General features: G+C 74.0%; 46 protein-coding genes (2 of these 46 running past the window's edge). 25 read left to right on the top strand and 21 right to left on the bottom strand.

What is annotated here, in order from left to right:
* On the top strand, positions 1-1290 hold the 3' portion of the coding sequence (locus tag ND486_RS10905; RefSeq protein WP_251784254.1) for a PAS domain-containing sensor histidine kinase. 225 nt of this gene lie to the left of the window's left edge; the window shows 1290 of its 1515 coding nt (coding positions 226-1515); its start codon lies beyond the left edge, outside the window; its stop codon occupies positions 1288-1290.
* A gap of 360 nt (positions 1291-1650) precedes the next feature.
* Here the strand turns inward: ND486_RS10905 and ND486_RS10900 are convergent, their stop codons facing one another.
* Both ND486_RS10900 and ND486_RS10895 read right to left on the bottom strand, forming a co-directional pair.
* Positions 1651-1902 (bottom strand): WhiB family transcriptional regulator, encoded by a 252-nt coding sequence (locus ND486_RS10900; RefSeq protein WP_043277332.1) that lies wholly within the window; start codon positions 1900-1902, stop codon positions 1651-1653.
* Between the two features lie 477 nt (positions 1903-2379).
* The gene (locus ND486_RS10895) at positions 2380-3330 is read right to left on the bottom strand and encodes a diacylglycerol kinase family protein (protein WP_062397493.1); all 951 of its coding nucleotides are present in this window, start codon (positions 3328-3330) and stop codon (positions 2380-2382) included.
* A gap of 83 nt (positions 3331-3413) precedes the next feature.
* Between ND486_RS10895 and ND486_RS10890 the strand changes: the two genes are divergently transcribed.
* Positions 3414-3842, top strand: coding sequence for a hypothetical protein (locus ND486_RS10890; RefSeq protein ID WP_100878641.1), 429 nt, complete (start codon positions 3414-3416; stop codon positions 3840-3842).
* Here the strand turns inward: ND486_RS10890 and ND486_RS10885 are convergent.
* Together ND486_RS10885 and ND486_RS10880 are read right to left on the bottom strand one after the other, a co-directional pair.
* Positions 3839-4297: a GNAT family N-acetyltransferase gene (locus ND486_RS10885; RefSeq protein WP_251784436.1), complete on the bottom strand. Its 459-nt coding sequence runs from the start codon at positions 4295-4297 to the stop codon at positions 3839-3841. The genes ND486_RS10890 and ND486_RS10885 overlap by 4 nt on opposite strands.
* Before the next feature lie 35 nt (positions 4298-4332).
* Positions 4333-4953: a histidine phosphatase family protein gene (locus ND486_RS10880; RefSeq protein WP_251784252.1), complete on the bottom strand. Its 621-nt coding sequence runs from the start codon at positions 4951-4953 to the stop codon at positions 4333-4335.
* Positions 4954-5078: 125 nt separating this feature from the next.
* On the opposite strand from ND486_RS10880, the gene ND486_RS10875 reads away from it, so the two are divergent.
* From ND486_RS10875 to ND486_RS10865, 3 genes are all read left to right on the top strand, one after another.
* A complete protein-coding gene (locus ND486_RS10875; protein WP_251784250.1) occupies positions 5079-6125 on the top strand; it encodes a serine protease in 1047 nt (348 codons plus the stop codon).
* Between the two features lie 282 nt (positions 6126-6407).
* A complete protein-coding gene (locus tag ND486_RS10870) occupies positions 6408-7589 on the top strand; it encodes an NADP-dependent malic enzyme (RefSeq protein ID WP_251784247.1) in 1182 nt (393 codons plus the stop codon).
* Between the two features lie 304 nt (positions 7590-7893).
* Positions 7894-10686, top strand: a complete 2793-nt coding sequence (locus ND486_RS10865; RefSeq protein ID WP_251784245.1) for an EAL domain-containing protein — start codon at positions 7894-7896, stop codon at positions 10684-10686.
* A 39-nt stretch (positions 10687-10725) separates the two neighbouring features.
* On the opposite strand, the gene ND486_RS10860 is transcribed toward ND486_RS10865, so the two are convergent.
* Positions 10726-11955: an acyl-CoA dehydrogenase family protein gene (locus ND486_RS10860; RefSeq protein ID WP_208824153.1), complete on the bottom strand. Its 1230-nt coding sequence runs from the start codon at positions 11953-11955 to the stop codon at positions 10726-10728.
* Positions 11956-12000: 45 nt separating this feature from the next.
* Positions 12001-12780 (bottom strand): LLM class F420-dependent oxidoreductase, encoded by a 780-nt coding sequence (locus ND486_RS10855; RefSeq protein WP_251784237.1) that lies wholly within the window; start codon positions 12778-12780, stop codon positions 12001-12003.
* A 154-nt stretch (positions 12781-12934) separates the two neighbouring features.
* Between ND486_RS10855 and ND486_RS10850 the strand changes: the two genes are divergently transcribed.
* The 5 genes from ND486_RS10850 to ND486_RS10830 are packed head-to-tail and all read left to right on the top strand — an operon-like array spanning position 12935 to position 17169.
* Entirely contained in the window at positions 12935-14023 is a 1089-nt protein-coding gene (locus ND486_RS10850; protein WP_251784235.1) for an ABC transporter ATP-binding protein, read from the top strand.
* 7 nt (positions 14024-14030) lie between these two features.
* The gene (locus ND486_RS10845) at positions 14031-14684 is read left to right on the top strand and encodes an ABC transporter permease (protein ID WP_251784232.1); all 654 of its coding nucleotides are present in this window, start codon (positions 14031-14033) and stop codon (positions 14682-14684) included.
* Positions 14681-15400 carry an ABC transporter permease gene (locus tag ND486_RS10840; RefSeq protein ID WP_251784230.1) on the top strand — a complete coding sequence of 240 codons (720 nt, stop codon included), beginning with the start codon at positions 14681-14683 and terminating at the stop codon, positions 15398-15400. The genes ND486_RS10845 and ND486_RS10840 overlap by 4 nt, the downstream gene beginning before the upstream one ends.
* 33 nt (positions 15401-15433) lie before the next feature.
* A complete protein-coding gene (locus tag ND486_RS10835; RefSeq protein ID WP_208824132.1) occupies positions 15434-16369 on the top strand; it encodes an ABC transporter substrate-binding protein in 936 nt (311 codons plus the stop codon).
* Entirely contained in the window at positions 16369-17169 is an 801-nt protein-coding gene (locus tag ND486_RS10830) for an MOSC domain-containing protein (RefSeq protein WP_251784228.1), read from the top strand. Before ND486_RS10835 ends, ND486_RS10830 begins: the two co-directional genes overlap by 1 nt.
* A gap of 92 nt (positions 17170-17261) precedes the next feature.
* On the opposite strand, the gene ND486_RS10825 is transcribed toward ND486_RS10830, so the two are convergent.
* Positions 17262-18668: an Nramp family divalent metal transporter gene (locus ND486_RS10825; protein WP_251784226.1), complete on the bottom strand. Its 1407-nt coding sequence runs from the start codon at positions 18666-18668 to the stop codon at positions 17262-17264.
* A 272-nt stretch (positions 18669-18940) separates the two neighbouring features.
* Here ND486_RS10825 and ND486_RS10820 point away from each other — a divergent pair, with 272 nt between their 5' ends.
* The 3 genes from ND486_RS10820 to ND486_RS10810 are packed head-to-tail and all read left to right on the top strand — an operon-like array spanning position 18941 to position 22372.
* Positions 18941-19201 carry a hypothetical protein gene (locus ND486_RS10820; RefSeq protein ID WP_020623160.1) on the top strand — a complete coding sequence of 87 codons (261 nt, stop codon included), beginning with the start codon at positions 18941-18943 and terminating at the stop codon, positions 19199-19201.
* 19 nt (positions 19202-19220) lie between these two features.
* Positions 19221-22013, top strand: coding sequence for an FtsK/SpoIIIE domain-containing protein (locus tag ND486_RS10815; protein WP_251784224.1), 2793 nt, complete (start codon positions 19221-19223; stop codon positions 22011-22013).
* Entirely contained in the window at positions 22010-22372 is a 363-nt protein-coding gene (locus ND486_RS10810) for a hypothetical protein (RefSeq protein WP_139283056.1), read from the top strand. The genes ND486_RS10815 and ND486_RS10810 overlap by 4 nt, the downstream gene beginning before the upstream one ends.
* Positions 22373-22561: 189 nt before the next feature.
* Here the strand turns inward: ND486_RS10810 and ND486_RS10805 are convergent, their stop codons facing one another.
* Positions 22562-23992, bottom strand: coding sequence for a CitMHS family transporter (locus ND486_RS10805; RefSeq protein ID WP_251784223.1), 1431 nt, complete (start codon positions 23990-23992; stop codon positions 22562-22564).
* A gap of 125 nt (positions 23993-24117) precedes the next feature.
* Positions 24118-24294 carry a DUF6104 family protein gene (locus ND486_RS10800; RefSeq protein WP_020623156.1) on the bottom strand — a complete coding sequence of 59 codons (177 nt, stop codon included), beginning with the start codon at positions 24292-24294 and terminating at the stop codon, positions 24118-24120.
* Positions 24295-24381: 87 nt separating this feature from the next.
* Between ND486_RS10800 and ND486_RS10795 the strand changes: the two genes are divergently transcribed.
* Both ND486_RS10795 and ND486_RS10790 read left to right on the top strand, forming a co-directional pair.
* Positions 24382-25596 carry a DUF418 domain-containing protein gene (locus ND486_RS10795; RefSeq protein ID WP_251784221.1) on the top strand — a complete coding sequence of 405 codons (1215 nt, stop codon included), beginning with the start codon at positions 24382-24384 and terminating at the stop codon, positions 25594-25596.
* Between the two features lie 56 nt (positions 25597-25652).
* Positions 25653-26105 (top strand): hypothetical protein, encoded by a 453-nt coding sequence (locus ND486_RS10790; RefSeq protein WP_251784219.1) that lies wholly within the window; start codon positions 25653-25655, stop codon positions 26103-26105.
* Positions 26106-26167: 62 nt separating this feature from the next.
* On the opposite strand, the gene ND486_RS10785 is transcribed toward ND486_RS10790, so the two are convergent.
* From ND486_RS10785 to ND486_RS10770, 4 genes are all read right to left on the bottom strand, one after another.
* On the bottom strand, positions 26168-30085 hold the full coding sequence (locus ND486_RS10785) for a multifunctional oxoglutarate decarboxylase/oxoglutarate dehydrogenase thiamine pyrophosphate-binding subunit/dihydrolipoyllysine-residue succinyltransferase subunit (RefSeq protein WP_251784217.1): 3918 nt from the start codon (positions 30083-30085) through the stop codon (positions 26168-26170).
* Between the two features lie 144 nt (positions 30086-30229).
* Entirely contained in the window at positions 30230-31009 is a 780-nt protein-coding gene (locus ND486_RS10780; protein WP_251784215.1) for a hypothetical protein, read from the bottom strand.
* 186 nt (positions 31010-31195) lie between these two features.
* The gene (locus tag ND486_RS10775; RefSeq protein ID WP_251784213.1) at positions 31196-32842 is read right to left on the bottom strand and encodes an NAD(P)/FAD-dependent oxidoreductase; all 1647 of its coding nucleotides are present in this window, start codon (positions 32840-32842) and stop codon (positions 31196-31198) included.
* A gap of 44 nt (positions 32843-32886) precedes the next feature.
* Positions 32887-33915, bottom strand: a complete 1029-nt coding sequence (locus ND486_RS10770) for an LLM class F420-dependent oxidoreductase (RefSeq protein ID WP_251784211.1) — start codon at positions 33913-33915, stop codon at positions 32887-32889.
* Between the two features lie 121 nt (positions 33916-34036).
* Here ND486_RS10770 and ND486_RS10765 point away from each other — a divergent pair, with 121 nt between their 5' ends.
* Positions 34037-35005, top strand: coding sequence for an acyl-CoA desaturase (locus tag ND486_RS10765; RefSeq protein WP_073578549.1), 969 nt, complete (start codon positions 34037-34039; stop codon positions 35003-35005).
* A gap of 68 nt (positions 35006-35073) precedes the next feature.
* Here ND486_RS10765 and ND486_RS10760 read toward each other — a convergent pair whose 3' ends face one another.
* The gene (locus ND486_RS10760) at positions 35074-35754 is read right to left on the bottom strand and encodes a LysR substrate-binding domain-containing protein (protein ID WP_374107464.1); all 681 of its coding nucleotides are present in this window, start codon (positions 35752-35754) and stop codon (positions 35074-35076) included.
* 30 nt (positions 35755-35784) lie between these two features.
* Between ND486_RS10760 and ND486_RS10755 the strand changes: the two genes are divergently transcribed.
* Together ND486_RS10755 and ND486_RS10750 are read left to right on the top strand one after the other, a co-directional pair.
* Positions 35785-36162, top strand: a complete 378-nt coding sequence (locus ND486_RS10755; RefSeq protein WP_062397456.1) for a DUF5997 family protein — start codon at positions 35785-35787, stop codon at positions 36160-36162.
* 43 nt (positions 36163-36205) lie between these two features.
* Positions 36206-36913, top strand: coding sequence for an alpha/beta hydrolase (locus ND486_RS10750; RefSeq protein WP_251784208.1), 708 nt, complete (start codon positions 36206-36208; stop codon positions 36911-36913).
* A 271-nt stretch (positions 36914-37184) separates the two neighbouring features.
* On the opposite strand, the gene katG is transcribed toward ND486_RS10750, so the two are convergent.
* From katG to ND486_RS10735, 3 genes are all read right to left on the bottom strand, one after another.
* Positions 37185-39398 carry a catalase/peroxidase HPI gene (gene katG / locus ND486_RS10745; RefSeq protein WP_251784435.1) on the bottom strand — a complete coding sequence of 738 codons (2214 nt, stop codon included), beginning with the start codon at positions 39396-39398 and terminating at the stop codon, positions 37185-37187.
* A gap of 25 nt (positions 39399-39423) precedes the next feature.
* Complete coding sequence (locus ND486_RS10740) at positions 39424-39843, bottom strand: Fur family transcriptional regulator (protein WP_073578604.1); 420 nt, start codon at positions 39841-39843, stop codon at positions 39424-39426.
* A 98-nt stretch (positions 39844-39941) separates the two neighbouring features.
* Entirely contained in the window at positions 39942-41501 is a 1560-nt protein-coding gene (locus tag ND486_RS10735; RefSeq protein ID WP_251784206.1) for a long-chain-fatty-acid--CoA ligase, read from the bottom strand.
* A gap of 281 nt (positions 41502-41782) precedes the next feature.
* Between ND486_RS10735 and ND486_RS10730 the strand changes: the two genes are divergently transcribed.
* The 4 genes from ND486_RS10730 (at position 41783) to ND486_RS10715 (ending at position 48464) form a co-directional block, all read left to right on the top strand.
* Positions 41783-42382 (top strand): TetR/AcrR family transcriptional regulator, encoded by a 600-nt coding sequence (locus ND486_RS10730; protein WP_251784204.1) that lies wholly within the window; start codon positions 41783-41785, stop codon positions 42380-42382.
* 142 nt (positions 42383-42524) lie between these two features.
* Complete coding sequence (locus tag ND486_RS10725; protein ID WP_251784202.1) at positions 42525-43466, top strand: ATP-binding cassette domain-containing protein; 942 nt, start codon at positions 42525-42527, stop codon at positions 43464-43466.
* A complete protein-coding gene (locus ND486_RS10720) occupies positions 43466-44326 on the top strand; it encodes a hypothetical protein (RefSeq protein ID WP_251784200.1) in 861 nt (286 codons plus the stop codon). The genes ND486_RS10725 and ND486_RS10720 overlap by 1 nt, the downstream gene beginning before the upstream one ends.
* Before the next feature lie 373 nt (positions 44327-44699).
* Positions 44700-48464, top strand: a complete 3765-nt coding sequence (locus ND486_RS10715; protein WP_251784434.1) for an ABC transporter ATP-binding protein — start codon at positions 44700-44702, stop codon at positions 48462-48464.
* Positions 48465-48478: 14 nt separating this feature from the next.
* Here the strand turns inward: ND486_RS10715 and ND486_RS10710 are convergent, their stop codons facing one another.
* Positions 48479-49984, bottom strand: a complete 1506-nt coding sequence (locus tag ND486_RS10710; protein ID WP_251784197.1) for a GAF domain-containing protein — start codon at positions 49982-49984, stop codon at positions 48479-48481.
* A gap of 269 nt (positions 49985-50253) precedes the next feature.
* Here ND486_RS10710 and ND486_RS10705 point away from each other — a divergent pair, with 269 nt between their 5' ends.
* Positions 50254-50991 (top strand): response regulator transcription factor, encoded by a 738-nt coding sequence (locus tag ND486_RS10705; RefSeq protein WP_062397435.1) that lies wholly within the window; start codon positions 50254-50256, stop codon positions 50989-50991.
* Positions 50992-51255: 264 nt separating this feature from the next.
* Positions 51256-53382 (top strand): PhoX family phosphatase, encoded by a 2127-nt coding sequence (locus ND486_RS10700; protein WP_251784195.1) that lies wholly within the window; start codon positions 51256-51258, stop codon positions 53380-53382.
* A gap of 46 nt (positions 53383-53428) precedes the next feature.
* Here ND486_RS10700 and ND486_RS10695 read toward each other — a convergent pair whose 3' ends face one another.
* Complete coding sequence (locus ND486_RS10695) at positions 53429-54211, bottom strand: hypothetical protein (RefSeq protein WP_251784193.1); 783 nt, start codon at positions 54209-54211, stop codon at positions 53429-53431.
* A 279-nt stretch (positions 54212-54490) separates the two neighbouring features.
* Here ND486_RS10695 and ND486_RS10690 point away from each other — a divergent pair, with 279 nt between their 5' ends.
* Positions 54491-55834, top strand: coding sequence for an MFS transporter (locus tag ND486_RS10690; RefSeq protein ID WP_224401529.1), 1344 nt, complete (start codon positions 54491-54493; stop codon positions 55832-55834).
* 44 nt (positions 55835-55878) lie between these two features.
* Here the strand turns inward: ND486_RS10690 and ND486_RS10685 are convergent, their stop codons facing one another.
* Positions 55879-56163 carry a hypothetical protein gene (locus ND486_RS10685; RefSeq protein WP_208820499.1) on the bottom strand — a complete coding sequence of 95 codons (285 nt, stop codon included), beginning with the start codon at positions 56161-56163 and terminating at the stop codon, positions 55879-55881.
* A gap of 388 nt (positions 56164-56551) precedes the next feature.
* A protein-coding gene (locus tag ND486_RS10680; RefSeq protein WP_251784190.1) for an NAD(+) synthase crosses the window boundary here: on the bottom strand, positions 56552-57671 show its 3' portion. It continues 926 nt past the right edge of the window; only the last 1120 of its 2046 coding nucleotides appear in the window; its start codon lies beyond the right edge, outside the window; the stop codon is at positions 56552-56554.

Raw genomic sequence — 57671 nt, 5'->3', positions numbered from 1 at the left:
CCGACCGCCCACCCGGACGACGTCGTCGGCCGCCGGGCGGTGCCGGTGGAGGTCGGTCAGCTGCGCCGGGCGGTGCTGGAGGGCCGGATCTGCCGCGACGACGACCCGCGCTGGCACCTGGAGGTGCCGGTGCGCCGGGAGACCATCCCGGTGCGCTTCAAGGGCCGCACGGTGGCGGTGCTGTCCCGGGACACCAACCTGTCCACCCCGCGCGTCCCGAGCCCGCTGGAGATCGCCTACCTCGGCAGCGCCTCGGACCTGTGCCAGATGATCGTCGACGGGACGTTCCCGCCGCAGTCCGGCCCGCCCGGCTCGGCCGAGGGCAGCCCGCGCGCCGGGGACGGCCTGGTCCGCCTCGACGTGCACGGCAACGTGGCCTACGCCAGCCCGAACGCGTTGTCGGCGTACCACCGCATGGGCCACGCCAGCGACGTCGCCGGCGCCGACCTCGCGACCGTCACCAAGGCGCTCGTGCTGGACCCGTTCGACGCGAAGGACGTCGCCGGCCGGATCAACGAGGCCCTCGACGGCGCCCCGTCCACGCGGATGGAGGTCAAGGGCCGCCGGGCGACGATGCTCGTGCGCGCGCTGCCGCTGCGGCCCCGCGGCGACGCGGCGGGCGCGCTGGTGCTGGTCCGCGACGTGACCGACCTGCGTCGCCGGGACGCGGCGCTGATGAGCAAGGACGCCACCATCCGGGAGATCCACCACCGGGTGAAGAACAACCTGCAGACGGTCGCGGCGCTGCTGCGGATGCAGGCTCGGCGCAGCGAGAACCCGGAGGCTGGCCGGGCGCTGGAGGAGTCGGTCCGCCGGGTCACCTCGATCGCGCTGGTGCACGAGGCGCTGGCCTACTCCGTCGCCGAGGTCGTGGAGCTCGACGAGCTGCTGCCGAAGGTGCTGCCCGCCATCCGCGACGGCGCGACGACCGAGTCCCGTGCCCGGGTGCGCGTCGACTCCGGGTTCGGGGCGCTGCCCGCGGCGAAGGCCACCCCGCTGGTGCTGGTCCTGGCCGAGCTGACCCACAACGCGCTGGCGCACGCCTACGACCCCGGCACGGCGGGGGAGGTGGTCGTCAGCCCGGTGCGCTCGGCGAGCCGGCTGGAGGTGTCGGTGGCCGACGACGGCCACGGCATGCCGGTCGACTTCGACTTCGAGAGGTCCAAGGGGCTGGGTCTGCAGATCGTGCGGACCCTGCTGACCTCCGAGCTGGAGGCGACGATCGAGGTGCGGGCCCGGGAGGGCGGCGGCACGGTGGCGGTGGTCCGGGTACCGCTCGGCGGCTCCTGAACGCCGCGGTGGGAGGGGCGGCGGGGCAACGGGTCCGCCGCCCGCCGTCCCCGGGCGGTCGCTGCGGTGCGGCGGGTGACCGATCCCGGTCACTCCCGGTGACCCGGGGCGTGGACGGGGGCCCGGAGGGCACCGGATACGCTCGTCCCGTGACCGTTGATCCCGGTGCCGTGGTCGCGCCGGCACCGTGGTCGACCCTCACGCCGGGGTGGCAGATCACCCCGAACGCACCTCGGGCCCGTGGCCGGTGGCGTCCGGCTACGGGCCCGAGGTCGGGGAGCTACTTCTTCTGCTGTGCGGAGCCGCTGTCCGGGACAGCCGTTCCTGCCGCATTCCGGGCGAGTGCCCGGGCGGGGCTGCCTACGCGGTGCGAGCGCGCGGACGGGTGCTGCGCCGCTTCAGGGCGCGCCGCTCGTCCTCGCTCATGCCGCCCCAGACACCCGCGTCCTGGCCGGACTCGAGAGCCCACTGCAGGCACGACTCGGTGACCGGGCAGCGCCGGCACACGCTCTTGGCCTCCGCGATCTGCATCAGGGCAGGGCCGCTGGTGCCGACCGGGAAGAACAGCTCCGGGTCCTCGTCGCGGCAGATCGCGTCGTGACGCCAGTCCATGATCACTTTCTCCTCTGGTGCGCGATCGGGGTCGCGCCGATCGTCTGTGCGCTTGATGTTACGTACGTGTTTCGCAGCTTGTGAATACTTTCACGAGCCACCGCGGTCCTCAATGGGAAACTGCTCGCGGGATGCGTGAGCGCCCTCATAGGGAACACACGCAGACAGACCAGTGCCCGGGACTTCGAGCCGCCCTGGGCCGGTTCCACGATCCAGTGTCCCTGTCCCACCCGGAATCGGCCACCCGAGAACGATGTCGACCCGGACACCCTCTGAGTGAGGGGTCCGGCCCGGTGGGACGGAACCTCCACGAGCGGCGTTGCTCGTGGCCTCGCTTGCGTAGGGACCACCTTGGATCACGGGTTTGGCCTGGTGTAAGCCCCAACGGGACCGACGGTCCGCTCACATCGGTGAATGGCGCGGTTGCTCACTCCGGCGTGTGAGAGCGCCCGCACGATGCGCGACGAACCGTCCGTCTCACACGACGACGCGTAACGCTCCGGGCACGCTGAGGAATTCCACATCGGTGCGCATTCCGAGGTGGTCGCCGTCGAGCTGGAGAGCGAGAGGCTGTTCCGAGGTGATCCGCACCCGGCCGACGGCGTCGTGCCGGACGATGTGCCGCCCGTGCGGGTCGCCGTCGGCGGCCAGGATCTGGCGCAGGGTCGAGGCGATCGTCCGCGGGCTCAGCCCGGTGAGCGCGAACAGCCCCAGCCCACTGCCGAACGACGAGCGGGGGTTGGTCCGCACCGCGCGGCCGGACAGGAAGGTCCACGGGTCGGTGTTGGAGACGAACGCCAGCCGCACCCCGGTCAGCGGCGCCGCGTCGGGGAGCTCCACCGTCATCGACGGCGGACGGCGCAGCTGCGCGAGGTACTGGGCGATCGCGGTCAGCGCGTAGCGGCCGGGGCTGGCCTCGTGTCCCTGCGCGCGGGCGCGCTCGACCGCGGCCACCACCTCGGCGTCCCAGCCCATGCCGGCGTTGAAGGTGAACCAGCGGTCGTCGGCCCAGCCCAGGCCGACCAGCCGTCGCCGCCGGTGGGCCAGCGCGGTGAGCACGTGCCCGGTCGCCTCGACCGGGTCGCGCGGCATGTCCAGGGCGCGGGCGAACACGTTCGCCGAGCCGCCGGGGACCACCGCGAGCATCGCGGTGGCGTCCGGGTCCGGCCGCGGGGCACCGCTGCCCGAGCCGGTCTGCGCGGCCAGCAGCCCGTTGACGACCTCGTTGACCGTCCCGTCGCCCCCGAGCGCGACGACGAGCTCGACGCCGTCCGCCACGGCCGCCGCGGTCGCCTCTGCCGCGTGGCCCCGGTAGCGGGTCTGCAGGACGTCGAGCTTCAGCTCGCTGGCCAGGGCCTTGGTCAGCACGTCCCGGCCGGCGGCGGTGGTGGACGTGGCCTGAGGGTTGACCACGAGCAGCGCGCGCACGGGGCGACTGTATCGACCGCGCACCGGCCGGTCCGTCGGCCGCCCGGCGGTGGCCGCCGCGGCGGGCGGCCTATCCTCGGTGGGTGGCCGATGACCGCGACGACCGCCCCGTGACGCGGGAGCGACCGCCGGAGAACGTGCGGGTGGCGGGGGTGCTCGTCGCGGCCGAGGGGCTCGTCGGCGCCGTCCTCGCGGTCGTGCTGGGCGTACGCGCCCTGGAGGCCGGTGGCGCCCGCCTCTACTACGGGCTCGCCGAGGCCGGGATCTTCGTGCTCCTGGCGGCCGCCGTGGCCGGTGTCGGCTACGGGCTGGTCCGCGGGGTGCACGGCTGCCGCACCCCGGCGATCGTCGTGCAGCTGCTGCTGTTCCCGGCCATCTACTACGCGCTGGGCCCCAGCCGTCAGCTGGTGTGGGGCATCGTCTGCGGACTGTTCGTGCTGTTCACGTTCCTGATGCTGATCAGCGAGCAGTCCCGGCGCTGGTCGATGGGCGACGAGTACCCCGAGGACTAGCGGGCCGCCGCCCCGCCGGTCCGCCCGGCCAGCGCGACGAGCGGGTCGCCGGTGAGCCGGTAGGTGGTCCACCCCTCGTTCGGCACCGCGCCGACGGAGCGGTAGAAGCCGATGGCCGGGGTGTTCCAGTCCAGCACGTTCCACTCCAGGCGCTTCCAGCCGCGCCGGGCCACCTCGGCGGCCAGCTCGGCGAGCAGGGCCGCGCCGTGCCCGCCGCCGCGGGCGCCGGGGGTGACGTAGAGGTCCTCCAGGTGGATCCCGGCGACGCCCTCCCAGGTGGAGAAGGTCCGGAACCAGATGGCCGTGCCGACGACCGCGCCGTCGTCGCCGGTGGCCACGAAGGCCCCGGCCGAGGGGTCCGGGCCGAACAGCGCGGCGTGCAGCTGGTCCTCGGTCAGCCCGCACTCGTGCGCGGCCTTCTCGTAGTCGGCCAGCTCGTGCACGAGCCGGACCATGACCGGCACGTCGTCGGGGGTGGCCGTACGGACGCTCACTGGTCCTCCGCGGGGGTGGGGCGCTGGTTGACGTGGTCGAGGCGGGGGACCCCGCGCTCGAACCCCAGCACGCTGACCCCTGCCGGGTCCATGCGGAAGTGCACACCGCCACTCGCGGGCAGCCCGATCCAGCGCGCCGTCAGTACCCGGGAGAAGTGGCCGTGTCCCACGAGCACGACGTCGCCGCCGCCGAGCAGGGCGCGCGCGTCGGTGAGCACGGCGTCGGCGCGCGCGGCGACGTCGCCGGGGGTCTCGCCGCCGGGCCACGGCCCGTCCCAGATCGTCCAGCCCGGCAGGGACTCGCGGATCTGCGGCGTGGTCCAGCCCTCGTTGTCGCCGTAGTCCCATTCGACGAGCCGGTCGTCGACCGCGTCCACGTGCAGCCCGGCCAGCTCGGCGGTGTCCCTCGCGCGCGTGCGCGGGGAACAAAGCACCCGGGCGGGCGGGGCGTCGTGGCGGACCAGGGCCAGTGCGTCGCGCACCCGGCGGGCGGCGGCCCGGCCCTCGTCGGTCAGCGGGACGTCGGTACGGCCGGTGTGCTTCCCGGTGCGCGACCACTCGGTCTCGCCGTGGCGCAGCAGGAGGATCCGTCCGTCCGGATCGGCGTCGGTGCTCACGGGCGGCGACGCTAGTCGCGGACGCTGCGGGACGCTCGCGGTGATCACGTCACCCGGTCGGGTCGGATCCGGACCCGACCGGGCAGTCCGCCGGGCGCGCCGTACCCGCAGGGTGGCCGGATCGGATGGGATCCGTGGCGGACCACGAGCCGAGGAGCGTCATGTCGTCGCAGTTCTCCCGCCGCCCCGCGCGGCGGCGCATCGCCGGGATCGCCGCCGCGGCCGGCCTGGCGGTCACCGCCGCGCTCACCGCGCCCGCCGCCGCGGGCGTCGCGACGGCCGCCCCGTCCGCCCCGGCGGTGCAGGCCGGGGCGATCGGACCGGGCGTGCAGATCGCCACCCCGGTCACCGGCGGCGCCGAGCTGTGCACGGCCAACTTCCTCTACACCCCGGCCGCCGGGCAGGACGGGCACCGCGACGAGCCCGGCGGCCGCGGTGCCGAGCACCAGGCCGCCCCGGCCGGGGTGCTCTACCTGGGCGCGGCCGCGCACTGCATGGCGGGCGAGGACGCGATGTCCTCGGTCGACGGCTGCCGTGAGCCGGTCATGCCGGAGGGCATCGAGGTCGGCATCCGCGGCCGCGACGGGAAGAACTACACCGGACGGGTCGCCTACAACTCCTGGGCGGTCATGCAGGACCGCGGCGAGACCGACCCGCAGCTGTGCCTCTACAACGACCTCTCGCTGATCCGGCTGAGCCCGGCGGCCGTCGCCGTCGCCGACCCGACGGTCCCCGGCTTCGGCGGCCCGACCGGGCTCGACACGGACGGCACCGAGCAGGGGGAGAAGGTCTACAGCTTCCAGCCCAACCAGCTCGTGGCGACGCCGTACAAGCAGGGCCTGAGCCTCGGGCAGCCGGAGGGGCCGCGCACGCACGTCGTCTCCACCACGCCGCCGGGGGTACCGGGCGACTCGGGCTCGGGCTACCTCGACGCGCGCGGCCGGGCGTTCGGGCTGCTGTCGAGCCTGATGCTGCCGACCAACACCAACGGGGTCACCGACATCGCCCGGGCACTGGCCTACGCCCAGCGCTACGGCGAGGTCGGCGCCCTGGAGGTCGTCCCCGGCCGGGTCCCGTTCACACCCGGTGTGCTGCCGCTGACCGAGCTGCCCAGCGGCCCGTCGCTGCCCGCGCTCCCGCTGCCCGACCTCACCCCGGCGCCGCTGCGCTGACCCGCTGACACGGCTCCCGGGACGGGCGTGCGGTGATCCGTACGCCCGTTGGTGTGCGGGTGGCCACTCCGGACGCGCCGGGTGACCGGTTCCCGGCGTCCACCCGGTTAGACTCCTCGCCAGATCCGACAGCTCGTCCCGGCTCGGCGCCCCTATCCCGGCGCTGCGCGCGGGATGGCCGTCCGGCACCGCGAGCAGGTCGACGTCAACCCGCGACGCCCGGTGCAACGGCAGGCGCGTCCGTGCGCCGCTCTCGTACCGCACCACCCGTGGAGTCTTCCCATGACGCTCGCCCAGGACCCGACCACCCGTTCCGCCCCCGACCGGCACGAGGTGTTCGGCGCGCACGAGGGCGGCAAGCTCGCGACCGGCCTGACCGCGCCGCTGGCCGACGAGCGCGACCTGTCGATCGCCTACACCCCCGGTGTCGCCGACGTCTGCCGCGCCATCGCCGACGACGCCTCGCTCGCCGCCCGCTACACCTGGGCGCACCGGCTGGTCGCCGTCGTCAGCGACGGCACCGCGGTGCTCGGCCTCGGCGACATCGGGCCGCGCGCGTCGCTGCCGGTGATGGAGGGCAAGTCGGCGCTGTTCAAGTCCTTCGCCGGGCTCGACTCGATCCCGCTGGTGCTCGACACCACCGACGTCGACGAGATCGTGGAGACCCTGGTCCGGCTGCGCCCGACCTTCGGCGCGGTCAACCTCGAGGACGTCGCCGCGCCGCGCTGCTTCGAGCTGGAGCGCCGCCTGGTCGAGGCGCTCGACTGCCCGGTCATGCACGACGACCAGCACGGCACCGCCGTCGTGCTGCTCGCCGCCCTCGACGGCGCCTGCCGGGTGCAGGGCCGCTCGCTGTCGGACCTGCGCATCGTGATCTCCGGGGCCGGCGCGGCGGGCATCGCCTGCGCACGCATCCTGCTGACCGCGGGTGCCTCGGACGTCGTGCTGCTCGACTCGCGCGGGGTCGTCGACGCCGGCCGCGGCGGGGAGAAGGCCGCGCTGGCCGCCGTCACCAACCCGCGCGCGGTCACCGGCGGGATCGCCGAGGCCCTGGCCGGTGCGGACGTGTTCGTCGGGCTCTCCAGCGCCACGCTGCCCGAGGAGCTGCTGGCCACGATGGCCCCGGAGTGCATGGTCTTCGCGCTGTCCAACCCCGACCCCGAGGTGCACCCGGACGTCGCGGCCCGGCACGCCGCGATCGTCGCGACCGGCCGCAGCGACTTCCCGAACCAGATCAACAACGTGCTGGCCTTCCCGGGGATCTTCCGCGGCGCGCTGGACGCGCACGCCCGTCGCATCACCGACGACATGAAGGTCGCGGCGGCCCGCGCCATCGCCGACGTCGTCGCCGACGAGCTGTCCCCGCAGAAGATCGTGCCCGGCCCGTTCGACCCGCGGGTGGCACCGGCCGTCGCCGCGGCGGTGGCCCGCGCCGCGGGCGACGCCGGCGTGACCGCGGGCTGACGGACGGCCATAACCCCGGTTACGAAACGTGTGCGACCGGGGTCTGCGCCGAACGGCACGGCGCGCTGTGAGCGGTCGAACACACACGGTCGGATCGGTTGCCACCGCTCGCCGAGCACGTCACACCCTTCACCCTCCGGCGACTACCTGTCACCACCCGTGAGTGACGGGCAGAGCAACGGCGTTGGGCCGAACGGTCCCGTCACTCGCTGTATCGGGTGGCTCGATCGGTCTACCCGCCCGGATCGCCCGGCACGGTGGCTCGTTGTTCCCCACGGAGCTGCCGAACGGAACGGAGGCGGGCGTGTCGGAGCAGGAATCGCGGGCGGGACACCGTCCGGGTGCATCGGTCGGGGACCCGGCCGGTGGACGCGCGGAGCAGGCACCGGGTGCCCGCCGCGACAGGGACCGGGACCCCGGTCTCGCCGGTGACCTCGCCCGGGCCTTCGCCGGTCCCGGTGGCACCCCGGCGGGCCGCGCCCGGCCCGCTCCCGAGAACGAGCCGCTCCTCGGCCGGGCGGAGGCCCTGAACCTCGCCGCCGCGCCGGACGCCGAGGTCTCCGGCGCGGGCTTCGGGGAGCCGCCGTTCGGCAGCGCCCGCCGCCTCCCCGGTGCGCCGCGCCCGACCGGCCCGGCCCCGTCGGTCGCCGAGGCGGCCCCCGGCCCGGGGACCACCGGGTCCGGGGCCGCGGGTGCCGACGGTGCCGACCACTCCGCGGTGCAGCTCCCGCCCTCGCCCGCGATGGTCTGCGACGCCGGGGGCGTCGTCGTCCACACCAACGCCGCGCTCCGCCGCCTCGCCGGCTCCGCCGACCCGACCGGCATGCGGCTCCCGCAGCTGCTCGTCGGCCCGGACTCCGACGCCCGTCTGGTCCGTGCCGACCGCCGCCTGGCCCGGGTCAAGGTCGTCCGCTGGAACCAGCCGGGTGATCGCACCGTCGTGCTGCTCACCCCGTTCCCCGACGCCGCGCCCGCCCCGTCGGACGAGGCCCCCGCGCTCGACCTCGAGCGCGCCACCCGCTCCGGCACCTGGACCTTCGACCTGCAGGCCGGGACGCTGACCCGCAGCGAGGGGCTCGTCGAGCTCTACCGCGCGCTCGGCGTGCGCCCCGACGGCCCGGACGGCCCCATCGAGGGCGAGCAGGTCGAGCGGGTCTGCCGGATGCTGCGCCGCGGCCCGGACGCCGCACCGGAGCCCACCACCGCGCACAGCTCCGAGATCCGCCCCGAGGGCGGCGCGGTGCTGTCGTGCCGCACCCGGATCGACCGCACCCCCGGTGGTGCCCCGCTGCGCCTGATCGGGACCGTGCAGGACGTGTCCGACCGGCGCCGGGCCGAGTCCCGCGCGCAGCGCTCCGGGCAGCGGTTCGCCGACCTCGTCGCCACCATCACCACGGGCGTCGCGATGCTCGACGGCCGCGGCCGGATCGTCGACGCCAACCCGGCGCTCTGCCAGCTGCTCGACGCCGACCTGGAGACCCTGCGCGGCGTCCCGGCACGCAGCCTGTCCGCCGAGCCCCAGTCCGACGGCCGCGGCGGCCTGCCGGACTGGCTGCGCGACCCGTCGCATCCCGAGCCGACCTACCGGATCGAGTCGCTGCCGCTGCTGCGCGCCGACGGGACCCGGGTCGACTGCGAGGTCGTGGTCAACGCCGCGCCCTCCGACGACGGCCGCCCCTTCTGGCTGCTCGTCGTCACCGACGTGGGGGAGCGCCGCCGCGCCGCCGACGTGCTCCGCGAGGCCGACACCGTCGACCCGCTGACCCGGCTGCCCAACCGGGCCGGGCTGCTGGAGCTCGCCGACCGGCTGCTGGCCGGGCCGGACGCCGGCCGGGTCGCCGTGGTCTGCGGCGACGTCGACGACTTCGCCCGCGTCAACACCGGCCTCGGCCACGACGCCGGTGACACCCTGCTCGTCGAGCTGGCCGGGCGGCTGCAGCGCGAGCTGCCGTACCACTGCACGGCCGGGCGGCTGTCGGCCGACGAGTTCGCGGTGGTCTGCGCCGACGTCGACGAGGTCGGCGGACCGCAGGCGCTCGCCGCCGTCGTCGCCGGGCTGCTGCGCGGCGACGTCACCGTGGCCGGCAGCCCGATCACGCTGACCGCCTCGGTCGGCGTCGCCGGTCGGGACGCCGCCGTGGCCGGCCCGCAGGCCGACGCCCGCGGCCCCCGCGGCGACGATCTGCTGCGCTCGGCCGAGGTCGCGGTGCGCGAGGCCAAGCAGCGCGGACGCGGCACGGTCGCCGTCGCCGAGCGGGGCGCCGTCGTCCCGGCGCGCCGCCAGCTGGAGCTGGAGGCCGAGCTGCGCGCCGCGATCGAGGGCGACGCGCTGCGCCTGGAGTACCAGCCGGTCGTCGCACCGGACGGCACCGTGCTGTCCGCCGAGGCGCTGCTGCGCTGGTCGCACCCGGTGCACGGCGAGGTCTCGCCCGGCGAGTTCCTGCCGGTCGCCCAGCGCGGCGGCCTGCAGCGCGAACTGGACCTGTGGGTGCTGCGCACCGCGGCCACCGAGGCCGCGACCTGGCCCCGTGCCGGACAGGCCGTTGCCGTCGCGGTGAACCTGGCCGGGCTGCTGCCGGCCGACCCGTCGTTCCTGGCCGACGTCACGGCCATCGTCGAGGGCGCCGGGCTGCCGTGGAACCAGCTGGTGCTCGAGCTCGTCGAGACCAGCCTGGTCGCGCTGCCGCGCCCCGCGCTGGACGCGATGAGCGAGCTCGTGCACCGCGGCGTCCGCTTCGCCGTCGACGACTTCGGCACCGGCTACTCGTCGCTGGCCCGGCTCAAGGAGCTCCCGGCGCAGACGGTCAAGGTCGACCGCGCCTTCGTCACCGGCGTCGGCACCGACCCGGCCGACTTCGCGCTGGCCCGCGCCGTCGTCGAGGTCGCGCGCGCGATGGGCCGCAAGACCGTCGCCGAGGGCGTCGAGACCGCCGAGCAGTTCCACGTCCTGCGCGGCCTCGGGGTCGACGCGTTCCAGGGCTGGCTGTTCGCCCGCTCGCTGCGCCCCGACGACCTGCACCGGGTGCTGCGCGGCGGCGGCCTGCCCACCCCGGCGACGAGCGCGACCCCGGCCGACGGGACCCCGGGCGTCTGGTGAGCCGGTCGCGCCCGCCCGCCGCGGGCGCGACCGCCGTCGTCACCGCACGAACGCGCTCTGCCCCGTGATCGCCTTCCCGACGATCAGCGTGTTCATCTCCCGGGTGCCCTCGAAGGAGAACATCGCCTCGGCGTCGGCGAAGTACTTCGCGATCCGGTTCTCCAGCACCACCCCGTTGCCGCCCACGAGCTGACGCCCGAGCGCGACGGTCTCGCGCATCCGGGTCGCGCAGAACTCCTTCACCAGCGACGAGTGCGCGTCCGAGCCCCGGCCCTCGTCGAGCAGCTGGGCGTTGCGGACCGCCATCCCCAGCGAGGCGCTCACGTTGCCGAGCATCCGCACCAGCAGGTCCTGCATCAGCTGGAACCCGCCGATCGGGCGGCCGAACTGCTCCCGCTGGGCGGCGTAGGACAGCGCCAGCTCGTAGGCGGCCATCTGCACCCCGACCGCACCCCAGGCGGCGTTGGCCCGGGTGCGCTGCAGGACCAGGCCGGCGTCGCGGAAGGTGCCCGAGCCGCCGGAGAGCCGGTGCGACTCCGGCACCCGGACCCGGTCGAGCAGGATGTCGGCGTTCTGCACGATCCGCAGCGACTGCTTGCCCTCGATCTTCGTGATCGTCATGCCCTCCGACGGCGACGGCACGACGAACCCGCGGACCGCGCCGCCGGCGTCCGGGTCGGTGTCGCGGGCCCACACGATGATCAGGTCGGCGAAGGTGGCGTTGCCGATCCAGCGCTTCTCGCCGTCGAGGACCCACTCGTCGCCGTCGCGGGTGGCGGTGGTCTCCATGCCACCGGCCACGTCGGACCCGCCGTGCGGCTCGGTCAGCCCGAACGCACCGATCGAGTCCATCCGGGACATCGCGGGCAGCCAGCGCTCGCGCTGCTCGGGCGTGCCGCCGGCGTGGATCGAGCCCATCGCGAGACCCGTGTGGACGCCGTAGAAGCTGTTGACCGACGGGTCCACCCGGGAGATCTCGGCGTGCAGGAACCCCAGGAACAGCCGCGACGCCGGCGGGTCGGCGTAGCCGGCCCCCGCGAGGTCGAGGCCCGCGAAGCCCTTCACGAGCTGCATCGGGAACTCGGCGCGGTCCCAGGCGTCGAGCACGACGGGGGCGACCTCGGCACGCAGGAACTCCCGCACCCGGCGCAGGTCGGCGCGCTCGGCGTCGGTGAGCAGGTCGGCGTAGTGGAACCAGTCCGCGACGTGCGGGTGGTCCGGGTCGAGGTCCAGTTCGGGCTTCGGCAGGCGCGTGGGCTCCTTCGGCATGACCCCACTGTTCCGCCGCGGCGCACCGGCCGCACGGCAGGGCGCCTACCGCAGGGCGCGCAGCAGCGCCGCACCGGCCGCCGGGTCCCCGACCGGGCTGAGCACCACGTGGTCGGCGCCCGCGGCCCGGTGCTCGGCGACCCGGGCGGCGATGTCCTCGACGCCGCCGCGGGCGGAGACGGCGTCGAGCAGCCGGTCGGCGCGGGCGTCGACCTCGGCGTCGGTGAACCCCAGCCCGCGGACGGCGGCGCGGTAGCCCGGCACGCCGAGCAGGAACCCGGCCAGCTCGCGCAGGGCTGTCCGGTCGGTCCCGAGCACGGTCGGCAGCATCACCGCGAGCAGCCGGTCCGGGCCCAGCGCCGCCCGCGCCCGCGCGGTGTGCTCCGGGGTGACCAGCAGCGTCACCGCCCCGGCGCAGCGGGTGCGGGCGACGTCGAGCTTGCGCGGTCCGAGCGCGGCCAGCAGCCGCTCGGAGGAGGGCAGCCCGAGTGCGTCGAGCTCGTCGAGGTGGCGGTGCAGCGCCTCCAGCGCCCGCGGCTGCTGGGGCGCGCCCAGCCCGGTGAGGTAGCGCCCGGGACGACGGCGGGCCGCGTCGGCGTGCACTGCGGCGACCGCCGACGCCGGGTACCGCCCGGTCGGCACGATCCCCGGGACGACGACGGCGTCCCGGGTGCCGTCGAGCAGCGCGGTCAGCCGGTCGAGCCGGTCGATCGCGCCACCGGCGAGCCACAGGGTGCGGGCACCGGCGTCCTCCAGGGCCGCGGCGTCGGCGGGAGCGGGTCCGGTGGCGACGCCGAGCGGGCCCAGGGCAGTGGTCAGGGTCATGTGCGCAGCGTCGGTGCTGAACCGGACTGCAGGTCAAGCGCGACGGGGTGCCGGTGACCTGCGGTCGACCGCTCGCCCGTCGCGCACGACCGGGTTAGTGTGCTGCGACCAAGCGGGGAGCAGGGGTCCCGCGCGACGGCAGGGGGAACCGCCGATGATCGAGTTCCGGGGCGTCACGAAGCGCTTCCCGGACGGGACGGTCGCGGTCGACGAGCTCGACCTCGTCGCGGAGCAGGGGCGGATCACGGTCTTCGTGGGCCCGTCCGGCTGCGGCAAGACGACCTCCCTCCGCATGATCAACAGGATGATCGAGCCCACCGGCGGTGAGCTGCGCGTCGACGGGCGCGACGTGCTGTCCGCCGACCCGGCCGAGCTGCGCCGGGGCATCGGCTACGTCATCCAGCAGGCCGGGCTGTTCCCGCACCGCACGATCGTCGACAACATCGCGACCGTGCCGATGCTCGTCGGGAGCAGCAAGAAGGCCGCGCGGGACCGGGCGATGGAGCTGATGGAGATCGTCGGCCTCGACACCTCGATGGCCCGGCGCTACCCGGCGCAGCTGTCCGGCGGCCAGCAGCAGCGCGTCGGCGTGGCCCGCGCGCTCGCCGCCGACCCGCCCGTGCTGCTGATGGACGAGCCGTTCTCCGCGGTGGATCCGATCGTCCGGGAGAGCCTGCAGGAGGAGCTGCTGCGGCTGCAGTCCGAGCTCGGCAAGACCATCGTGTTCGTCACCCACGACATCGACGAGGCCATCAAGCTCGGCGACAAGGTCGCGGTGTTCCGGGTCGGCGGAAAGCTCGCCCAGTACGACGAGCCGGGCGTGCTGCTGTCCCGCCCGGTCGACGGTTTCGTCGACAACTTCGTCGGCCGCGACCGCGGCTACCGGGGCCTGGGCTTCCTGTCCTCGGACACCATCCCGATCGGGTCGCTGCCGGTGCTCTCGGTCGGCGACCCCCTCCCCGACGACGGCTGGTCGGTCGTCGTCGACGGCTCCGCCCGGCCGCTGGGCTGGGTCGAGGCCGGTGAGGGCCGGGTGACCGAGGAGGCCATCGTCCCGGGCGGGTCGCTCTACGCCGTCGGGTCGGGCTCGCTGCGCGGCGCGCTGGACGCGGCACTGTCCTCACCGTCCGGTCAGGGCGTCGCGGTCGACGCCGAGGGACGCGTCGCCGGGTCGGTGACCGCGGACTCGGTGCTGCAGGCGCTGCCGGCCGCCCGCGACTCCGCCGAGCACCACGCCGCCTGAGGCCGCCATGAACTGGTTCCTCGCCAACCTCGGCGACGTGCTCGACGCGCTCGGCGAACACGTCGTCTACGCCCTGGTCCCGGTGCTGCTCGGGCTGGTGTTCGCGATCCCGCTGGGCTGGGTCGCCAACCGCAACGCGACGCTGCGCACGATCATGACCAACGCCGCCGGGCTGCTCTACACGGTCCCGTCGCTGGCGCTGTTCGTGTTCATGCCGCCGCTGCTCGGCACCCAGATCCTCGATCCGGTCAATGTGATCGTCGCGCTGACGGTCTACACCGTCGCGTTGCTCGTGCGGACCGTGTCCGACGCGCTGTCCGCGGTGCCGGGCCACGTCGTCGACGCGGCGAACGCGATGGGCTACACCCCGGTCCGGCGCTTCGTCGGCGTCGAGCTGCCGCTCGCCGTGCCGGTGATCGTGGCCGGCCTGCGGGTCGCCGCGGTGTCCACGATCAGCCTGGTCACGGTGGGTGCTGTGATCGGCTTCGGCGGGCTCGGCCTGCTGTTCACCGAGGGCTTCAACCGCAGCAACGACGCCCAGATCGTCTCCGGCATCGTGCTGGTGCTGCTGCTCGCGCTCGTCGTCGACTCGGCCCTGCTGCTCGGCGGCAGGCTGCTCACCCCCTGGCAGCGGGCCCGTACCGGGAAGGCGGGGGCATGACCAACTTCGGCTGGCTGTTCGACGGCGCGAACTGGGAGGGATCGACCGGTGTCCTCGCCCGGCTCGCCGAGCACCTCGGCTACACCGCGCTGACCCTGCTGGTCGCGGTGGTGATCGCGGTGCCGCTGGGCGCCTGGATCGGGCACACCGGCCGCGGCGGCTTCCTCGTCGTCGGCCTGGCGAACGGGCTGCGCGCCCTGCCCACACTGGGCCTGCTGGTGCTGATCACGACGCTGGTCGGGCTGTCGCTGGTCGGCCCGATCATCACCCTCATCGTGCTGGCGGTGCCCGCGGTGCTCGCCGGCACCTACGCCGGCATCCGCAACGTCGACCCGGCCGTGGTCGACGCCGCCACCGGGATGGGCATGCGCGGGCCCGAGGTGCTGTGGAAGGTCGAGCTCCCCAACGCGCTGCCGCTGATCATCGGCGGGTTGCGCAGCGCGACCCTGCAGGTCATCGCGACCGCGACCATCGCCGCCTACGTCTCGCTCGGCGGGCTCGGCCGCTTCATCATCGACGGCCTCGGTCAGCGCAACTTCGGCATGATGATCGGTGGCTCGATCCTGGTCGCGCTGCTCGCGATCGTCGCCGACCTGCTCCTGGGCGGGTTGCAGAAGCTGATCGTCTCGCCCGGCCTGCAGGCCACCGGCCGGACCGCACCGCGCCGGCTGCGCGCGGTGCCCACCCGTCCCGAACCCGTCCGCGAAGCGGCCTGACCCACCCCGCACGTCCCCGAGAGGACACCCACCATGAGACGCACCCGTCTGCTGACCGCCGTCGCCGCGACGGTGACCGCCGCGTTCGCGCTGACCGCCTGCGGTGGGGGCTCCGACCCCCTCGCCGGGGGCGGCCAGTCCGGCTCGGGCGACCAGAACACCGTCGTCGTCGGCGCCGCGAACTTCACCGAGAGCCAGATCCTGTCCTCGGTGTTCGCCCAGGCGCTGCAGGCCAAGGGCGTCACGGTCGAGACCCGGCCGCCGATCGGGTCCCGCGAGGCCTACGTGCCGGCGCTCAAGGACGGCTCGATCGACCTGATCCCGGACTACAGCGGCACGTTGCTGCAGTACCTGGACAAGAACGCCGCGCAGACCGAGCCGGACGAGGTCTACACCGCGCTGCAGTCCACGCTGAACACCGCGGCCCCGACGCTGACCGTGCTGAACCGGGCCGAGGCCGAGGACAAGGACGCCGTCGTCGTCACGAGGGAGACCGCGCAGCGGCTGAACGCGACCTCGATCGCCGACATCGCGTCGCGCTGCGGTGAGCTCGTGTTCGGCGGCCCGCCGGAGTTCCAGACCCGTCCCGACGGCATCCCCGGCATCCAGAAGACCTACAACTGCTCGTTCAAGTCCTACCGCTCGCTCGACGCCGGCGGCCCGCTGACCGTCGCGGCGCTGAAGAACGGCGACGTGCAGGCCGCGGACCTGTTCACCACCGACGCGGCGATCCCGGAGAACGACTTCGTGGTCCTCACCGACCCGCAGAACAACTTCGCCGCGCAGAACGTCGTACCGCTGATCAACAAGGAGAAGGCGACCCCGCAGGTCACCGAGATCCTGAACGCGGTCTCGGCGAAGCTGACCACGCAGGAGCTGCTCGGCCTGAACGAGGCCGCCGCCGCGCCGGACAAGCCGTCGGTCGACACCGTGGCGAAGAACTGGCTGACCGCACAGGGCCTGCTCTGATGGCCGGCGAGGTCCTGTCCCTGCACCGCTACCCCGTGAAGTCGATGCTGGGGGAGGACCTCGCCGCCCTCGATCTCGACACGCACGGCGTCGTCGGCGACCGGGCGCTCGCCCTGACCGACCCGGACACCGGCCGGGTCGCGACGGCCAAGCAGCCCCGGCACTGGCGACGCCTGTTGACGTGCACCTCCGCGGGCGTCGGCGACGACGTGCGGGTCACGCTGCCCGACGGCCGCACCGTCGACGCCGGGCAGGCCGCCGGGCCGCTCGCCGAGCTGCTCGGCCGGCCCGTGGTCGTCGCTCGGCAACGGGCCGACGGCGCCGTCGTCGAGCGGCCGGACCCCGAGGACGTGCTGGCCCACGGCCTGGACGCGGACGTCGACGCGCCGACCCTGGAGATCGCCCAGGGCACTCCCGGTGGCCGGTTCGTCGACCACTCGCCGGTGCACCTGATCACCACCGCGACGCTGGACGCGCTCGGTGTCGAGGCGCTGCGCTACCGGCCCAACGTCGTCGTCGCGACGCCGCCGGGCACCGAGCCGTTCGTGGAGAACGGCTGGCTCGGGCGCCGGCTCACCCTGGGCGAGGTCGTCCTGGTCCCGACCCTGCCGACCCCGCGCTGCTCCGTGCCGACGCTGGAGCACGGCGACCTGCCCCGCGCCCCGCACGCCCTGCGCGGGCCGGCCGACCGCAACCGCGTCGAGGTCGACGGCTTCGGGGTGCTGCCCTGCGCGGGCCTGTACGCCCGCGTCGAGCGCACCGGCACCCTGCGCCTCGGCGACCCGCTCGACGTGACCTGACCCCGGGCGCACGAACGGGCCCCTCGTACGAACCTGTCGTACGAGGGGCCCGTTCGTGCGAGGAGGAAGGGAGCTGCGGGCGCCGCGGCGGGTCAGGTGAGGCGCGAGTACACGTCGGTGACCAGCAGGACCGCGAACAGCACCGACGAGATCCCCAGGACCGCGTTGGACAGCCAGCGCGAGCGCGCCTCGCGGGCCACCATCGAGGTGTTCAGCAGCAGGAGCAGCGTCACCGCCAGGAACGGCATGAAGAACGAGCCCAGCACCCCGTAGACCAGGGTCAGCGCGAACGGCCGCCCGATCAGCAGCAGCGCCATCGGTGGGAACGTCAGCCACAGCAGGTACCCGCGGAAGGGCAGCGAACGCTCCGCGCGTGCCGCCTCGTAGGCGCCCGGCCGCCCGGGCCCGTCGCCGCGCTCGTCCCCGGCAGCGGCCGTGTCCCCGACGGCCGTACTCCCGGCGCCCCCGGCGGCGGTGCGCTCCCCGGCGACGACGGCGTTCTCGACGTCCGGGCCGATCGCGGCCTTCGCGCCGTGCGGCAGGCGGATCGCCCGCACCCAGTCGGTGAACAGCAGCGACACGCCGTTCCACACGCCCAGCAGCGAGGTGAAGGTGACCGACAGGAAGCCGACCAGGAACAGGATCCGCACCGGCTCGCCGTAGAGGGCGCCGAGCCGGTCGGCGAGGGTGAGCAGCCCGCTGTCGGACTCGGTGAGGTTCTCCCCGAGCAGGATCGTGGACCCGACGACGAGCATCGAGACCACGAAGATGCCGGTCATGATGTAGCCGGTCGCGTTGTCCAGCCGCATCATCGACAGCCACTTCGGGCCCTTCCAGCCCTTCGCGAACAGCCAGTAGCCGTAGGCGGCCATGGTGATCGTCCCGCCGACGCCGCCGATCAGGCCGAGGACGTAGACCGTGGACCCCTCGGGCAGCCGGGGGACCAGGCCGCTCGCCAGCGCGGGCAGATCCGGGCCGACCAGGATCGCGACGAACACGACCGTCGCGAACTTGATCAGCACGAGCACCGTCATGAACTTCTCGAACGCGTGGTAGCGCTGCACCCACACCAGCGCCAGCCCGACGACGCCCGCGATCGCCGCCCATCCGCCGACCGGCAGCCCGCCGAACAGCGCGTTCAGCGGCAGGCCGACCGCCGACATCGCGGTGGCGCCGTAGACGAAGCCCCACACCACGATGTAGACGCCGAAGAAGCCCGTCGCCCAGTAGCCCAGCCGCCGCCAGCCGTCGAGCATGGTCGCGCCGGAACCGAGGTGCCAGCGACCGACGGCCTCGCCGAGCGCGAGCTTGACCAGGGTCCCGACGACGGCGGCCCACAGCAGCACCGTCCCGAACGACGCCCCCGCCACCATCGTCGCGACGAGGTCGCCCGCGCCGACGCCGGTCGCCGCGGCGAGCAGGCCCGGCCCGATCGAGCGGATCCTCCGCGCGCCGGTGGGGGGTTCGAGGAAGTCCGTCTGCGGACCGGGGGAGGCCATCGTCACAGTCTCCGATCACGGCGTCGTGGGAGGGATCGCGCGGGTTCGCCGAGCACGCTAGGCGAGCGGGGCGGTGCATTCCAGCGCGGAAGGGTCACGAACGGACGTATCGGACCCCCCGATCGCGGCGACGGGCTACGACGCACGGCGCACCCGCCGTTGCAGGCGGTGCACGCCCGGCGCACCATGAACGGGTACCGGGACCGGCCGATAGATTGGCCGCGGCGTCGGCCGGGTCACGGTCGCCGCACGCGCACGCACGGAGGGTGGGCATGGCGAACATCGACGAGATCCGGGCCGGGATCGGGCGGGCCAACCAGCAGGCCACCGAGAGCCTCGGCGCGCTGCGGCACGCCCGCCAGGCCATCGAGGAGGCCGGCGCCGCGTTCTCGCAGAACATCTACGGCACCGCCCAGAACGACGCCGACGACGCCCGCGCCCGCTTCGCCGCCGCGTCGGAGAAGATCGACGAGGTCGAGCAGGCCCTGCACATCGCCATGCAGTCCGCCGACGACGTCGCCTCGCGGCTCTGACCGCGCCCGCCCGCCCCTGATGGCACGTCGTCCGAACCGTCGCGAGCGGATCCGGTCCGCCTTCGACGGGTTCCACCGGGCGGCGTCGCGGGCCCTGGGTGCGGCGGAGGGCCGCCGCGACCGGGCTGCGGCCCGGCACGCCGAGGTCATGGCGGAGCTGTGGCTGCGCGAGACCGGGCACGACGCCGCGCGCCGCGACCCGGGGCTGGCCCGGGTGCTCGGCAACCCGCGGCTCGCGGGCGTCCTCGCCCGGGTCGCCGAGGACCGGGCGCATGTGTTCGACCGCTGGCAGGGCGACTCGCCGCAGACACTGTCGGAGATCGTCGCCGACGCCACCCCCGGCGCCGCCGGGGACGCCCCGGCGGACTGGAGGCCGGTCGCGGGCGCCGTCGAGCCGACCGGCCCGGTCCCGGAGATGTGGGTGCTGGGCACCGGCTCGGTGGAGGGCGGTGCCCCGTTCCGGGTCGCGGTCCCGCTGCTCGACGGCGCGCACCTGCAGGTGGTGTCGACGCCACGCTCCCGCGACCGGGCCGAGGCGATGGTCGAGCAGCTGGTCCTGCGCACCGTGCGGTACTTCCGGCCCGGCGCGGTGAACGTGCACGTCTGGGACGTCGGCCAGCTCGCAGGCGCCCTGCCGGGGCTGTACCCGCTGACCCGCACCGGGCTGCTGACCGTGCACGACCCGACCCGGCTGGGGCGGCTGCTGGACCAGCTCGCGGACCGGATCCGCCGGGTGCAGACCCGGGTGCTCGCCGACGGCGCCACCTCGCTGCGCGAGCTCGCCGACCGCACGGGGGAGCGGCCCGAGGCGTGGCTGGTGGCGGTGCTCGTCGGCAACGGCCGCGAGCTGCCCGAGGCCGAGCTGCGCCAGCTGCAGCGGGTGGCGCGCGGCGGTGTCGCGGCCGGGGTGCAGCTGGTGCTGCTCGACGTGCCGGCGGCCCTGCCGCGTCCGGTGGAGACCGTCGACTTCGGGGACCCGCCGGGCGTCGACCCGGCCGACGACCGGATGCCGGTCCCGGTGCGGACCTCGGTGACCGGGCCGCACGTGCTCGTCGAGCCGGACCCGCCGGTACCGGCCGACGACGTCACCGCGGTGTGCGAGGCGATCGCCGCCGGGCACGAGCAGTGGCGCGGACGGCTGGGCGCGTTCAAGGACATGCTGCCCCGGCGGCGCGGCGAGGGCCGCTCGCACGACGGGCTCAAGGTCGTCGTCGGGCACGAGGACGGCATCCCCGCCGAGCTGAGCCTCGACGACCACTCCCCGCACGCGCTCGTCGGTGGGCCCAGCGGGTCGGGCAAGACGAACCTGCTGCTGGCCTGGATCGCCGGTCTCGCCGCGCACTACGGCCCGGACGAGGTCGAGCTGTACCTGCTCGACTTCAAGGAGGGGGTGTCGTTCACCCCGTTCGCCCCGGACCCCGACGGCCACCGCGCCGATCGGCTCCCGCAGGCCCGGCTGATCGGCGTCAACATCAACACCGACCGGGAGTTCGGGCTGGCACTGCTGCGCCACCTGTCCGAGGTCATGCGCAGCCGCGCCGAGGCCGCCCGCCGGCACGGCGCGACCAAGCTGGCCGAGCTCCGGGTGGAACGTCCCGACCTGCGGCTGCCGCGGATCGTCGCGGTCATCGACGAGTTCCAGTTCCTGTTCACCGGTCGCGACGCCGTCAGCGCCGAGGCGACCGCGCTGCTGGAGGACGTCGCCCGGCGCGGCCGCTCGCAGGGCGTGCACCTGGTCCTGGCCAGCCAGGACGTCTCCGGCATCGACGCGCTGTGGGGCCGCTCGGCGATCTTCGAGCAGTTCGTGCTGCGGATCGCGCTGCCCCGCGCGCGGCGGATCCTCGCCCAGGACAACGAGGCCGCGCTGGCGCTCCCGCGCTGGCACGCGATCGTCAACCACGACTCGGGCGTCGCGCACGGCAACCATGTGGTCCGGCTGCCCGAGGCGGGCGGCCCGGTGGTCCGCGACGTCCAGGTCACCGCGTTCACCGACTTCCCCGACACCCCGGAGCCGGTCGTCTTCGACGGCGCCCGCGCCCCCTCCCACGACGCACTGGCCGCCCGGCTGCCCGCCGACGGCGTGCCGCGCGCGCTGGTCGGGCAGTTCGTCGACGTGCACGGCAGCCCCGCGGCCGCCGAGCTGTCCGACGGCCCCGGCCGCAACCTCGGGGTGATCGGGCCCGACGCCCGCGTCGCGGTCCCGCTGCTGTGCTCGGCCGTCCGCGCGGTGGCGGCGTCGCTGCCCGACCCGGCCGGCGCGCAGATCCTGCTCGTGCCGCTGGCCCCGGACGCGGCGGCGGCCGCGGGCGCGCTCGCCCCGGACCTGCCCGGCACGGTGGAGAAGGTGTCCGCCGACGGGTTCGCCGCCCGCGTAACCGAGCTGGCGGCGACGGTCCGCGCCCGGGCCGCGTCGGGCGGCGGTGGGGGACACGCGTCGCTGCTGGTCGTGGTGTTCGGCGCCGACGCGGCGGAGTCGATGCTGGACCGCACCGGCACCGAGGACCTGCGGGCGCTGCTGCGCCACGGGCCCGGGGTCGGGGTGCACGTGCTGGGCTGGTGGCAGGGCGCGCAGCGGCTGAAGACGCTGCTGGCCCCGCCGGGTGCGGCGATCGACGACCTGGGCGCCTGGGTGGCGACCGGCGTGCAGGGCACCGACCTGGTGCCGCTGCTGGGCGGACAGCCGCTGGACTGGACGCCGACGCCGGGGCGCGCGCTGTTCCTCGACCGCTCCCGGCACGGCCGCCCGCAGCTGGTCATCCTGACCGACGCGGGCGGGGGCGGCCCGGACACCGCCGCCGGAGGTGGGGTGTGAGTGCCGTGGAGCGCTACCGCGCGGTGGTGGCGGAGCTGGCCGGCGCCGTCGTCGACCTGCGGGAACGTGACGCCCGGCGGGCCGAGGAGCTGCGCCGCGAGCTGCGCGGCACCGAGCGGGAGCTGCGCGACGCCGCGGACCGGCTCACCCTGGCCCGCGGCATGTTCGAGCTGCGCTGGGAGGCGGCGTTGCAGCTGATGTGGTCGGCCGAGGAGCCGGGGCGGCCCCGGCCGCGGCCCGACCTGCGGGCCGACCCCGACGAGCACGCCGCGCTGGAGGAGGCCGCCGACGAGGCCCTGCGCGAGCTGCGCTCCTCGGGCGACCGGCGGCTGTTCCGCCTGCGCCGCGACGACGACTGACCCCGCCCCGCACGCCGCACCGGCCCGGCCGCCGGCCGGATACGCCGAGATGCAGCCCGGGGCCGCCCCGCGGGTGGCGGGCAGTCCCGAGCTGCATCTCGACGGTCGTGCCGGGGGTCCGGGGCCGGTGGTCGCCGTCCGCCCCTCCCCGGCGTACCGCGTGGGCGGCACCGGATGGTGGGCGGGCGGTCAGCCCAGCGGGACGACGCCCAGCAGCAGCGCGACCCCGAGCATCACCAGCGAGCAGAGCGCGGCCCGCCAGATCACCCTGCGGTGGTGGTCGGCCAGGTTGACCTTCGCGAGCGAGACCAGCAGCAGCAGCGCCGGGACCAGCGGGCTGGTCATGTGCACCGGCTGGCCGATGATCGAGGCGCGGGCCATCTCCACCGGGGCGATGCCGTAGTGGCCTGCGGCCTCGGTGAGGATCGGCAGGATGCCGAAGTAGAACGCGTCGTTGGTGAGGAAGAATGTCAGCGGCATGCTCAGCACACCGGTGATCACCGCGAACCAGGAGCCGACCGACGGCGGTACGGCCGAGACGATCCCGTTCGCCATCGCCGTCACCATGCCGGTGCCCGACAGGACCCCGACCAGGACCGCGGCGGCGAACACCATGGACACGACGCCGACGATCGAGGTGGCGTGCGAGGTCACCGCCCGGAGCTGGTCCTCGGGCTTCGGGAAGTTCACGACCAGGGCGATCGCGGCGGCCGCGACGAACACCAGCGACAGCGGCAGGACGTCCATGCCCAGCAGCACCAGCAGCGCGACGGTGAGCCCGAGGTTGAACCAGATCAGCTTCGGCCGCAACGTCGGACGGTTCGGGTCCAGCGTGCCCTCCAGCGCGCCCCCGGCGTCGGCTCCGTCGGCGGGGCCTCCGCCCGAACCGGTGGCCGGGCCGTCGGTGGCGGTGCCCCCGCCGACCAGGGCGGGCTCGCGCACCGCCACCATCTCGTCGGCGACGACCGACAGCGTGCGGCCCGAGGCCAGCAGCCGCTTGCGCTCGGAACGGCCCAGCTGCCAGGCCAGCAGCAGCACGGTGGCGATGCCGGCCACCATGCCCGGGACCATCGGGTTGAACAGCTCCGAGGGCGACACGTTCAGCACCGTCGCGGCGCGGATCGTGGGGCCGCCCCAGGGCAGGATGTTGAGCACGCCGTTCGCGAGGTTGGCGACGACGGTCAGCACCACCGGGCTCAGCCCGAGCCGCAGGTAGATCGGCAGCAGCGCGGACACCGTGATGATGAAGGTGGTCGAGCCGTCGCCGTCGAGGGAGACGACACCGGCGAGCACCGCGGTCAGCACGACCAGGCGCACCGGGTCGTTGTCCACCGTGCGCAGCACGAAGCGGATGAGCGGGTCGAACAGCCCGACGTCGATCATCGTGCCGAAGAAGATGATCGCGAAGAACAGCAGCACGGCCGTCGGCGCGAAGTCCTTGAACGCCGACGAGATCGAGTCGACGACGCCGTCCTCACCCGGTTCGGACAGGCCGGTGCCGGTCGCCACGAGGGCGAAGGTCAGGGGGACGAGTACCAGCGCCAGCGTCGGCGCGAGCCGCTTCGCCAGGATCAGGTACATGAAGACCGCGATCATCGCGGACCCGAGAACGATGAGCATCGGTGCTCCTCCTCGACGGATGTGTCGAGGAGCAACGCTAGGTCCGGGGCCCGGCTCCGGTCCCGCTTGCGGACACAGCCCACGTAGTGGTCGCTGCGTGCCCTGTGGTCGTTGTGGTCACGGGGCTACTCGTCGTCGGCGTCGTCGCGCGCGAGGAAGCTCGACAGCCGCTCGACGGCGGTCTCGAACTGCGGGTTCGCGTCGACGAAGGCGCGGAGCCGGTCGGCCAGCCACTCGACGCTGACCTGCTCGTCGCCGCGCCGGTCGACGAGCTCCTCGATGCCGCGGTCGGTGAAGTACATGCCGGCGAGGATACGGCGGCCGCCGCTTGACCCGGACGCGACGGCATCGTTTCCGATGGGTCTCCCACCGCCCCGTGAGGAGATCCCATGTCCACCGCGCCGCCCGCCGCGACCGTCGCCCCGACCCCGGTGAGCGACCGCGCGCTCGCCCCCGACCTGGCCCGGGGCGCGATGCTGCTGCTGATCGCACTGGCCCACGCGCCCTGGTTCGCCTACACCTCCGAGCTGGGGGCCACGCTGCTCCACGCCGCGGACGGCGGGCCCGCCGACCGGATCGCCCAGGTCGTGACCATCACCGCCGTCGACGGCCGTGCCTGGACGCTGTTCGGGTTCCTGTTCGCCTACGGCATCGGGCAGCTCTACGCCCGCCGGATCGCCGGCGGCGGCACCGACGCGCAGGCGCGGCGGCTGCTGCGCACCCGGCACTGGTGGCTGCTCGCCCTCGGCCTGCTGCACGCGGCCCTGCTGTGGCAGGGCGACATCCTCGGCACCTACGGCGTCCTGGGCCTGGTGCTGGTGCCGCTGTTCCTGCACCGCAGCGACCGCACCCTGCGGATCGGGGCCGGGGTCCTGGTCGGTCTCGCCGTGGCCGTCCCCGCGGTGACGGGCGTGCTGGCGCAGTTCACGGGTGGCGCGACGCCGACGTCCGCCGCGCAGCAGCTCGCCCTCGCCACCCCGGACTGGTTCGCGACGCTGCCGCTGCGGCTCGCGCTGTGGGTGTCGGCGATCCCCGGGGCGTTCGTGACACTGGTGATGCCCGCCGCGGTGCTGCTCGGGCTGCTCGCCGCGCGGCACCGCGTGCTGGAGGAACCGGGCGCGCACCTGCCCCTGCTGCGCCGTACGGCCGTCGCCGGCATCGCCGTCGGCTGGTCGGCCGGGCTGGCCCAGGCCCTCGTGCACGTCGGCGTCGTCGCGCTGCCGGACCCGGGTGCGTTCGTCGGCCTGCACATCGCCACCGGGATCTTCGCCGCGCTCGGCTACGCGGCGGTGTTCGGCCTCGTCGCGCACCGGCTGGGAACCCGTCCGACGGCGCCGCTGCCGGTCCGGGCCCTGGTCGCGCTCGGCCGTCGCTCGCTGAGCGGCTACCTGGCGCAGTCGCTGCTGTTCGTGCCGCTGCTCACCGCGTGGGGCCTCGGGCTGGGGGCGCACCTGTCGGGCTGGTCGGCGTCGCTGGTCGCGGTCGGGGTGTGGCTGCTGACCGTCGTCGTCGCGTACCGGCTCGACCGGGCCGGCGTGCGGGGGCCCGCCGAGACGCTGCTGCGCCGCCTGACCTACGGGCCGTCGCCGCGGAGCGCTCGGTAGCGTCGACGGACCGCCGCGCCCGCGGCCCCGCCGTCCCCCCCGGATCCGGAGTTCTCATGGCACTCACCCCTTCCGTGGCCCGCACCCTGCACGACGTCGGCCTGGCCGCCTGGTTCGGCGGCTCGCTGATGGGCGTCACCGGCCTCAACGGCGCACTGGACGCGGTCGGTGACCCGGCCGAGCGCGAACGGCTCGCCGGCGCGGGCTGGGGCGGGTGGGGCCGGATCGGCACCGCCGCGACGGCGGCGCACCTGCTGGGCGGGGCGGGCCTGCTGGCGCGCGACGCGGTCCGCCGGCGCGAGCCGGGCGTCGCGGCCGCGGCGGCGACCCGGACCGCACTGACCGGTGCCGCGCTCGCCGCGAGCGCCTGGGCCGGGGCGCTGGGCCGCCGTGCCGCGACGCCGGAGGGCCCGGATGCCGCGCTGCGCCGCCGGATCCGGGTGGCGGAGTGGGCCGTGCCGGTCGTGACCGGCGCCGCGGTCGTCGCCGGGGCGCTGCGCCGCTCCTGACCCGTGGGACACGGACGGCCCGGCCGGGGAGATCCCCGACCGGGCCGTCGTCGTGCGTGGTGTTACCGGGCGAACGCCTTGTCGATCAGCTCGGCCTGCTCGACCTCGTGCACCTTCGACGAGCCGGCGGCCGGGGCCGCCATCCGGCGCCGGGACACCCGGGTGAAGCTGCCCTGCAGCTGGGGCAGCTTCTGCGGCAGCTCCAGGCCGTAGTACGGCCACGAGCCCTGGTTGGCCGGCTCCTCCTGGACCCAGCGGACGTCACCGGCGGCCTCGGGGTAGCGCTCGAGGACGGCGGCGATCTCCTCGGCCGGCATCGGGTAGAGCCGCTCGACGCGGACCAGCGCGGCCTCGTCCACCGTGGTGTCGCCGTTCTTGCGGCGCTTGTCGCGGGCCGCGGCCAGCTCCCAGTAGATCTTGCCGGAGCAGAACAGCACCCGCTTCACACCGGAGACGGTGTCGCCCTTGCCGGCGTGCTCCGGGTCGTCGATGACCGGGCGGAACCGGCCCTCGGTGAAGTCGGACAGCGGGCTGACGACCTGCTTGGCACGCAGCATCCACTTCGGCGTGAACACCACCAGCGGCCGGCGCACCCCGTCGAGGGTGTGCTGGCGCAGCAGGTGGAAGTAGTTCGCCGGGTCCGACGGCAGCGCGACGGTCATCGAGCCCTCGGCGCACAGCTGCAGGAAGCGCTCGATGCGCCCGGAGCTGTGGTCGGGGCCCTGGCCCTCCAGGCCGTGCGGCAGCAGCAGCGCGACGTCGGAGAGCTGGCCCCACTTGGCCTCACCGGACGAGATGAACTCGTCGATGATCGACTGGGCGCCGTTGACGAAGTCGCCGAACTGGCCCTCCCACATGACGAGCGCGTCGGAGTTGGCGACCGAGTAGCCGTACTCGAAGCCGACCGCGGCGAACTCCGAGAGCGCCGAGTCGTAGGGCAGGAACCGGCCCTGCCCCTCGGCCAGGTTGCGCAGCGGGAAGTACTCCGCACCGGTGTGCCGGTCGATCAGGACCGAGTGCCGCTGCACGAAGGTGCCGCGACGCGAGTCCTGACCGGACAGCCGGACCAGCCGGCCGTCCATCGCCAGCGAGCCGATGGCGAGCAGCTCGGCGAAGGCCCAGTCGACGTCGCCCTCGCGGGACATCTTCTCGCGCTTGCGCAGCACGGGCTCGACCCGCTTGTGCACGGCGAACCCCTCGGGGAGGTTGACGTGCACGTCGCCGATCCGGTGGACGACCTCGAGCGGGACCGAGGTGTCGAGGTCGGACGGGACGAGCTGCTCGGACTCGATCGACGGCGAGATCACCGGCGGGGTCTTCTCGAGCTCGCGCACCTCGTTGAAGACGTGCTCGAGCTGGTTGGAGAAGTCCTTGAGCGCCTGCTCGGCCTCCTCCATGGTGATGTCACCACGGCCGATCAGCGACTCGGTGTAGATCTTCCGGACGCTGCGCTTGGCGTCGATGATGTCGTACATCGACGGCTGGGTCATCGAGGGGTCGTCGCCCTCGTTGTGGCCCCGGCGCCGGTAGCAGATCATGTCGATCACGACGTCGTTGTTCCAGCGCTGGCGGTACTCCACGGCCAGCTTGGCGACCCAGACGCAGGCCTCCGGGTCGTCGCCGTTCACGTGGAAGACCGGCGCGCCGATCATCTTCGCGACGTCGGTGCAGTACTGCGAGGAGCGCGAGTGCTCCGGCGCGGTGGTGAACCCGACCTGGTTGTTGACGACGACGTGCACGGTGCCGCCGGTGCGGTACCCGCGCAGCAGCGCGAGGTTCAGCGTCTCGGCGACGACACCCTGGCCGGCGAACGCCGCGTCGCCGTGCATGAGCACCGGCAGCACGGTGAAGCCGCCGTCGCCCTTGTCGAGCAGGTCCTGCTTGGCGCGGACGATGCCCTCCAGCACCGGGTCCACGGCCTCCAGGTGCGACGGGTTCGCGGTCAGCGAGACCGCGGTCTCGCCGTCGCCGAACATGCGGAAGTACTTGCCCTCGGCACCGAGGTGGTACTTCACGTCGCCGGAGCCGTGTGCCTGGCCCGGGTCGAGGTTGCCCTCGAACTCGCGGAAGATCTGGCTGATCGGCTTGCCGACGATGTTGGCCAGCACGTTGAGCCGGCCACGGTGCGGCATGCCGATGACGACCTCGTCGAGCTCGCGCTCGGCGGCCTTGTCCAGCACGGCGTCGAGCAGCGGGATGACGGTCTCGCCGCCCTCCAGCGAGAACCGCTTCTGCCCGACGTACTTGGTCTGCAGGAAGGTCTCGAAGGCCTCGGCCGCGTTCAGCCGGGACAGGATGTACTTCTGCTCCGAGGAGTCCGGCTTGACGTGCGCGACCTCGATGCGCTCCTCGAGCCACTTGCGCTGCTCGGGGTCGGCGATGTGCATGTACTCCGTGCCGATGGTGCGGCAGTAGGAGTTGCGCAGCAGGCCGAGCACGTCGCGCAGCTTCATGTGGCTCTGCCCGCCGAACCCGCCGACCGCGAAGTCGCGGTCGAGGTCCCACAGGGTCAGGCCGTGGCTGAGGACGTCGAGGTCGGGGTGCCGGCGCTGTCGGTAGTTCAGCGGGTCCGTGTCGGCCATCAGATGGCCACGGGTCCGGTAGGACTCGATCAGCTCCAGCACGCGGGCGGTCTTGTCGACCTCGCCCTCGGGGAAGTCCTGCACCCAGCGGACCGGCTCGTACGGCACCCGCAGCGAGGCGAAGATGTCGTCGTAGAAGCCGTCCTCGCCGAGGAGCAGCTGGTGGATCCGGCGCAGGAAGTCGCCCGACTCGGCGCCCTGGATGATCCGGTGGTCGTAGGTCGAGGTCAGCGTGATGATCTTGGAGATGCCGAGCTCGACGAGGCGCTCCTCGGAGGCGCCCTGGAACGCGGCCGGGTACTCCATCGCGCCGACGCCGACGATCGCGCCCTGGCCCACGGTGAGCCGCGGCACCGAGTGGTTGGTGCCGAGCGTGCCCGGGTTGGTGAGGCTGATCGTGGTGCCGGAGAAGTCCTCGGCGGTCAGCTTGCCCTCGCGGGCCTTGCGGACCATGCCCTCGTAGGACTGCCAGAACTGCGCGAACGACAGGTTCTCGCAGCCCTTGATCGACACGACGATCAGCGTGCGGCTGCCGTCCTTGCCCGCCATGTCCATGGCCAGGCCGAGGTTCACGTGCTCCGGCGTCGCGACCGAGGCCTTGCCGTCGGTCTCGACGAAGTGCCGGTTCAGGTTCGGGAAGTCTGCCAGGGCCCGGACCAGCGCGTAGCCGATCAGGTGGGTGAACGACAGCTTCCCGCCGCGGGTCCGCTTGAGGTGGTTGTTGATGACGATGCGGTTGTCGGCCAGCAGCTTGGCCGGGACCGCACGGACGCTGGTCGCGGTCGGCAGCGTGAGCGACGACGTCATGTTCTTGGCGATGGCGTTCGCGGCACCGCGCAGCGGGGTGGTGGTCGCGCCACCCCCGTCCTGCGCCGGCTTCGCGGCCTTGGAACCGCTGCCCGCGGCGGGCTTGGCCGATGTCCCGTTCGACGACGCCGGGGCCGGTGCGCTCGCGGTGCGCAGGCGCTCCTCGGCGGGCGGCGGCTCGGCCTTCGGGGTGACCGGCGGCGGGACGTCGCGGGAGGTGGCGGTGCCCCTGCCGCCGGCCTTCCCGCCGTTCGTCACGGCCTTCTGGGCCGGGGCGTCGCCGGAGCCGGCCGCGCCGGTCTCCGTGCCGCTCCCGCTGCCCTGGTCGTCCTCGGTGGCCGCGCCTCGGGTGACCCCACCCGAGGACGCCGCCGGGGCGGACCCGTTGCCGGAGGAGGTGTCGGCCGGCTCCTCGGTCCCGACGGACGACGAGGAGGCCTTCTCACCGTCCTTGCCGTAGTCGGCGAAGAACTCGTGCCAGGCCGGGTCCACGGCCGACGGGTCCTCCTGGAAGCGCTGGTACATCTCCTCGACGAGCCACTCGTTCGGACCGAAGTCGCTCGCCTGATGGGAGGTACTGCTCGATGACACTCTGCGTCAACCGCCTTGATAGCTGCTCGATTTGTCGCGACCGGCTACCAGGTTAGTCCCCTCGGCGCGAGACCGGGCAGTGTGCCGGGTCCCACTTCGTGATCGTTTCGTGATCGACCGCACGCGGACGGCGAGCGGCACGATTCAGAAGCCGGGCGGGGACCCGAGGACGCCGACCACCGCGGTCTGCGTCGCCGACTCGGCGACGACCGTCCCGACCGGCGGGCCGACGCGGGCCGGGCGGCGGACGGTGTCGCGCTCGCCGGCGTACTGCCCGTCGACGGGGGAGATCAGCAGCTCGGTGCGGACCGGTCCGTCGTCGTGGACGAGGGTGGGGTGCCGCTCGCCGTCGAGGTTGTCGGTTTCGCCGAGGGAGACGGCCGGCATCCGGCGCAGCGCGGCGTAGAGCACCGCGCGCAGCTCGGCGGGGACCCGGCAGGTCCGCAGCGCGTCGACCGCGCTGGGAAACGGGCCGGTGTAGCCGCGGCCCGGCGGGCTGTCGGCGATCAGCCGGTCCAGCATCGCGGCCGGGTCGCGGGGCAGGCCCGCGAGGAACGCCTCGGTGGGGTTGGCCCACGAGCCGACCTTCGCGGCGGGCCGATGGCCGTGGAGCGCGGCGTAGAAGTCGCCGTGCGGGGCGCGGAAGCGGCCGGTGGGCCACTGGTCGGCGATGTCGAAGCCGTCCTCGATCGCGGCGGCGCCGTCGCCGGACAGCCAGTGCACGCGGCCGGTCAGCTCGCGGTCGAGCAGCCAGTCCTGGGCCGGGTCGAGCGGGGTCCACTGCTGGAGCAGGTGCTCGCTGTAGTGGACGCAGAGCTCGTCGCGGGCGAAGCAGGTCCCCATCCACCAGGCGTGCGTCGCCGTGTGCCGGTACTGACCGGGGGAGATCGGCTCGTCGGAGGTCCGGATGGCGAGCTCCAGCAAGTCGGGCTCCTCGTCATGTCGCGAGTCCTGTCGCGGGTGCCCCGGCAGGGGTTGCCCGGGGCGCCGTGAACCGTGGATGACGTCACACATTCTCTACGCCCTGCCTACGAGCCGTGACGCGACCCCCCGGTACTGGGCCGAACGGCGCAATGCCGCAGGTCCCCTCGTCGGGGGGTGGCGTGGTGCTCACGCGGCCGCGCCGCGGCCGGACAGCCGGAACCCGCGGTAGTCGTCGGCGGCGACGTCGGCGCAGGTCGCGGCGTAGCGGGCGAACCCGCCGGCGTAGGGCATGAACACGCTCGGCTTGCCCGGCACGTTCGCGCCCAGGTACCAGGACGACGCGGCCCGCGGCAGCAGCGTCGCGTCGGCGGCGGCCCGGTTGTGCTCGCCCCAGTCGCGCTCGGCGACCGGGTCGGCCTCGATCCGGTCCCGGCCGGTCGCGCGCAGGTGTGCCAGGCAGCCGGCGATCCAGTCGACGTGCTGCTCGATCGAGGTCGGCATGTTCGTGAGCACCGACGGGCTGAACGGCCCGGTGACGGTGAACAGGTTCGGGAAGCCGGACACGGCCAGCCCCAGGTAGGTCCGGGGGCCCGCGCGCCAGGCGTCGCTCAGCGCGGTGCCGTCCGGGCCGACCGGGTCCAGCCGCAGCAGTGGACCGGTCAGCGCGTCGAAGCCGGTGGCGAACACCAGGTCGTCCACCTCGTGCAGCGCGCCCGAACGCAGCCGCAGGCCACCCGGCTCGACGGCCTCGACCGGGTCGGCCCGGACGTCGACGAGCGTCACGTCGTCGCGGTTGTAGGTCTCGAAGTAGTGGGTGTCGATCGGCGGGCGCTTGGTGGCGAAGCCGTGGTCGTGCGGGAGCAGCGCCTCGGCGGTGGCCGGGTCCTCGACGACCTCCCGGATCCGGTCGCGGATGAACTCCGAGGCGGTGGCGTTGGCGGCCTCGTCGGCGAGCAGGTCCCGGTAGGCCGCGCGGAACCGCAGCCCGCCGCGCTCCCAGGCGGCCCGGTAGACGCGCTCGCGCTCGTCGTCGGGGTCGTCGAGGGCGGAGCGGTCGTCGATCGTGAACGGGTGCCCGTTGGTGGACCCGGCCTGGATCTCGCGGATGTGGTCGTAGTCGGCCTTGTAGGCGCGCGACTCGTCCTCGGTCAGGGGTGCGTTGCGGGCCGGGATGGAGTAGTTCGGGGTGCGCTGGAAGACGGTCAGGTGCGCGGCCTGCTCGGCCAGCACCGGGATCGCCTGGATCCCGGTCGAGCCGGTGCCGACGACGCCGACCCGCCGCCCGGCGACGTCGACGCCGCCGTGTGGCCAGCTGCCGGTGTGGAACCAGCGCCCGGCGAAGTCGTCCAGGCCCGGCAGGTCCGGCACGTTCGCCGCGGACAGGCAGCCGACCGCGGTGACGAGGAACCGGCAGCGCAGGTCGGGGCCGTCCTCGACGGACACGGTCCAGCCCCGGCCGTCGGCGTCGGCGCGGGCCCCGGTGACGGTGGTCGACAGCCGGATGTCACGGCGCAGGTCGAACCGGTCGGCGACGTGGTCGAGATAGGCCCTGATCTCCGGCTGGCGCGGGTAGCGCTCGGTCCAGGTCCACTCCTGCTCCAGCGCGGAGTCGAAGGAGTAGCAGTAGTAGTAGCTCTCCGAGTCGCACCGCGCGCCCGGGTAGCGGTTCCAGTACCAGGTCCCGCCGACGCCGTCGGCGCGTTCCAGCACGACGGCGGACATCCCGAGCCCGCGCAGACGGTGCAGCATGTAGAGCCCGGCGAACCCGGCTCCGACCACGACCGCGTCGAACTCCTCGAGGGCGACGTCCTGACCAACAGCGCTGTCGACCATGTCACCCAGATGAGCACGCCCGCGCGGGCCCGGCAAGCCAGGACCTAGGACATCCAGGTCTTGAGCTTCTCGAACGTGTGGTTCACGTCGTCGGTCATCGGGTTCACGTGCAGGTGGGTGATCCCGTTCTCCTGCAGCGCCGCGATCCGCTCGCGGACGTGGCCCTCGGAGCCGATCAGGGTGACCTTGTCGATGAAGTCGTCCGGGAGCGCGGCCATGGCCTCCTCCTTCTTCCCGTCCAGGTAGAGGTCCTGCACGGTCTTCGCCGCGTCGGCGTAGCCCTGCTTGGCGAACACGGTGTTGTAGAAGTTCTTGCCGCGCGCGCCCATGCCGCCGATGTAGAGCGCGTAGAGGCCGCGGGCGGCCTGGCGGGCCGGCTCGAAGAACTCCTCCTCGAGCGCGACGATCCCGCCGCCGGTGATCTGCAGGGGGCCCAGCTCGGGGGCGCGCTTGGCGTAGCCGGCCTCCAGGGCGGGCCCGAAGACCTCCTGGATCTTCTCCGGCAGCACGACGTGCGGCAGCCAGCCGTTCGCGAGCTCGGCGGTCAGCTGCAGGTTCTTCTCGCCCAGCGCGGCCACCCAGATCGGGATGTCGGCGCGCCGGGGGTGGTTGATGATCTTCAGCGGCTTGCCGAGGCCGGTGCCGCCGGGCAGCGGGATCGGGTAGAGCCCGTCGTTGGTGAGCTTCTCCTCCCGCTTCCAGACCTTGCGGCAGATCTCGATGATCTCCCGGGTGCGCCCGATCGGCTTGTCGTAGGCGACGCCGTGGAAGCCCTCGATGACCTGCGGGCCGGACGCGCCGAGGCCGAGGCTGAACCGGCCGTCGGACAGGGCGTCGAGGCCGGCCGCGGTCATCGCGGTCAGGGTCGGGGTGCGCGAGTAGATCGGCAGGATCGCCGAGCCGATCTCGAGCCGCTCGGTGCGTGCGGCGAGGTAGCCGAGCAGGGAGACGGCGTCGAAGGAGTAGGCCTCGGCGGCCCAGACGACGTCGAGGCCGGCGCGTTCCATGTCGGTGACGGCGTCCGCGTTGCGGATCGGGTCGTCGCCGTAGGGGAGGACGGTGGAGAGCTTCACTCCCCGTTCAGTACTCACAAGTTACTCGTCGGTCAAGTCCGGACCGGGGAGCGGAACCCGAATCGCAACAGGGGGGTTAGCCGCACTGTCCGGTGGGTGGTGCCGCCGGGACAGTGGAGCCATGACGCTCGAGGCCGCACCCCCCCGCAGCACGTCCGCGAAGCGGACGCCCGCGCCGATCGTCGACGGGCAGCGCCCGCCCGGCGCGATGTTCCTGGTCGGACTGTTCGTCGTCCTCCCGACGCTCGCGCTGTTCGCCGCCGTCCCGCTCGCGTGGGGCTGGGGCCTCGGATGGGTCGACGTCGCGCTGTTCGTGGTGTTCTACCTGGTCAGCGGCCTGGGCGTGACGGTCGGTTTCCACCGCTACTTCACCCACGGCTCGTTCAAGGCGAACCGGCCGCTGCGGATCGCGCTGGCGATCGCCGGCAGCATCTCGCTGCAGGGCAGCGTGCTCGACTGGGTCGGCGACCACCGCCGGCACCACGCGTTCTCCGACAAGGAGGGCGACCCGCACTCGCCGTGGCTCTACGGCACCGGCGCGAAGGCGCTGGTCAAGGGCTTCTGGCACTCGCACATGGGCTGGATCTTCAACCGCGACCTCACGAACATGAAGCGGTTCGCCCCGGACCTTCTCACCGACCGCGACATGATGCGCGTGGAGAAGGCGTTCCCGCTGATCGTCGTGTTCAGCCTGGCGGGCCCGGCGCTCGTCGGCGGTCTGGTCACCATGTCCTGGTGGGGCGCGTTCACCGCGTTCTTCTGGGCCGGCCTGGTCCGCGTCGCGGTGCTGCACCACGTCACCTGGTCGATCAACTCGATCTGCCACATCTGGGGCGAGCGCCCCTTCGCCTCCCGTGACAAGTCCGCCAACGTCTGGTGGCTGGCGGTCCTGTCCTTCGGCGAGTCCTGGCACAACCTGCACCACGCCGACCCGACCTGCGCCCGGCACGGTGTGAAGAAGGGCCAGATCGACATCTCGGCCGTCGTCATCCGGGGCTTCGAGAAGCTCGGCTGGGCGACCGCGGTCCGCTGGCCCACCACGCGCCGCCTCGAGAAGCTCTCGAAGAAGCCGGCCGCCACCGCGGCCTGACCCCTCCGCGTCATACGTCCGACGCCCCCGGTGCCTCGTGCACCGGGGGCGTCGTCGTGTCCGGGGTCCTAGCGGCGACGCCGGGCCGGTCGCCGCTTCCCCGCCGTCGACGGGGGGCGCGGTGCCGGCGCGGCCGGGGGCTCGCTGCGGCGGGTCCGGGCGCTGTGCGCCGAGCGGCCGCGCACGATCCCGATGAACTCCTCCATCAGGTCGCTGTTCTCCGCGTCCGGCCAGGTCAGCGCGACGCCGGAACCCGGGGCGTCGACCAGTGGCCGGTAGGTGAGGTCCCGGCGGTGGTGCAGCCGGGCCAGCGACTGCGGGACGACCAGCACCCCGACCCCCGCGGCGACGATCTCGACCGCCTCGGCCGTCGTCGGCGGGGCGTACTCCGCGGCCCGGCCGGGCGGCCCGTCGGGCCAGTCGAGCGTGTCGTCGCCGGTGCGCAGGACGATCTCGTCGGCCAGGTCGGCGACGGTCACCTCGTCGGCCGCGGTCACCACGTGCTCCTTCGGGACGACCACCACGGTGGTCTCGGTGTAGAGCGGGATCGCGTGCAGCCCGGTCCGGTCGATCGGCAGCCGGGCGACGGCGGCGTCCACCGTGCCCGCGCGGACCAGGTCCGCGGCCTCGGCGGCGGTCACCGTGTGCAGCTCCAGGGGGACCCCGGGGCGGCGCTCGGCCCACATCCGGGTCCACTTGCCGGGGGTGACGCCCGGGACGTAGCCGAGGTGGAAGGACGTGGCGGTCACCGGTCGAGGCTAGCCGCATAGCCTGGTGACATGACGCGCCAGAGGTCCGCACAGACGATGAAGCCCGCGACCGCGGCGAAGAAGCTCGGCGTGCTCCTCGACGCCACGCCGGCCGACTTCCGCGAGGGGGTCGTCTCGCGCGACGAGCTCGACGCCCTGCAGGCCGACCCGCCGGAGTGGCTGCGCGAGCTGCGCACCACCGGGCCGCACCCGCGCCCGGTCGTCGCGGACCGGCTCGGGGTGTCGATCTCGGGGCTGGCCCGCGCCGGGATCACCGAGCCGCTGACCACCGAGCAGATCGCCGCGATCAAGTCCGAGGAGCCCGAGTGGCTCGCGCGCGAGCGCGCCACCCGTGCCGAGAGCCAGCGCGAGGCCGCGCGGCTGAAGGCGCAGCAGCAGAAGAAGTAGGACGAGGACCGGAACCGTCCTCGTCCGCCGCCAGGCTCGCGGTATGACGAGCTACCTCCTGGTCCCCGGTTTCTGGATCGACGCGACGGCGTGGAGCGCGGTCGCGGACGACCTGCGCGCCCGCGGGCACGACGTGGCCGCGCTCGACCTCGGCCACGAGCCCGGTGCGACCGCGGAGACCCGCGTCGACGAGGTGCTCACCGCCCTCGGTGACGCGGGCGGTCCGGTCGTCCTGGTCGCCCACAGCGGCGCGGGCCCCGTCTGCGCCGCGGTGGCCGAGCGCGCCCGGGGCCGGCTCGCACACCTCGTGTTCGTCGACACCGGCCCGCTGCCCGACGGCGTCGCGCAGATCGACTTCACCCCGCCCGACGCGCAGGCCGCGACCCGGGCGGCCCTCGCCGGGCACGGCGCGCTGCCGATGCCGGCCCGTGCCGAGCTCGACGCCGCCGGCAGCAGCACCGCCGGCGTCCCGGACGCCGTGTTCGACGATGTCCGTGCCCGCTCGGTGGCCGAGCCGCCCGGGGTGGTGCTCACCGGCGCGCGTCGCGGGACGCCCGACCCCTCGCTGCCCAAGACCGTCGTGGCCTGCAGCTTCGCTCCCGACGACGTCCGGGAGCTGATCGACGCGGGCGCACCCGGGTTCGCGGAGATGGGCGGTCCGGAGTGGACGATCGTCGCGCTCCCGACGGGGCACTGGCCGATGCTGTCCGAGCCCTCGGGGCTCGCGGCAGTGCTCGACGGGCTGGGGTGACCGGCCGCCTCGGTGCGTGCCGCCGGCACTCTGCCAGGGTGCCGGGCCGCGGGTCGAACGCCGAGATGCAGCTCAGCGGGAGTTGTGGATCTCCCCAGCCCGCTGAGCTGCATCTCGGCGTCCGGAAAGCGTCGATAGGCGACTCAGGGTCGTGCGGGGGCGCACCGCAAGCCTTCAGCTGCGTCTCGACGGAGGTGTGCGGCGAGGGCCCGGACACGACGACGCCCGGACCGGTGACCCGGCCCGGGCGTCGTGATGCGCTACGCGACGATCAGACGTCGTAGCGGTCGGCCATCATGACCTTGTCCCACGCGGCGACGAAGTCACGGACGAACTTCTCCTTCGCGTCGTCGGAGGCGTAGACCTCGGCGACGGCGCGCAGCTCGGAGTTCGACCCGAAGACCAGGTCGGCACGGGTGCCGGTCCACTTCACGTTCCCGGAGGCGTCGACGGCCTCGAAGGAGTCGTCGTCACCGGCGACCGAACGCCACTGGACGTCGGAGCCCAGCAGGGTGGTGAAGAAGTCGTTGGTCAGCGTGCCGACCTTGTCGGTGAACACGCCGGCCGTCGACCCGCCGGTGTTGGCGCCCAGCACACGCAGGCCGCCGACCAGCACGGTCATCTCCGGGGCGGAGACGCCGAGCAGGTTCGCGCGGTCGACGAGCAGGAACTCGCCGGGCAGGGTGTGGCCCTTGCCGCGGTAGTTGCGGAAGCCGTCGGCGGTGGGCTCCAGGTAGGAGAACGACTCGACGTCGGTCTTCTCCTGGGTGGCGTCGGTGCGGCCCGGGACGAACGGGACGGTGATGTCGTGCCCGGCGTCCTTGGCGGCCTTCTCCACCGCGGCGGCACCGGCCAGCACGACCAGGTCCGCGAAGGAGATCTTCTTGCCGCCGGTGAGCGAGCCGTTGACGTCGGACTGGAGCGACTCCAGCGTCGAGACGACCTGGCGCAGCGTGTCGGGGTCGTTGACCTCCCACTGCAGCTGCGGCTCCAGGCGGATGCGGCCGCCGTTGGCGCCACCGCGCTTGTCGGACTGGCGGAACGACGAGGCCGCGGCCCAGGCGGTCTTGACCAGGTCGGTGACCGACAGGCCGGACTCCAGCACCTTCGCCTTGATCGACGCGACGTCGTCGGCGTCCACCAGCGGGTGGTCGACGGCCGGGACCGGGTCCTGCCACAGGAGCTCCTCCTGCGGCACCCAGGCGCCGATGTAGCGCTCCTTCGGGCCCATGTCGCGGTGGGTCAGCTTGTACCAGGCGCGACGGTAGGTGTCCTCGAACTCGGACGGGTTGTCCAGCCAGCGGCGGGTGATCTCGCCGTAGGACGGGTCGACGCGCATCGCGACGTCGGTGACCAGCATCGTCGGCTTGCGGTTCGGGTAGCCGGGCTCCGGGTCGGGGATGATCTCCGGCGCGTCCTTGGCGATGAACTGCTTGGCACCCGCCGGGGACTCGGTCAGCTCCCACTCGTAGGCGTAGAGGTGCTTGAGGTAGTCGTGGCTCCACCGGTTCGGGGTCCGGGTCCAGATGACCTCGAGCCCGGAGGTGATGGCGTCACGGCCCTTGCCGGACCGGAAGTTCTGCTTCCAGCCCAGGCCCTGCTCGGTGATGTCGGCGGCCTCCGGCTCGGGGCCGACGTTGCCGTTCTCGTCCGGGTTGGCGGCGCCGTGGGTCTTGCCGAGGGTGTGGCCGCCGACGATCAGCGCGGCGGTCTCCTCGTCGTTCATCGCCATCCGGCCGAAGGTCTCGCGGATGTCGCGGGCCGCGGCGATCGGGTCACCGCTGGCGTCGGGGCCCTCCGGGTTGACGTAGATCAGACCCATGTGCGACGCGCCGAGCGGCTTCTCCAGCTCGCGGTGGGCGAAGTCCTTGCTGCCGCCGTAGCGCGCCTCGTTGCCCAGCCAGACGTTCTCCGAGCCCCAGTAGACGTCCTCGTCGGGCTCCCACACGTCGGCGCGGCCGCCGGCGAAGCCGAACATCGGGAAGCCGGAGATCTCGTGGGCGCGGTTGCCCGCGAAGACCATCAGGTCGGCCCAGGAGACCTTGCGGCCCCACTTCTGCTTGACCGGCCACAGCAGCCGGCGGGCCTTGTCGAGGTTGCCGTTGTCGGGCCAGCTGTTCAGCGGGGCGAAGCGCTGCATGCCTGCGCCGGCGCCGCCGCGGCCGTCGTAGGTCCGGTAGGTGCCGGCCGAGTGCCAGGCCATCCGGATGAAGAACCCGGCGTAGCTGCCGTGGTCGGCGGGCCACCAGTCCTGCGAGGTGGTGATGACGGCGTCGACGTCGCGGGCGAGCTCGTCCAGGTCGACGGTCGCGAACTCCTTCGCGTAGTCGAAGCCCTCGTCCATCGGGTCCGCGGCGGGAGCGTGCTTGCGGAGGATCTTCAGGTTGAGCTGGTTCGGCCACCAGCTCTGGTTGCCGCCACCCTCGGTGGGGTGTGCGATGCGGCCGGCGGCGACGGGGCAACCGCCGTCCTGCTCGCGGTTCATCTCGCTCTCGACGGTGGGGTGCTCGTCAGACACGGGACATCCTCTCGGGATCAGTGGATGAGCAGTCGGGGCACCGGCCCCAGTAGACGACCTCGGCCTCGTCGATCACGAAGCCGTTGTCGTCGGAGGCGGTGAGACAGGGTGCGGAGCCGACGGCGCAGTCGACGTCGGCGATGGCGCCACAGGACCGGCACACCACGTGGTGGTGGTTGTCGCCGACCCGCGCCTCGTACCGCGCGACGGAACCGGTGGGCTGGATCCTGCGGACCAGCCCGGAGGAGTGCAGCGCACGCAGGACGTCGTAGACGGCCTGGTGCGACACCTCCCCGAGGTCCTCCCGCACGACACGGATGATCGACTCCGTGTCCGCGTGCTGGTGGGAGTGCACCGCCTGCAGCACGGCCAGGCGAGGACGCGTCACGCGCAGCGACGCCGCGCGCAGCATGCCCTCGTAGTCCGATGCGTTCGACACGGCGGCGAGACTGCCCGCTTTTCTTGAGTCGGTCAAGTTTCGGCGTGTCTCAGTATGAGACCGGCGCCACGTCAGACGGTGCTGCGCTCCCGGCCCGCCCAGAACGGTGCCCGGAGATCCTTCTTGAGGATCTTGCCGGTCGGGTTGCGGGGGAGCTCCGGCAGGACGTCGACGGTCTTCGGACACTTGAACGACGCCAGGTGGGCGCGCGCGTGAACGAGCAGCTCCTCGGTGTCGACGGTCGCCCCCGGCGCGGCCACCACGCAGGCCTTCGGGACCTCGCCCCACCGGTCGTCGGGCACTCCGATGACGGCGACGTCGCCGACGGTCGGGTGCTCGGCGAGCACCCGCTCGATCTCGGCCGGGTACACGTTCTCGCCGCCCGAGACGATCATGTCCTTGATCCGGTCGGTGACGTAGACGTAGCCGTCGGCGTCGATGTGGCCGCCGTCGCCGGACCGCAGCCATCCGTCCGGGGTGATCGCCGCCGCCGTCGCCTCCGGCTTGTCCCAGTAGCCGCTCATCAGCTGGTCGGTCCGCACCCAGATCTCCCCGGGCTCGTCCGTGCCGAGCCGCTCGCCCGTCGCCGGGTCGCGCACCTCGATCGTGCAGCCGGTGATCGGCCTGCCCGCCGACACCAGCCGGTGCTCGACGGCCGGGTCCCCGTGGTCCTCCGGGCCCAGCGAGCTGACCACGCCGCAGGCCTCGGTCATCCCGTAGACCTGGTGCAGCTTCGGGCCGAACAGCGCCAGCGACGCCCGCATCACCGGCAGCGGCATCGGCGAGGCGCCGTAGGAGATGGCCCGCAGCGACGTGTAGTCGCGGTCGGCCGCGCCCGGCACCTGGGTCATCGCGCCCATCAGCGCGGGCACCCAGAACGTGTGCGTGATGCCCTCCGCGGCGACCATGTCCAGCAGCGCCGCCGGGTCGGGCATCCGGGCCATCACGATCCGCGCGCCCTGGGCGAGCGCGAGGAAGGCGTAGCTGGTCCCGCCGACGTGGAACAGCGGCATCGCGACCTGCACGACGTCGGTCGGCGTCAGCTCGAAGTCCGCGGCGACGTGCGCGGCGTGCGCCAGCATCGCGCCGTGGGTGAGCATCGCGCCCTTCGGGAACCCGGTGGTGCCCGAGGTGTAGAGCTGTACGAAGCAGTCGCCGGGGCCGGCGTCGTAGGGGTCGGTGTCCGGCTCGTGTGCGGCGAGGAACGCCTCGTACTCGTCGGCGTCCCCGCCCACGTGGAGCACCCGCTCCACCGCGGTGAGCTTCTCCCGCAGCTGCCCGACCGCTCCGGCGAACTCCGGGCCGACCAGCAGCAGCCGCGCCCGGGCGTCGCCGATCACGTAGACGATCTCCGGCGGGGCGAGCCGGAAGTTCACGACCGCGTTCGCCGCCCCGATCCACGCGCACGCCAGCGACAGCTCCAGGCACGACGGGTGGTTGAGGTCCAGCACCGCGACCCGGTCGCCCGGGCCGATGCCCTCCGCGCGCAGGGCCGCCGCGAGCCTGCGCACCCGGACGTCGAGCTCGGACCAGGTGCGGCGGACGTCGCCGAAGCGCAGGGCCTCGTCGTCCGGGCGCCCGGTGGCGTGGGTGCGCAGCAGGGAGGACACGGTGCTGGTCGGGTCGATCACGGGGTGGCTCCTCGGGGCTCGTCGCTGAGCGTGTGACGCACGCCATTCAAGTCCGTTTCGTCGGTCTCGCGCCAGTGCCGACCGGATCGGTCCGATCCCGGGACCCCGGGTGCGCGCGGGAAGGCCGGGCGCAGGTCGAAGGGGCCGATGTCGTCGCGGTGGCGCACGACGAGGTCGCCACCGCGACGGAGGAGATCGCGGCCGGGGTGCGGTCGGCGACGTGGCCGGTCGACGACCAGTCGCCGGAACGCACGCGTTCCGTCGGTCGCTAGGGTGAGGGTGTGACCGTCCGACGAGCCACCACCGGCGGAGCGGTGCTACGCCCTCGTGTCACCGAGGCGATCGTGTCCGCGACCTTCGCCGAGCTGGCCGCGGGCGGGTACGCCCGCCTGTCGATGGAAGCCGTCGCACGGCGTGCGGGGGTGGGCAAGGCCGCGCTGTACCGCCGCTGGTCGTCGAAGCAGGAGATGCTGGCCGACCTGGTCCGTCAGGCCGTCGCCGACACGTTGCCCCCCGCTCCGTCGACCGGCGCGTTCCGCAGCGACCTGCGGGAGCTGCTCGGGGAGCTGCGTGACCAGGTGGCCGCCCCGGTGGTGGCGGACGTGGTCCCGACGCTGCTGGCCGAGCTCCGCCACACCCCGGCCCTCGCCGAGGTGATGCAGGCGGACGTGGCCGGCCCCCGGCGGGAGGTCGGCGTGGAGATGCTGCGGGCGGCGGTCGAGCGGGGGGACCTCCCGCCGTCGGTGGACGTCGATCTCGCGGTCGACCTCCTGATCGCTCCGCTGCTGTTCCGGGTGCTGGTCACCGGGGCGGCGTGCGACGACGCGTACCTGGACACCCTCGCCGCGGCGGTCGAGGCGGCGGTGCGCGCCACCGCGTAGCGGTCGTGGTCCCGGCCGCCGCCGTCCGGCCGGTCCCGCGCCGGGGCCGCCTCCCGGCGGGATCCCGGGCTGGGCGAGGATGGCCGGCAGGCGACGCCCCGGTGCGAACCGGGGCGCGACGCGAGAACGGCGGGAGGCCGGAGTGCAGGAGACCGCGTCCACGGACCCGGCGACGGCGGCCGGGAGCGGGCGGATCGTCGTCGAGGGTCTGGGCAAGAGGTTCGGCCCGGTCGAGGCCGTGCACGACCTGTCGTTCACCGTCGAGCCCGGCTCGGTGACCGGGTTCCTCGGACCCAACGGCTCGGGCAAGACGACGACGCTGCGGATGATCCTCGGCCTGGTCGTGCCCAGCACCGGGCGCGCGCTCGTCGACGACGTCCCGTTCTCCGCGCTGACCTCGCCCGGCCGCGTCGTCGGCGCGGTCCTGGAGGTCCAGGGCGTGCACCCGCGGCGCACCGCGCGTGCGCACCTGCGCGCCGCGGCCGCCGCGATCGGCGTCCCCGACTCGCGGGTCGACGAGGTCCTCACGCTGGTCGGCCTGGCCGCCGCCGCGGACCGCTCGGCGGGCGGGTTCTCGCTCGGCATGAACCAGCGCCTGGCCCTGGCCGTCGCGCTGCTCGGCGACCCGCGCATCCTCGTACTCGACGAGCCGGGCAACGGCCTCGACCCCGACGGCATCGCCTGGCTGCGCTCGTTCCTGCAGGCCTTCGCCGCGTCCGGGCGCAGTGTGCTCGTCTCCTCCCACCAGCTGGCCGAGATGGAGCTGACCGCGCAGCGCCTGGTCGTCATCGATCGTGGTGCCTGCCGTTTCGACGGCACCGTCGCCGAGCTGCGCGCCGGCCACGGCTCGCGGGTGCTCGTGCGCGCCGCGGACCCGGCCCGGCTGGCCGAGGCGCTCGCCACGGACGGAATCACCGAGATCGACCGCGTCGACGACGGCGTGCTGGCCGTCGGCGGGGCCGACGCGGTCCGCGTCGGGGACCTGGCGCTCGCCGCGGGCGTCGCCGTGTACGGCATGAGCGAGGAGCGGGCCGGGCTGGAACAGATGTTCCTGCGCCTGCTCGCCGGGGAGGAGCAGCGCTGATGGCGACCGTGAGCCTCGACCGCTTCCGCGCGGTCCTGACCGCCGAGGTCCGCAAGACCCTGTCCACCCGGGTGTGGTGGCTGCTGTTCCTGCCGGTGCTGCTGCTCGCGCTGGCCCAGAGCCTGCTCGGCAGCATCCTGCAGCTGCTCGTGCCGCAGGCCACCGACACCTCGTCGATCCTGATGCTCGCCGGCCTGGCGTCGGCGCTGACCATGACCGCGATCGTCGGCGGCGCCTTCGGGACGCTGCTGGGCACCGGCGACTTCCGGCACCGCACCGTCACGCTGGCCTACCTGACCGGGTCCCGTGGCCAGGTGCTCGCGGCCAAGGCGCTGATCGCCGCCGTCGTCGCCGGGCTGTACGCGCTGTTCCTCGTCGTGGTCGGTCCGCTGCTCGGCGGTGCGGCGCTCGGCGGCCAGCAGCTGCCCGACCTCGGGCGGCTCGCCGGGCTGGGCGCGATCGGCATCCTGGTGTGCGCGCTGTGGGGGGTGCTCGGCGTCGCCGTCGGGACCCTGGTGACCAACCAGGCCGGGGCGATCGCGCTCACCGTCGGCTACCTGCTCATCGGGGAGAACCTGATCGCCGGGGCGCTGCGCGCGGGCGACGGGTCCTCGCTCGGCGACCCGTCGGTGTTCGCCCGGCTGACGCCGTTCCTGCCCGGCAACGCCGGTGACCTCGCGATCTGGGAGCCGGTCGTGAGCTCGGCCGGGCTGGGGGCGCAGTCGCAGTTCGTCCTGGAGTTCCTGGCCGGGGTCAGCGCCCCGCCGCCCGGCTGGGTCGGGCTGCTGGTCCTGGCGGTCTGGACGGCCGCGGGGATCGCACTGGCCGCCGTCGTCGGGGCGCGGCGGGACATCACCTGAGACGAGCCGGCGGCCCCCGGGCCCGGCGCTGCCGTACGTACGGGACGCCGCTCCCGAGCCGCCTCCCGCGGTGAGCACCGCCGTAGCCCTGTCGATCAGCGCATGAGCGTCGTCCGCCCGGCTCCCGGCCGCGCTCGTGTACTGATCGACGGCGCGGGTCCGGAGCGACGAGGTGGCGGCGCAGGGGCGGCGGTGGCCGGGAGTCCGGTGGGCGGTGCGGGAGAGCGGCCGTCGTCGACGGCGGGTGCCCGCCGGCCCCGCGCCGGGCGGCGTCGCCGGGCCGGTTGTCGGGGGGCGGGCATAGCCTGGCGACGTGCCTTCTCCCCACCCCTCCGCACGCCCCGGCTGGATCCGCAGACTGGCCACGGCCTGCATGCGGCACCGCCGCGTCACCGTCGGTGCGCTCGTCGCGTCGATGCTCGGCGTCGGGCTGGAGGCGATCGGTCCGCTGCTGATCCGCGAGGGCGTGAACGGCGCGATCGGCGGGGACACCGGCGTGCTCACGCCGGTCGTCGGCGGGCTCCTGGTGCTGGGCGTGCTGAAGTTCGTCGGTGCCTTCGTGCGCCGCTACCTCGGCGGCAAGATGGCGCTGAACGTGCAGCACGACCTGCGGCGCGCGGTGTTCGGCGCGGTGCAGCGCATGGACGGCGTCCGCCAGGACCGGCTGCGCACCGGCCAGGTCGCCTCGCGGGCCATCTCCGACCTGCAGCTGGTGCAGGGCTTCCTGTCGATGGTGCCGCTGTCGGCGGGCACCGTGGTGCTGGTGGTCGTCGCGATCGTCGCGATGCTGTATCTGTCGCCGCTGCTCACCGTGGTCGCGCTGGTCATGCTGCCGCTGGCGTTCCTGGCGACCAACAGCATCCGGCGCAGGCTGTTCCCGGCCACCTGGTCCGCGCAGCAACGGGCCGCCGAGATCGCCCAGCAGGTCGAGGAGACCGTCACCGGCGTGCGCGTGGTGAAGGGATTCGGACAGGAGGCCCGCGAGACCGCCACGCTGGAGGGACGGGCCCGCCGGCTCTACGGCGAGCGGCTGCGGGCCGCCGGGCTGACCGCGCGGCTCAACCCGATGCTGCTCGCGCTGCCCGGGCTGGGACAGGTCGCAGTGATCGGCGTCGGTGGCTGGATGGCCGCCCGCGGCACGATCGACCTGGGCACGTTCCTGGCGTTCACCACCTACGTCGGAATGCTCGTCGGGCCCGCCCGGCTGATCGGCGCGCTCGTGGTCACCGCGCAGCTGACCCGGGCCGGGGCGGAGCGTGTCTTCGAGATCGTCGACGCCGCACCGGGGATCGTCGACCCGGAGCGTCCGGCCGCGCTGCCCGAGGGCCCGCTGACCGTCGAGCTGGACGACGTCCGGTTCGGCTACGAGCCCGCGGGTTCCGGCCCGGACGGCGACGCCGCCCCCGATCCGGTTCTGGACGGGCTCTCCCTGCGCGTCGAACCCGGCGAGACCCTCGCCCTGGTCGGTCCGCCCGGCTCGGGCAAGTCGACGGTGGCCCTGCTGCTGCCCCGCTTCTACGACCCGCAGGCCGGGCGTCTCGCGATCGGCGGGGTGGACCTGCGCGACCTGCGGCTGCACGACCTGCGCGCCGAGCTGGGGGTGGTGTTCGAGGAGGCGTTCCTGTTCTCCGACAGCATCCGCAACAACATCGCCTACGGCCGGCCCGACGCCGGCGAGGACGAGATCCGCGCCGCCGCCGAGGCCGCGCAGGTGGCGTCGTTCGTCGAGGACCTGCCCGACGGCTACGACACCGAGGTCGGCGAGCGCGGCCTGACCCTGTCCGGCGGTCAGCGGCAGCGGATCGCGCTGGCCCGGGCGATGCTGACCCGGCCGCGGGTGCTCGTGCTCGACGACGCGACCTCCGCGGTCGACACCGCGACCGAGGCCGCGATCCACGAGACCCTGCACGAGCTGACCGCCGAGCGGACCACGCTGCTGGTCGCGCACCGGCGGTCCACCCTGGCGCTGGCCGACCGGATCGCGGTGCTGGACAAGGGCCGGGTCGTCGACACCGGCACCGAGGACGAGCTGCGCGGCCGGTGCGCGCTGTTCCGGGAGCTGCTCGCCACCGGCCCCGCCGACGAGCTCGGCGGCGGTACCCGCGAGCCCGCCGCCCACGAGGCGGCACCCGGCACCGGCACCGGCGCCCGCGTACTCGCCGATGCACCGGTGGGCCCGGCCGTCACCCCGGAGCTGTGGCCGCGGGTCAGCATCGAGGAGGACCCGGACCGGGCCCTGACCCGCGACGGCGGCGGCGCGGCCGGCTGGGCCGGTGGGATCAGCGCGACCCCCGAGCTGCTCGAGTCCGTCGCGAAGCTGCCCCCGGCGAAGGAGTCACCCCGGCTGCGCGGCGACGACGACCCGACCGCCCCCGATCCCGCGTTCCGGCTGTCCTCGCTGCTGCGCCCCGTGCGGTGGCTGCTGGTGCTCGGCGTCGCGCTGATGACCGCGGACGCGCTGGCGACCCTGGCCCTGCCCAGCATCGCCCGGATCGCCGTCGACGACGGCATCGCCGACGGCGCCACCCGGGTCCTGCTGCTGGCGGCGCTGGCCGGGCTGCTGATCGTCGTGCTGGACGCGGTCGTCGTCGGGTTCCAGACGCTGGTCACCGCCCGGGCCGGGGAGAGCCTGCTCTACCTGCTGCGGCTGCGCAGCTACGCGCACCTGCAGCGGCTCGGCCTCGACTTCTACGAGCGCGAGCTGTCCGGCCGGATCATGACCCGGATGACCACCGACGTGGACGCGCTGTCCACGTTCCTGCAGACCGGGCTGGCGCAGGCGGTCGTCAGCCTCCTGACGATCGGCGGGGTCGCGACCGCGCTGGTGCTCACCGACCCGCAGCTCGCGCTGTACGCGCTGGGCTGGCTGCTGCCGCTGCTCGCGGTCGGCACCGTGGTGTTCCGCCGGTTCTCCTCCCGCGCCTACGCCGAGGCCCGCGAGCGGGTCAGCGTGGTCAACGCCGACCTGCAGGAGAACGTGTCCGGGGTGCGCATCGCGCAGGCCTACGTCCGCGAGGAGCTGAGCTACGACCGCTTCGGCGAGCGCTCCGACGCCTACCGCCGGTCGCGGCTGCGCGCGCAGCGCTACATCGCCACCTACTTCCCGTTCGTGGCGTTCCTGTCCGACATCGCCACGGCGGTCGTGCTGTTCGTCGGCGGGACCCGCATCGTCGGCGGGGACATCACCCCGGGCGTGCTCACCGCGTTCCTGCTGTACCTGACCCTGTTCTTCGGCCCGGTGCAGCAGCTGTCGCAGGTGTTCGACGGCTACCAGCAGGCCCGGGTCGGCCTGAACCGGATCTCGGAGCTGCTGCGCACGCCCACCTCCGTCCCGGACGAGCCCGAGCGGCCCGCGCCCGTGCCGCCGCGGCTGCGCGGCGAGGTCGAGCTGGACCACGTGACGTTCCGCTACCCGGGGGTGGACGCCCCCGCCCTCGACGACGTGTCGCTGCGCGTCGGGGCGGGCGAGACCGTCGCGCTGGTGGGCGCGACCGGCGCCGGCAAGTCGACGCTGATCAAGCTGATCGCCCGGTTCTACGACACCGGCGACGGCCAGGTCCGCGTCGACGGCGTCGACGTGCGCCGCTTCCCGCTGGCCGGGTACCGCGCGCGGCTCGGGGTGGTCCCGCAGGAGGCGCACCTGTTCACCGGTGACGTCGCCTCGAACATCGCCTACGGCCGACCGGACGCCCCGCCGGAGCGGATCGAGGCCGCGGCCCGCGCGGTCGGGGCGCTGGGCCTGGTGCGGGCGCTGCCGCAGGGGTTCCGCACCCCGGTGGGGGAGCGGGGGCAGGGCCTGTCGGCGGGGCAGCGGCAGCTCGTCGCGCTGGCGCGGGCCGAGCTGGTCGACCCGGACGTCCTGATCTTCGACGAGGCGACCGCGGCACTGGACCCGGCCACCGAGGCCACCGTGCTGGCGGCGGGGGAACGGGTGGCGTCGCGGCGGACCGCGTTCGTCGTCGCCCACCGGCTGCAGACCGCGCGGCGGGCGGACCGGATCGTGGTGCTGTTCGGCGGTCGGATCGCCGAGGAGGGCACGCACGACGAGCTGGTCCGCGCGGGCGGTCGCTACGCGGCCCTGTGGCGCGCGGGAGAGCTGGAGCCCGAGCCGGACAGCCCGCTGGCCGCACAGACCTGAGCGCGGCCCGGGGGTCAGTCCCGCAGGTGCTCGGCCCGTGCGGCGACGGCGGCGCGGCGCGGGTCGTCCCGGTCCAGCAGGTCCAGCAGCAGCTCGTGCACCTCCAGGTCGTCGGTCCCCAGCGGGTGCACGACGAAGCGGTGCAGGAGCGCGACGTCGTCCGAGGCGAGCACGGCGTGCCGCAGCCCGACCACGAGCTCGTCGCGCAGCTCGCGCACGGCGGGCGCGTCGGAGCGGGGCAGCAGCTCGCCGTGGCAGGAGTCGAGCGCGTCGGAGACCCGGCCGTCGCGCAGCGCCGCGCGGACCCGCAGGAAGTCGGCCTGGGGCCCGGCCGCCAGCCGGTAGGGGCGGGTGAGCAGCAGCTCCGCGCCCAGCGACGACCGCAGCCGGTGGATCTCGCCGCGGACGGTGGTCGGGTTGCCGTCCTCGCCGTAGAGCATCAGGGTCAGCTGCTCGCCGGAGAGCCCGTCGGGGTGCAGCGCCAGCGCGGTGAGGATCTCCGCCGGGCGCAGGGTGGCGGCGAACTCCTCGCCGTCGAGGGTGACGCGCGGACCGGCCCCGCCGGTGAAGCGCAGCTCCAGCGGGCGGGGCGCACCGGTCGGCGCCGTCGGGACGACGCGCCCGCGCCGCCGCGACGGCGGCACCAGCAGGTAGCCCTCGGCCAGCCTCTCGACGGCCATCTCCCGGCCGTCGCCGAGCTGCACCCGGTCGACGCCGTCGTCGAGCCGGATCCGCTCGGGGAACAGGCCGTAGGGCTCGCTGGCGATGACCCGGCCGCTCGCGGACAGCAGGGCGCCCTCGGAGCCGCGCAGCGCCGCGAGGTGCGGCATGTTCTTGACCCGCAGCCGCTCGTCGGCGATCGCCAGCCGCACCCGCAGCTGGTTCTCCGCGAGGTGCGCGGTCGCCGTCACCAGCTGCACCAGCGCGGGGTGCACGGTGTGCAGCGGCCCGGAGATGTCGATCGCGCCGATGGTGTCGCCGGTGTCGGGGTCGTGCACGGGGGCCGCGACGCAGGTCCAGTCGTGGTAGGTCCGGACGAGGTGCTCGGCGGAGTGGATCCGGACCGGCTCGTCGACGGCCAGCGCCGTCCCCATCGCGTTGGTGCCGATCGTCTCCTCGGCCCAGCGGGTGCCCTCGACGAGTCCGACGTCGTCGGCGGAGTGCAGCAGGCCGTGCGCGCCGTCGCGCCACAGGACGGTGCCGTCGGCATCGGTCACGAGCATCACGTGCATCGCCTCGTCGGCGATGCTCACGAGGGTGGAACGGAGCAGCGGCATCACCGCGTGCAGCGGGTGGCCGGTTCGGACCTCCTTCAGCTCGTCGGCGAGATAGATGAGCGGGGGGAGTCGGCCCTCCGGGTCGACGTGCGCGGCCAGGCTGCGCTGCCACGAGTCCGAGACGACCGGGCGGGGGGTGCCCGCCGAACCGCCGGCGCCGAGACCGTCGTCGTAGATGCGCCGCAGGCGATGTGCGTCGGCGACCATCTCCTCGGGGGACGTACCGCCCTCGGCTCCGCTCACGTCGCCTCCCGTCACGGCTGGGGGCACGTCGTGCCCTGCTCCCACGTGATGTCCCGCGCCGGCGCGGGACCGTCCCGGAATCGGTGGACCGTCCCGGGGTCGTGAGCATACCCGCTGCTCGGGGGCTCGACCCCTCGTGACCGGGGCGGGATGCGACGTCGCTCGATCGCGCGCAACGTGGGGGCAACGTGGCGCTCCTTACGGTTTGCCGCATCGGGACGCCGGGTGGCGTTCCTGCGATGACGCAACAGATCCACCGGAGGACAGCGATGACGCTCGAAGCCGTTCGTGAGGCCACCGATCTGCGTGCCGGCCGCGGGGCCGACGGCGCGGATGTGATCCGCCGCGCGGCCCGGGTACTCGTCGTCGACTCCGAGCCGGTCGTCCGGCACGGGCTGCGCGCCCTGCTGACCGCCGAGCCCGACCTGGCCCCGGCCGGTGAGGCAGCCTCCCCGCGCGACGCCCTGATGGCCGCCGAGCGCGCCCGCCCCGACGCGATCATCGTCGACATCGAGTTCGCCCGCGACGAGCGGCCCGGCCTCGACCTGGTGCGCGCGCTGCTGGAGCGCTGCCGCGGGGTGAAGATCCTCGTGCTGACCGGCTGCCGTGACCGCGACTCGATGATGCGCACCGTCCGCCTGGGTGTCCACGGCTACCTGCGCAAGGGTGCCGACACCGCCGAGATCGTGCGGGCGCTGCGCACGGTCCTGCGCGGCGAGGGTGTCTTCGACCCGGGCACCGCGAGCGCCGGCCCGCTGCAGGTGCTGCGCGACACCGACCCGGCGCCGTCGCCCACGCCGGACCTCTGCAAGACCTCGCTGCTGACCGACCGCGAGAACCAGGTCCTGCGGCTGCTCGCCGTCGGCCTGTCCAACCGCGAGATCGGGACCCGGCTGCGGATCTCCGAGGCCACCGTGAAGTTCCACGTGCGGAACCTGCGCGACAAGCTCGAGGTCCGTCGTCGCACCGAGATCGTCTACACCGCCGCCCGCCAGGGCATCGTCTGATCCCGCCGGGCCGGGGCGAGGCACGCGCCCGCCCCGGTCCGTGCCCTCGTCCAGCGCACGCGCGACCGGCGCGGTCACCCGACGGGTGACCGCGCCGGTCGCGTTGCGTGGTCGACACCACCCCTTCCGGGGATGCGTTCACCCGGCGGCCACCTTCTCCTCACCCCACGGGAGAACGGGGGTGCTGGGATGCGGAGGAAACGGACGGTTCCGAACGGACCGGACCGGACCGCGTCATCCCACCACGACCCCAGGAGGACGACCGTGGCCCACAGCTGCCCCGGCGACGCCCCCCAGGCCGGCCCCCGCCGTGCCCTCCCGCTCCTCGACCGCGTGCGGCACGGACGTCAGGGCCTCACCTGCCGCTACCGGTGCGGCGACGCCTGCTCCCGGCCCGAGCCCAACCCGTCGTCGAACGCCTACTTCGGTGACGTCATGCAGGCCGTGCTCGACCGGCGCGGGATGCTCCGCGCCGGTGCGGTGATCGGCCTGGGCGCCGGGGCCGGTGTGGCCCTGGCCGGCACCGCCTCGGCGGCCGAGCCCACCCCGGCCGCGCCGGCCCACCCGCTCGGCGCCGACGTGGCCGCTCCGGTGCAGGCCCGGCCCCCGCGCGGGCTGCAGTACGAGACGGTCGCGCCGAACCTCGACGACGCGATCCGCGTGCCGGTCGACTACGCGAGCAACGTCGTGATCCGCTGGGGCGACCCGATGTTCCCGGACGCGCCGGAGTTCGACTTCGAGAACCAGACCGCCGCCGCGCAGGCCCGCCAGTTCGGCTACAACAACGACTTCTGCGGGATCCTGCCGATCGACGGCCCCGGCCGCCGCTACGTCATGTTCTCCAACCACGAGTACACGCTCGAGCCGCTGATGTTCCGCGGGTACGACGAGGACGCCCCCACCCCCGAGCAGATCCGGATCGGCATGGCCGCGCACGGCGGCGGCGTCGTCGAGGTGACCCGCGACCTGCGCACCGGCGAGCTGCGCTACGACCGCGCCGGGAGGCTCAACCGGCGCATCACCGCCGACACCGAGATGGTGCTCGACGGCCCGGCCGCCGGGGCCGAGGTGCTGCGCACGAAGGCCGACCCGACCGGGCGCAGCGTGAAGGGCATGATCGGCAACTGCGCCGGTGGCACCACTCCGTGGGGCACCTTCCTGTCCGGCGAGGAGAACTTCGACGGCTACTTCGCCTCCGGCCCGGTCACCGACGAGCGGGCGAAGCGCTACGGCATCTCCGAGGGGTCCTCGGAGCGCCGGTGGGAGACCGTCGACCCGCGCTGGGACCTCGCGCAGGAGCCGAACGAGGCCAACCGGTTCGGCTACATCGTCGAGATCGACCCGCACGACCCGCGCTCGAAGCCGGTCAAGCACACCGCGCTCGGCCGCTTCAAGCACGAGGGCGCCACCGTCGCGCTCACCCGTGACGGGCGCCCCGTCGTCTACATGGGCGACGACGAGCGCTTCGACTACGTCTACAAGTTCGTGTCGGACAAGCGGATGCGCCGTGGTCACAGCCGGGCCGCACGCGAGCACAACGCCACCCTCCTGTCGTCGGGCACGCTCTACGTCGCGACGTTCACCGGGGACAGCCCGGCCGCGGAGATCACCGGCACCGGGGCGCTGCCGCGCGACGGCCGCTTCGACGGCTCCGGGCAGTGGAAGCCGCTGGCCTCGACCACGACGTCCTACGTGGACGGCATGAGCGTCGCCGACGTCTTCGTGTTCACCCGGCTCGCCGCGGACAGGGTCGGCGCGACGAAGATGGACCGCCCGGAGGACGTGGAGCCCAACCCGCGCACCGGGAAGGTCTACATCGCCTGCACCAACAACTCCGACCGCGGCAAGGCGGGCGCCAAGGCCGGTCCGGACGAGGCGAACCCGCGCAACGCCAACCAGCACGGCCACGTCATCGAGCTCACCGAGACGCGTGACGACCCGGCGGCGACGACGTTCGCCTGGAACATCCTGCTGGTCTGCGGGAACCCCGACGACCCGTCGACCTACTTCGGCGGGTTCGACAAGTCCCAGGTCAGCCCGATCACCTCGCCGGACAACGTGGCGTTCGACCCCTACGGCAACCTGTGGGTCTCGACCGACTCCAGCCAGGCGCTGGAGATCAACGACGGCCTCTACGGCGTCGTGCTGGAGGGGCCGCAGCGCGGCTCGACCCGGCTGTTCGCCAGCGTCCCGGTCGGGTCGGAGTGCTGCGGGCCGGTCGTCACCGAGAACTTCGTGCTGGTCTCGGTGCAGCACCCGGGCGACGTCGACGACGCCTCACCGGAGAGGCCCGCGTCGCACTGGCCCGACGGCGGAGCCGCGCAGCCGCGTCCGGCCGTCGCCGCGATCCGGCACCTGAAGGACGGACGCCCGGCGAAGATCGGCGTCTGAGACCACCGCAGCCCGGTCCGTGCACCGCCGCGGATCGGGCTGCGGGTCAGGCGCAGCGGCCGAGGTCCGGCTCGCCGGACCCGGCGCGCTTGTCGAACGAGATGTGCACGTGGTCGTAGTGGTTCGCGGTGTCCCCGCCGCGGTCCTCCATCGTCGACCACCCGGAGCCGTCGTTCATGCGCTGCTCCCAGATCACGTACTTCACGCCGAGCTCGTCGGCGTTGGCCAGGGCGCAGTCGGCGATGCGGTCGCCCTTCTGCCCGCGCACCATGATGTCCAGGGCGTGTCCGGTCGGGTGGTCGGAGGCGTTCTCGCGCTGTGCGACGCCGATCAGGTCGGTCTCGCCGTAGGCGCAGCCGAGGAACTCCGCGGCGTCGGACACCCAGGCCTTGACCCGGCCCAGGTCGTCGAGGTCGAGCCCGCACGACGGATCGCCCAGCCCGCGGGCGGCGAGCTCGGCGGCGGTCCTGGCCTGCTCGGCGGCCTCCTGCGCGAGGTCCTGGGCCTTGCGGGCCGCGGCGAGGCTCGCGTCCGCGGCGGGGTCGAGCAGGCCCGCGTCGCGGACGATCTCGGCGCCGAGCACGGGTGTGTCCCGCAGTCCCCCGGCGGCGGCCGCGGCCTCGGCGGACGGAGCGCCGGGGCCGTCGTCGTCCCGGCCGTCGGACACGTCCTGTGCGGCCAGGCGCAGGTCGGCCTCGGCCGGCCCGAGGCCGAGCCCGGTCACGGGCGTGACGACGGCGAGCGTGCCGCTCGCGACGGCGGCCGCGGTGGCGACGTGACGCAGACCGGGCCGCAGCCCGGCCTGCGCCCGATGTCGGTGTCGGGGCACGACGGTCTCTCCTCCGGCACGCGGACCGGCCGGGCTGCGGGGGAGCGTCGGGATCGGGGGATCCCGGCCCGTCGGGGGTACCGGACCGCGTGTTCAGTGACCGGACGGTAGCGAATGTCCCGTGATGTCCGATCTTCGCGGACCGTTCGTGGCGGCGACCGCACCCGGCCGTGCGACGAGTGGCGCGGATCGGGCACCCCGGACGTCTTTACCCGACCGGACGTTCGGTGCAAAGTAGCGCTGTCCGGGACACCGCCGTCCCGGGGCAGGGGAGGACGCATGACCGAGCAGCAGGCCGGGCCCGGCGCGGGCCCGACGAGTGCCGCCGACACGACCGGCTCCGCGCCCGGGCAGGTGCGCCGGGTCGCCGCGACGAGCGCGATCGGCACGACGATCGAGTGGTACGACTTCTTCATCTACGCCACGGCCGCGGCCCTGGTGTTCAACAGCCAGTTCTTCACCACGATGTCCGCGGCCTCGGGCACCCTGGCCGCGTTCGCGACCCTCGGGGTCGGCCTGGTGGCGCGTCCGCTCGGCGGCATCGTGTGGGGGCACTTCGGCGACCGCCTCGGCCGCAAGAAGATGCTGGTCTTCTCGCTGCTGCTGATGGGCGTGGCCACCGTCGGCGTCGGCCTGCTGCCCACCTACGGCCAGATCGGCGTCGCGGCGCCGGTGCTGCTCGTCGTGCTGCGCCTGCTGCAGGGCCTCTCGGCCGGCGGTGAGTGGGGCGGCGCCGCGCTGATGGCGGTCGAGCACGCCCCGCCCGGCAGGCGCGGGCGCTACGGCTCGTTCCCGCAGATCGGGGTGCCCGCCGGGCTGATCCTGGCCCAGCTGGTGTTCCTCGTCGTGTCCAACCTGACCACCCCCGAGCAGTTCGCCGCGTGGGGCTGGCGGATCCCGTTCCTGCTGTCGATCCTGCTGGTCGTCGTCGGGCTCGTGATCCGGCTGCGGGTGGAGGAGAGCCCGGTCTTCGCGATGCTGCGCCAGAACCGCGGCCGCAGCCGCGCCCCGATCCTGGAGGTGTTCCGGCACCGTCCGCGCGAGCTGGTGCTGGCCTCGGTCAGCTTCGTGGCGAACAACGCGATCGGCTACATCTTCCTGGCCTACCTGCTCTCCTACGGCACCCAGGTGCTCGAGGTCCCGCGGAACACCATGATCGTCGTCGTGATCATCGGCTCGCTGAGCTGGCTGGTCAGCATCGTCGCCGGCGCGGTCTGGTCCGACCGGGTGGGCCGCAAGCGCGCCTACCTGGTGGGCTCGGTGCTGCTCGTGGTGTGGCCGGTGCCGTTCTTCCTGCTGCTCGACACCACCGGGTTCGCCGCGATGGTCGTCGCGGTCGTCGTGCTCACGGTGGGGCTGGGCCTGTCCTACGGCCCGCAGTCCGCGTTGTTCGCGGAGATGTTCGAGGCCCGCTTCCGCTACAGCGGCGCCTCGTTCTCCTACGCCGTGGGCGCCGTGCTGGGCGGCGGGTTCGCACCGCTGATCGCCGCCGCGCTGCAGCAGGGCTACGGGACGTCGATGGCGGTCGCGGCCTACATGGTCGTCGTCGCCGTGATCTCGCTGGTCGCGGTGCTGCTCATCCGGGAGACGCACCGCCCGGACGCGCCGGCCCGGCTGTCCTGACGACGACGGCGCCCCGGACGTGGTGTCCGGGGCGCCGGGGCGGCCTAGATCGAGCGGTGCCGGCCGTTGCCGAGCGGGGCCGAGAGGTCCCGGGCCCGGCGACGCCCGGCCACGGTGCCCTCGGCGGGCCGCTCGTCGACGGTGCCGGGGCCGCCGGAGGACATCGAGCGGGCCTGCTCGGCCAGCTCGCGGGTCACGCAGGGCCAGGTGGCGCTGACCCCCGTCGCGTCCCGGCACTCACGGCAGAAGCCCTGCGCGTCGGGGGTGTGTTCCGCCAGGGTCCGCTCCAGCAGATCCGGCATCTCGGACAGGATGTTCGCGAGTGCCACGACTCACCTCCAGGTCGAATGCGGGCGACAGTAGTGGTCGGGTTCACCCGCCCCCGGCGGGGCGGGGGGCCCGTCGTCCGGGGTCCGTCGGTCCACTCAGGACCGGGTGTTCCCGCTGCTCGCGAGGGGTGTGCGGAATAGCGCCGGGGCCCTCCGGCGGTCCAGCCGCCCGGTGTGACGCCGCCCCGGCGGCACAGGGCGGCCCCGCCCGCTCGGTGAACCGTGCCGCCGATCGGCGACCGGTGCCGGCGACACGACGACACGCACCACCGCTGCGCCGGACGTGTGATCGGCTCACCCGTCGTCGCCGCCGGACGGCCCAGTGGGTCACCCCCGTCCGGACCCCGGGTGCTGCGGCGTCCGCGTCGCGCCCCGCGGCGGGCCGCCCTCAGCCGGCCGGGACCTCGCGTTCGATCTCGTCCAGCCAGATCGTCGCCGACAGGTCCGAGGGTGCCCGCCAGTCCCCGCGGGGTGACAGCGCGCCGCCCGCGGACACCTTCGGCCCGTTCGGCAGCGCGGAGCGCTTGAACTGCGCGAACTGGAAGAACCGTCGCGCGAAGACCTGCAGCCAGCGCCGGATCTCGGCGGGAGAGTAGGCGGGCCGCTCGTCGTCGGGGAACCCGGGCGGCCACTGGCCCGCGGCGGCGTCGGACCAGGCGTGCCCGGCCAGGAACGCGATCTTCGACGGCCGGAAGCCGTGCCGCAGCGTGTACCAGAGCGTGAAGTCCTGCAGCGCGTACGGACCGACGGTGGCCTGGCTGGACTGCACCTCGGTCGTCCCGTCCGAGGGCACCAGCTCCGGGGTGATCTCGGTGTCGAGCACCGAGCGCAGCACCGCCGACACCTCGGGCGGGAACTGCTCGGAGGAGACCACCCAGCGGATGAGGTGCTGCATCAGCGTCTTCGGGACGCCGCCGTTGACGTTGTAGTGCGACATCTGGTCGCCGACGCCGTAGGTGGACCAGCCGAGCGCGATCTCCGACAGGTCCCCGGTGCCGAGCACGATCCCGCCGCGCTGGTTCGCCAGCCGGAACAGGTAGTCGGTGCGCAGCCCGGCCTGGACGTTCTCGAAGGTGACGTCGTAGACGGGCTCGCCCCGGCCGAAGGGGTGGTCGATCTCCGACAGCATCGTCCGCGCGGTGCCGGTGATGTCGATCGTGGCGAAGGTGACGCCGAGGGCCTCGGACAGTGCGACGGCGTTGTTGCGGGTGTGGTCGGAGGTGGCGAAGCCGGGCATGGTGAAGGCGAGGATGTCGGTGCGCGGGCGGCCGAGCCGGTCCATCGCCCGCGCCGCGACGATCAGGGCGTGGGTGGAGTCGAGCCCGCCGGACACACCGATCACGACCTTCGGCTGGCCGATCGCCCGCAGCCGCTGCTCCAGCCCGGCGACCTGGATCGAGTAGGCCTCGAAGCAGTCCTGCTCCAGGCGCGCCGGGTCGGCGGGCACGAACGGGAAACGCTCCACGGTGCGGCGCAGGCCGATGTCGTGGCCGGGCGGATCGAGCCGG

It is taken from the genome of Pseudonocardia sp. DR1-2 (assembly GCF_023717215.1).
Lineage (GTDB): Bacteria > Actinomycetota > Actinomycetes > Mycobacteriales > Pseudonocardiaceae > Pseudonocardia > Pseudonocardia alni.
This window is presented reverse-complemented; position numbering and strand designations above follow the sequence as displayed.

Coding starts and splice junctions, on each gene's coding strand:
- ND486_RS10820 (WP_020623160.1), top strand. CDS start 18,941: ATGGCGAACATCGACGAGATCCGGGCCGGGATCGGGCGGGCCAACCAG.
- katG (WP_251784435.1), bottom strand. CDS start 39,398: ATGAACCGCGAGCAGGACGGCGGTTGCCCCGTCGCCGCCGGCCGCATC.
- ND486_RS10840 (WP_251784230.1), top strand. CDS start 14,681: ATGACCAACTTCGGCTGGCTGTTCGACGGCGCGAACTGGGAGGGATCG.
- ND486_RS10845 (WP_251784232.1), top strand. CDS start 14,031: ATGAACTGGTTCCTCGCCAACCTCGGCGACGTGCTCGACGCGCTCGGC.
- ND486_RS10885 (WP_251784436.1), bottom strand. CDS start 4,297: ATGGTCCGGCTCGTGCACGAGCTGGCCGACTACGAGAAGGCCGCGCAC.
- ND486_RS10870 (WP_251784247.1), top strand. CDS start 6,408: ATGACGCTCGCCCAGGACCCGACCACCCGTTCCGCCCCCGACCGGCAC.
- ND486_RS10765 (WP_073578549.1), top strand. CDS start 34,037: ATGACGCTCGAGGCCGCACCCCCCCGCAGCACGTCCGCGAAGCGGACG.
- ND486_RS10755 (WP_062397456.1), top strand. CDS start 35,785: ATGACGCGCCAGAGGTCCGCACAGACGATGAAGCCCGCGACCGCGGCG.
- ND486_RS10805 (WP_251784223.1), bottom strand. CDS start 23,992: ATGCTCATCGTTCTCGGGTCCGCGATGATCGCGGTCTTCATGTACCTG.
- ND486_RS10690 (WP_224401529.1), top strand. CDS start 54,491: ATGACCGAGCAGCAGGCCGGGCCCGGCGCGGGCCCGACGAGTGCCGCC.
- ND486_RS10900 (WP_043277332.1), bottom strand. CDS start 1,902: ATGGACTGGCGTCACGACGCGATCTGCCGCGACGAGGACCCGGAGCTG.
- ND486_RS10825 (WP_251784226.1), bottom strand. CDS start 18,668: ATGGCCTCCCCCGGTCCGCAGACGGACTTCCTCGAACCCCCCACCGGC.
- ND486_RS10720 (WP_251784200.1), top strand. CDS start 43,466: ATGGCGACCGTGAGCCTCGACCGCTTCCGCGCGGTCCTGACCGCCGAG.
- ND486_RS10860 (WP_208824153.1), bottom strand. CDS start 11,955: ATGCCGAAGGAGCCCACGCGCCTGCCGAAGCCCGAACTGGACCTCGAC.
- ND486_RS10750 (WP_251784208.1), top strand. CDS start 36,206: ATGACGAGCTACCTCCTGGTCCCCGGTTTCTGGATCGACGCGACGGCG.
- ND486_RS10850 (WP_251784235.1), top strand. CDS start 12,935: ATGATCGAGTTCCGGGGCGTCACGAAGCGCTTCCCGGACGGGACGGTC.
- ND486_RS10740 (WP_073578604.1), bottom strand. CDS start 39,843: ATGCTGCGCGCGGCGTCGCTGCGCGTGACGCGTCCTCGCCTGGCCGTG.
- ND486_RS10830 (WP_251784228.1), top strand. CDS start 16,369: ATGGCCGGCGAGGTCCTGTCCCTGCACCGCTACCCCGTGAAGTCGATG.
- ND486_RS10875 (WP_251784250.1), top strand. CDS start 5,079: ATGGGATCCGTGGCGGACCACGAGCCGAGGAGCGTCATGTCGTCGCAG.
- ND486_RS10790 (WP_251784219.1), top strand. CDS start 25,653: ATGGCACTCACCCCTTCCGTGGCCCGCACCCTGCACGACGTCGGCCTG.
- ND486_RS10835 (WP_208824132.1), top strand. CDS start 15,434: ATGAGACGCACCCGTCTGCTGACCGCCGTCGCCGCGACGGTGACCGCC.
- ND486_RS10800 (WP_020623156.1), bottom strand. CDS start 24,294: ATGTACTTCACCGACCGCGGCATCGAGGAGCTCGTCGACCGGCGCGGC.
- ND486_RS10775 (WP_251784213.1), bottom strand. CDS start 32,842: ATGGTCGACAGCGCTGTTGGTCAGGACGTCGCCCTCGAGGAGTTCGAC.
- ND486_RS10855 (WP_251784237.1), bottom strand. CDS start 12,780: ATGACCCTGACCACTGCCCTGGGCCCGCTCGGCGTCGCCACCGGACCC.
- ND486_RS10705 (WP_062397435.1), top strand. CDS start 50,254: ATGACGCTCGAAGCCGTTCGTGAGGCCACCGATCTGCGTGCCGGCCGC.
- ND486_RS10815 (WP_251784224.1), top strand. CDS start 19,221: ATGGCACGTCGTCCGAACCGTCGCGAGCGGATCCGGTCCGCCTTCGAC.
- ND486_RS10795 (WP_251784221.1), top strand. CDS start 24,382: ATGTCCACCGCGCCGCCCGCCGCGACCGTCGCCCCGACCCCGGTGAGC.
- ND486_RS10715 (WP_251784434.1), top strand. CDS start 44,700: ATGCGGCACCGCCGCGTCACCGTCGGTGCGCTCGTCGCGTCGATGCTC.